Genomic DNA, 57,671 nt, shown 5'->3' on the forward strand with positions numbered 1-57,671 from the left:
GTGGTAAACTCCTCAAATTCCTTACTGGTCATAGCAATGCGGTTAATAGCGTCGCCTACAGCCCCAATGGACAACAGTTAGCTTCCACTAGTCGGGATAAGACTATCAAAATCTGGGATGTCAACAGTGGCAAACTCCTCAAATCCCTGACTGGTCATAGCAAAGAGGTCATGAGCATCGCTTACAGCCGTGATGGACAACAGTTAGCTTCTGCTAGTGCTGACAACACCATCAAAATCTGGGATGTCAACAGTGGCAAACTCCTCAAATCCCTGACTGGTCATAGCAAAGAGGTCATGAGCATCGCTTACAGCAGTGATGGACAACAGCTAGCTTCTGCTAGTGCTGACAACACCATCAAAATCTGGGGTGTCAGTAATGGTCAACTTCTCAAATCCATGATTGGTCATAGAAGTGGGGTCTTTAACGTCGCCTACAGCCCCAATGGACAACAGCTAGCTTCTGCTAGTGATGATAACACCATCAAAATCTGGGATGTCAACAGTAAACAACTCCTCAAATCCCTTACTGGCCATAGCGGTAGAGTCTATAGCGTCGCCTACAGCCCTAATGGAAAACAGTTAGCTTCTGCTAGTTGGGACAGAACCATCAAAATTTGGGATGTCAGTAGTGGTAAACCCCCTAAAACCCTAACTGGTCATAGCAAAGAAGTCAATAGCATCGCCTACAGCCCTAATAGACAACAGCTAGTTTCTGCTAGTGATGACAAGACGATCAAAATTTGGGATGTCAACAGTGGTAAACTGTTTAAAACCTTTACTGGTCATAGCGATAGGGTCATTAGCGTCGCCTACAGCCCCAATGGACAACAGTTAGCTTCTGCTAGTGCTGACAAGACCATCAGCATCTGGGATATCAGCAGTGGTCAACTCCTCAAAACTTTTACTGGTCATACTGATGCAGTTAGAAGCATCGCCTATAGCCTTGATGGACAACAGTTAGTTTCTGCTAGTCGAGATAAGACCATCAAGATATGGGATGTCAACAGTGGTCAACGACTCAAAACTTTTACTGGTCATACTGATAGGGTCAATAGTATCGCTTTCAGCCCCAATGGACAACAGTTAGCTTCTGCTAGTGATGACAAAACAATAATTTTATGGGATTTGGATTTCGATAATTTATTACTCAGTGGTTGCAACTTGCTGAATAATTACTTTATTGGTCATCCAGAAGTGTTAGAAGAGTTGCAATCATGCCAAACGCGATCGCAGTTAGTGCAAGGTGCGATCGCGTTAGTTATCCAAGGTGAAAAGTTAGCGCGAAATGATGATATTAATGGCGCTGTTGAAAAGTTCAACAAAGCACAGCAGTGGGATAATAAATTAAAGTTTGATTCTCAGGCGAGAGCAAAAGAGTTGGCGAATCAACGAAAGGGGAACTCATAGAGCAGAAACTGATGGAAATTGCTCTAAAATTTGGTCATCCTAAACAAATCATTGCTGACCGTGGAAGTGATATTCAAAGAGGAATTAAACTGTATAAACAGAATCATCCTGATGTAATTTATACTTATGATGTAACTCATGCAATGGCTTTGTTACTCAAGCATGAATTAACTGGTTCCGAAAAATATCAGTCTTTTATACAGCAGTGTGGTCAATGTCGGAGACAAGTACAACAAACCGAACTATCTTTCTTAGCTCCTCCCTCACAACGCTCGCAGTGTCGTTACTTTAACGTAGAAAAACTTTTAGATTGGGCTGAAAAGTTGCTGAATTCACCGCTAGATATTTTAACCAATTTAGTACCAAATATTGAGCCAGAAGTTCTTAAGACTAAATTGAAACAGAAGTTGGGTTGGTTAGCATCTTATCAAGACTCACTGAACGATTGGAAACAAATGGTTTACATGACCGCAGAGTAGAAACTCAAATTAAGCTTGATGGATTGAATCAAGAAACCTTCAATATTATGCAACAATATTTAACAATAGGAATGGATTATTCAAAAGGGTTTAGACAAAAAATTCTCGGCTATTTAACACAGGAAATATCTCACATTACATCAGGTCAAACATTATTAGCTACTTCTGATGTCTTAGAATCACTATTTGGTAAATACAAACAGTTTTCTTCTCGTTGCCCTCTTAAACAAATCGGTCAAATATTTTCGAGTATTTGTTTATCAACCATGAATTTGACAACTAATCTTGTGAAAGAAGCATTAGAGACAGTCCGTTTTTTAGATGTTGAAGACTGGGCAGCTCTTGTTTTTGGCAAATCTATGCTCTCAAAAAGGAGAATTTTGTTTTCTGCCTCAACTGGCGACACAGAAACTGCATGAAGAAACTCTTAAGTTTCTCCAACAAAATCAACACCCTAGGTGATTGCACAGTTTTTAACTAAGCAATCGCTCTAATCAACAACTTCACCTACTCTTTTTCCGGTTGCCAGAATCGCAATTCGTTTCGGAAATACCTATCAGTCTTTTTCGATTGCTCCTTCCAGCAATCCCAAGCCACCACTACTTCCTCGCCCAAATCTTGCACCACCTCACCTCTCTCGACATACAAAGTGCGGTATGGGTCAGCATGGGCAACAGTAGAACCGAGTGCAATTGTGTCCGGTTGAGAGGATGTTTTCTGGAGTACGGTAATTAATTCTGTCTCTTGGGTGGTTAATTCTGCCCAATAATCTGGTTTAATCACCTCGTACTCTTGGGCAACATCCCAATAGTCCTCCCAGCTACACCCAAGCTTTGACAAGACCCGCCGAATATCACTAATCGCCTGGGGCAACATTTCCAATTGTTCGGCCTGATATGCGATCGCAGTTGGTGTCGGATCACTACCCAAAATTAGCGCTGCTGCCTCCAATGCTGGGGTGTTGTTCATCGCACTGGCGAGATTCTTCAACGCCATACCCATGAGCCGCAGACATTCCTGGGCATTCTCCTTGGGGGGTTCAACAGCTAGCGATCGCAAATCAATTGTCTTCTCCAGTGCTTGCTTTACCTGCTTGTTCAACGCTTTGGTCGCCTGTTGGGTCATGGTATTTCCCCATTGTTGGGAAGGGCGCTGTTCTACGGCGTGTTCTAATTCCTGAATGCGCTGCTGGAGTTGCTGATTTTCAATTTCCAGTTTCCGTAACCCCTCCATCTCCGAGAGCCGTTGCTGTAACTGGATATTTTCTTCTTTCTGTTGTTTGAAGAGTTGTTGCAAGGATTGGATTTGTTCTTGCACCTGAGCTTCGGCTTTAGCCCCTGCTTCTGCTTGCAAACCAATTCTCAATTCCTGCTCTAGGCGCTCTAACTCTTACTGGTGTTGCTCTTTGATTTGGGCGATCAATCTGCTATAACATTTGCCGCAGGTTTTTATCGAGGTTTAGGATTTGGTAGAGGATATTACAGTGCCTTTGAACTTGGTCGTAATGAAATTAAATTGTTGAAATTGTCAGATAGTGAAGTGCTACATTTCATCACTCGTGATACATCCCTCCTTCAGCAAGAGGTAGTAAAACCAAGGGTGACTCGTACTGTTAAGCGCACAAACTCAACAGAAGCTACCCTATATCCTCTTTGGTTTGGAACTAACCGCAAACCCAAGAACCTACAGGATCTATCCCTTGGATTTTCAGGAGAGCGCGATCGCCAGCTTCACTATGGCACTTGTCAAGTAGCAGTACCAAAGTCTCATAAAATTGGCTCTACTGGTTCTCCCTTCTGGCAAAGATTGTTAACGTTTACAGACGATCGCCTTAAACTCAAGCAAGAGAGTCTGAAATACTTGCAGGAAAATAATTTTTGGGATGAAATTCAGAGGACGTTGCAAGCAAATCAGCCAGATGAGCGTTCGGCTTTAGTCTTCATTCATGGCTTTAATGTCAGTTTTGAAGATGCAGCCTTACGAGCAGCGCAGATAGGTGTAGATTTGCAAGTAGCAGGAATTATGGCATTTTATAGCTGGCCGTCAAGAGGAAAACTAGTCAGCTATCCAGCAGACGAGGCGACGATTGAAGCCAGTGAGAGATATATTGCCGAGTTTTTACTTAACTTGGTACAAAAGAGTGGGGCAGAAAAAATCCATATTATTGCTCATAGTATGGGAAATCGCGGGTTACTTAGAGCAATGCAGCGAATTTTAGCTCAAGTTCAAGCCGAGAGTAAAGTCTCCTTTGGACAAATCTTTCTTGCTGCTCCTGATGTTGATCCGGATATCTTTGAAGAATTAGCCGAAGCTTATCAAACCCTGGCTGAACGCACGACTCTTTACATTTCTGCTAAAGATAAAGCTTTGGCAACATCAGGTATTATTCACGATCATCCCCGTGTTGGTTTTTTCCCACCGATTACAGTTGTTGATGGGATAGATACAGTAGAGGTTTCTAATATTGATTTAACATTTCTAGGTCATGGTTATTTTGCAGATGCCCGCGATTTGCTTCAAGATATGCACCAATTGTTGATACATAATTCATCTCCTGAACAACGATTTGGGTTGCGAAAAAAACAAGAGAATGGGCAAAATTATTGGATTATTGGGAGGTAGGTCAGTAGTCAATGAAGTATAACCGTGAGATTTTGAGGCAATTACTAACAGCTTTAACTGATCCAGAATTATATGAATCACTTGACAATTTTCCTTCCGTGCGTAATCAGTTTTCTGATAATCAGCAAAAATATCTTAAAGTAGAAACAATTCTTAATCATTTTGAAACCCGTCAAAACGGAGAGGATGAAGAAGGCTTTCCTAAATTTTTAGAAGTAATTAAAAGATGCAATAATACAGCTTATAAGAATTATGTTAAGCGCCTAGAGAGTTCTGAGGATAAAGAAATTTCATCGCTCTCTGATTTAAAAAAAGGAGTAAATTTAGATACTAAATTAATTGACGAATTAACAAATATATTCCCTGAACAAGATGACTTATTTTGGCAATGTTTCAAGCAAGTATATCAAGATTTTTTATGGCAACTAAGCCAACCTGATTTAGAGTTAGAACCAGATAATTTAAGTGGATATTTATTATTACAGCTAGAAGATTGGCCGGAAAAGACAATTATTCTGGAATTTATTCCTCGTTTACTTGCGTATTTATCGTAAGGATTCAGGTAACAGAGTATTGACAAAGGGGACAGTTGAGGGGGAGTATCACAAATATGAACCAAAACCTGCCTCAAGAACCAGATAGAGAAAGCTTGAACCAGTTATCGAAGGAAGAACTGGTAGAGATAATTATTGAGCAGAGCAAGGTAATACGTGAGTTACAGAAAATAATAGTAGAACTACAGCAAGAAATAGAGCGTTTAAAAGTTAGTAGAGATTTAGATTAGGACTAATTCATCGAAGCCTCCGTCTGGAGATATCCTGAAAAAAAGCGAAACCAAAAAATCACCGCCTCCAGAAGAATCAAATCAGCCAAAAAAGAAACCAGGCGGGCAACCAGGGCATCAAGGTAAGACCCGTAAGGGTTTTGGGAGAGTAGATCGTTATGAAATTTTACGTCCTACGGATTGTCTGTGTTGTGGTCACAAAGCATTTGCTCCTGGGGCAGTAAAAGTAGAAAAACACACTGTAGCGCAATTGGTGGAACGCCCAATTGAAGTAGTGGAGTATCAACGCCATACTTGTGTATGTGACCGCTGTGGAAATGTACAAACTTCCCACTGGCCAGAAGATGTCATCCCAGGACAAGATTTAGGGATGAGATTACAGGCATTTTTAGGATGGGCAAATAATTATGCACACATGCCCTATGAAAAACAGCAAGAGATGCTGTGCGAATTGGGACTTTCTTGAAATTGGGCTAGGCACTTTGGTTGCAACCAATGAACGAATTCAAAAAGCAATTGAACCGAGTGTTATTGAATTAAGTAGTTGGATAAAACAAACACAACCTAATATCCATGTGGATGAAACGCCTTGGTCAGTCAAGGGAATTAAAGAATGGTTGTGGGTAGTTGCTAACTCTGAGTTCTATCTGTTTACTGCTGCTGATACTCGTTCCAGAGCCGAACTAGAAGCCATTTTAGGGACTGAATATACCGGGGTAATCAGCAGCGACGATTTTAGTGTGTACAATGGCTATCCAGTTTTTGCCCAACAGAAATGTTTGGCTCATCTACGCCGTCACTTTAAAAAATTAATTCAACTTCCCGGTCTTCACAACCAAGCTATCGGCGAAGCTTTTGTTGACTTAATTGATGAAGCTTTTAAGAATTATGCTCGATGGTTTCAGACTCTTGACTGCGCCAGTTACAACGATTGGGTCAATAAATTCAAATTCAAGTTGCATTCCTTAATTGCTCAATGGATTGACTTAGCCGGAGCTACCGCAGGTCAACTTTTACGCTCTTTGCGCAATAAAGCTCATCAATGGTGGTATTTCCTGGAACATCCTGAAATTCCCCCGGATAATAATCAGGCCGAACGTTCCCTGCGTTTGGCTGTGACAAAACGTAAAGTTAGTGGTGGTTCCCGTTCGATGGAGCGGTTTCAACATACTGCCAATTTGTTGACAGTGGTTCAAACCTGTCGTCGTCAAGGTAGTTCTGTTATTGATTTTTTTGTACAGGCTCTAATTGCTGATTCTGATAATTCTCTGTCTCGCCCTTCTTTACTTCCTCAATATTAGACCTGAATCCTTACGAATTTTCAACCGGCAAAGAAGCAGAATAACCCTGTTCTACCTGCCCCTGAGTTTAATTAGCGATCGCTACTTGTCCCTACATCAACACGAAGCACGCTAAATGCTAAATTTTATTTAGCCACCCAGCAGGAGTTTTCTTTTTCTTATGTGGTTCTGGTCTGCCGATTCTGTAGAACAAGAATTATTTGATTTGTAGGCTCCAGCCCTATGGTCGCTCGGCGTAAATTTTAATGACGAGCAACTCCAAGAAACTTTAGAAGCATCAAGCTATTGTTTAGAAAATGCTTTCAGGAGCGCAATCGTTTACATATTCTGTTGAGTTGAGTTGATTTGCAAGGCTGTATTTAGAGATGATTAGTAAGGCTCAGAGGACTAAAAATGGCTAATTATCCTGCCAAGGGTGAAATGAGCAATGGATATAGATTACTGGATTAATATCAACCGTATTGCCACATTATAACTGAACCTGAGATTAAAAATAGGCATAGTCAGTCGCAACTCTTGGAGACGCTGCGCAAACGTTCCAAGTCAAAAGTCATGCATTCAAAAGTCAAAAATTTACCAAGCCCATCAATAAGTTAAGGGGCTTGTACCTTTTTCGTTCTAGTAAAAAATAATACAAATTCTCATAAAGCCTTGAAGTAACATATAACTGTGTAGCAAACAACAGCCTAGCGGATGAACTCTCTTGCCAACTTAGTAAGATAAAATGCACGAATCACGGGTTATTACTTAAGCTGTACGTTAATTCAAGCTACTTTAGTTACTTACTGGCTTACTGACTTACTAGTGTAAATTACATTTATGTTGCACAATGTACTATATTTGCAAGGTTGAAATAATGCAAACATAAACGATTTTATCACAAATTGGGTAATAAAATTCCAAGTTTGTTCTATAAATTATTTTAAATAGAAATAATGATTAGGCGACTAGAAAGTTATCAGCACAAAGAAGTACTTCGAGAAGATAGTAATACGATTCTTTATCGTGGAATTAAAGAACTAGATGGAACGCCTGTACTAATAAAATATATTAAAATTGAGTATCCAACTCTCGAAGATATTGCTCGGTTAAAATATGAATATAAAATTCTTCAGTCGCTAGATATTATAGGAGTTGTTAAATGTTATGTGTTAGAAGATAGTCATCAGTTCTGGGCAATAATTTTGGAAGATTTTGGAGGAAAACCACTTTCAAAATATCTGAGTCAAAGAACGCTAGATTTAAGTGATTTTCTACACATTGGAATTCAACTTGCTGAAACATTAGTAAAACTTCATCAATACAAGGTTACTCACAATAATTTAAAAACTACTAATGTGCTGTTCAATCCGCAAAATGGGCAGGTTAAAATTGACGACTTTAGCCTTGCTACCTATTTGTATGGAGAAAAGCAAACAATTAGTAATCAGAATATTTTTGAAGATGCGCTTGCTTATATGTCGCCTGAGCAAACAGGGCGGATGAACCGCTTAGTTGATTACCGTAGCGATTTTTATTCTTTGGGCATTGTTTTCTATGAAATACTGACACGACAATTGCCTTTTCAAAGTACTGACCCACTAGAACTCGTTCATTGCCATATTGCTAGAACTCCAATTTCTCCTTGTATTATTGCCAAAAATCTGGGCTTAGGAGAAATCCCCCAGTCAGTTTCTGATGTTGTAATGAAACTTTTGGCAAAGACAGCAGAAGAGCGTTATCAAAATGCGTTAGGACTGAAAGCAGATTTGGAAATGTGTTTAAAATTGCTACAAGAAACTGGAGAAATTACACCCTTCCAAGTGGGGCAATTAGATTTATACAGCCAATTCTCGATTCCGCAAAAACTTTATGGTCGTGAATTCGAGGTCAAAATTTTGATAGCTGCCTTTGAGCGTATCAGTCAAGGCACAACAGAAATAATGCTGGTAAGTGGTTACTCTGGGGTTGGTAAGTCATCTCTAGTTTATGAAATTCATAAGCCAATCATAGGTAAGCATGGGTATTTTATCTTTGGCAAGTTTGACCAGTTTAAGCGCAACATTCCTTATGCTGCTCTGATTCAAGCATTTCAAGAATTAATGCGGCAGTTGCTCACTGAAAGTAGCGAGCGGATTAGTATTTGGCGGGCAAAACTGTTAAAAGCGTTGGGTGTCAATGGTCAGGTGATTATTGATGTGATTCCTGAAGTTGAGCGAATTATCGAACCCCAACCCGCAGTACCACAATTAGGAGCATCGGAATCTCAAAACCGATTTAACCGCGTCTTTAGACAGTTCATTCATGTGTTTTGTAAACTGGAACATCCTTTAGTAATGTTTTTGGACGATTTACAGTGGGCGGATTCAGCATCATTGAAATTAATTCAATTGTTGATAACTGACCCAAATAGTAAATATCTGTTGTTGATAGGTGCATACCGAGATAACGAGGTGAGTGCGACTCATTCATTAATGCTGATGCTCTCTGACCTCCAGCAAGCGGGGGTAGTGATAAACAACATTGTGCTTCAGCCATTACATCTGGTTGATGTTAGTCAGTTAATTGCTGATACATTTCAAAGCAATCAAGATACATCACTCTTTATGCGCCACTCCGTGTCTACGCACTTTCTAGCGGAATTAGTCTTTAATAAAACTCAAGGCAATCCTTTCTTTTTATCGCAACTACTCAAATCGCTTTATCAAGATAAATTACTATTTTTCAACTTTCATCAAGCCTGTTGGCAGTGGGACATTGAAAAGCTGTTAGATATCGACATCACGGATAATGTTGTTGAACTAATGGTTAAGCGAATTCAAAAGCTATTACCAGCGACTCAAAACGTTCTGAAGTTAGGTGCTTGTGTTGGGGACAAATTTACCTTGGAAGTGCTTAGTATTGTCAATGGAAAGCCTTTATCAGAAACGGCATTGGAATTATGGGAAGCACTACAAATTGGGCTGATTTTGCCATTAAATCAATACTATAAAATTCCCCTAGTTATAGACCTAGAGAAATTTAGTAAGAGACATGAGGATAAAAATACTTCACTCTTAGCTGTTTCTAGCCCTCCAATGATCGCTTATAAATTTTTGCATGACCGCGTACAACAAGCAGCATATTCGCTTATCGCCAAAACAGAACGCAGCCAAACGCATTTGAGAATTGGAGAATTGTTACTTGAGCATACGCCAGAAGTGGAACTTGAAGAGAATATCTTTGAGATTGTTAATCAATTAAATATTGGCAGGAAATTACTATCTCAACAGAAGCAGAAAAATGAACTAGCAGCACTAAATTTGATGGCAGGTCAAAAAGCCAAGAAAGCTACAGCTTATGACCCGGCGCTCAAGTATTTCAAGGTAGGATTGGGATTACTTTCAGAAACGAGTTGGCAGACAAATTATGATTTAACACTGGCACTGTATATAGAAGCAACCTCAACAGAGTTTCTCAATAATAATTTTGAGCAAACGGCAATCCTCGCAGATATTGTTTTAAGCAATGCCAAAAATATTCTAGATCAAGTTAAGGTATATGAAATCAAAATTCAATATAGCGTTTCGCAGAACAAGTTAAAGGAAGCGATCGCTATTATTTTACAAGTACTAGAAATGCTGGGAATAACTCTAAGTCAAGAGCCTCCTCATGCCTTAACCAAACAGTATGAAAATTCATTGACGGTTGAGAATTTAAGTAGTCTGCCACCGATGACTGACGATTATAAACTGGCAGCAATGCGAATTCTGATGACAGCAGGCCCTCCCACTTATTTTGCAGATGCTCAATTATTCACCTCAATTATTTTCACGATGGTGGATCTGTGCATTCAATATGGAAGTTCACCGATGGCTGCTTATGGCTATGCTTGTTATGGTTCGATTTTGGCAGGTCAGTTAGAAGAAATCGATGCAGCGTATCAGTCTTGTCTGTTAGCTTTACAACTTCTCGATCGATACAATGCCAAAGAACTCAAAGCTGAGATTTGCGAAATTTTTAATGGTCATGTTCGACATTTTAAAGACCCTCTCTCTGCCGTATTAGAACCAATGCTAGAGGGAATTCAAAGTGGTTTAGAAGTTGGCAAAGTTCAATATGCCTCATATATTGCTGCTTTTTATTCAACCGCTTTGTTTTATACGGGTGAGAACTTAGAAAGCGTCGCTCAAAAGCTCGAACATCGCTTAGAGTTACTCAATAGTTTGAAAAATCAAGTTTGCATTGATTATGCCAAAATCTGGCAGCAGATGGTAGCAAATTTAGTCGGTGACTCTACACATAAATTTGAATTGATTAGCGATCGCTTTAACGAAACAGAAATTTTACAGACATTAATCACAGCTGATAACCAAACAGCTTTATCTGCCCTTTACCTTGCCAAAACGAACCTGCTGTATTTATATAAAGAGTACGCTCAGGCAATCCAAAATGCCAGGATTGCAGAACGTTATATCGGTAGCGTTATGGGGACAATAAATGTCTCCGAACATAGTTTTTATTATATGCTGGCTTTGCTTGGTTACTATCCCTATACAACTATTGAAGAACAACATCAGTACTTGCAGATAGTGGAATTGCGCCAACAGCAGATGGAAAAATTAGCGAATGATGCACCTATGAACTTTCTGCATAAGTACGAGTTGGTTGAAGCAGAAAGAGCAAAAGTTTTAGGGCAACACTATCGAGCAATGGAGTACTACGATCGGGCAATTCAAAACGCACGCGAGCATGGTTACTTTCAAGAAGAAGCTCTAGCTGCGGAATTGGCGGCAGAATTTTATTTTGGATGCAAAAGAGAACGCCTTGCCAGAGATTATTTAACAGATGCTTACTACGCTTATCTGCGCTGGGGCGCAATAGCAAAAGTTCAAGATTTAAAAGAACGCTATCCCCAAGTCTTCTTTGGAGATAATAAAACGTTAACAAATATAGGCATTACACCCGGCGATACAACCGGACTCGATTTAGCAACGTTAGATTTAGCTACTGTTATCAAAGCTTCCCAAGCACTTTCTGATGAAATTATTCAGAGTAAATTGCTTGACAAATTAATGAACAGCATGATGGAAAATGCAGGAGCAAGAACCGGGATGCTTCTCTTACAGCAATCAGACCAATGGGTTCTAGTAGTTGAGGGATTTGTAGATAAAGACAACGCTATTTTTTTGCCAGCTAAATCAATAGAAACAAGTCCAATGCCTGTAGCATTGATTAATTATGTTGCGAGAAGTCAATCTACTCTAGTATTGGATGACGCAACTGAAGAAAAACTTTTTATTGATGATGTTTACATTCAGAACAATCGGCCTAAATCTGTGCTTTGTTTGCCAATCATTTATCAAAGTAAACTCAAAGGTATTCTTTACTTGGAAAACAACCTCGCTAAAGGTGCATTTACTCAAAGCCATGTGAAAGTACTGAGTTTATTAGCTTCTCAAGCCGCAATTTCTCTGGAAAACGCAGAATTATACCAAGAATTGCAAACATATTCGCAAAAGTTAGAAAGCAAAAATGCCGAGTTGAATCAAATTAATTTATCACTAACGGCTGAAATTAGCGATCGCCAGCTAGCCCAAGAAGCACTGTTTCAAGAAAAAGAGCTAGCCCAAGTGACATTGCAATCAATTGGAGATGCAGTTATCACTACGGATTCACTGGGTCTAGTACAATATCTTAATCCCATCGCTCAAAATCTGACAGGCTGGAGTCAATTAGAAGCACAAGGATTGCCGGTCGCTGAAGTATTTCAGATTGTTAACGAAAGTACTCGCGAACCAGTGGTAAATCCATTGGAAAAAGCTCTGCATGAAGGAAAAACCATTGGTCTTGCCAACCATAGAATCTTAATTGCGCGTAATGGGGATGAGTTTGCCATTGATGATTCCGCTGCTCCAATTCGTGCTAGCAACGGTCAGATAATTGGAGCAGTTATGGTATTTCATGATGTGTCCCGTAACCGCAGCTTATCTCTGCAACTTTCCTGGCAAGCTAGCCATGATGCTTTAACTGGACTGTTAAATCGACGCGAGTTTGAACACCATCTAGAGGAAGCTATTAACGATGCCAAGATGCATGACAAGGAATATGCCCTCTGCTATCTAGATTTAGACCAATTCAAAATCGTCAACGATACCTGTGGCCATCTTGCTGGCGACGAACTCTTGCGTCAAGTGACGGCATTATTTCAAAGTCAGGTACGTAAGACAGATACTTTAGCCCGCATAGGTGGGGATGAATTTGGCTTACTTCTCAATCAATGCCCACTAGAACAGGCACAACGAGTTTGCAATTCCATACGTCAGAAGGTTCAGGAGCTTCGATTTGTCTGGCAGGAAAAACTTTTTACAATTGGCACTAGTATTGGATTAGTTATGATTAATACTGATAGTGAAAGTGTTACTCATGTATTAAGTCTTGCCGATGCCGCTTGCTATGCAGCTAAAAATCGGGGACGTAATCGGGTACACGTTTATCAAGTAGACGATATTGATCTACTACAACAGAAAGGCGAAATGGAATGGGTAATGCGTATTGCTCATGCTTTGGAAGAAAATCGATTTTGTCTGTACTACCAAACAATTATCTCAGTTTGCGAAACTGAGATCAAAGAACAACATTATGAAGTCCTTTTGCGTTTGCAAGATGAGACTGGGGCTTTGGTATTACCTATGGCATTTATTCCTGCCGCAGAACGTTATAATCTTATGCATTTAATTGACCGTTGGGTAATTCGGACTTTATTCGCTATTCAAGGACAACACTATCGTGATACCTGGAACGATTATCAATCAAGGAATCAGCCATGTAATTGTATTTATGCAATTAATCTTTCAGGTGCAAGTATCAATGATGAACAATTTATTGAATTCCTACATGAGCAATTTGCTTTGCATCAAATCCCACCCCAAATGATCTGCTTTGAAATTACTGAAACTGTTGCCATTAGTAACTTAGCTAAAGCTTCTTTATTTATCAGTGAATTAAGAAGCCTTGGCTGTCGCTTTGCATTAGATGACTTCGGTAGTGGAATGTCATCTTTTACTTATCTGAAAAACCTGCCTATAGATTTTCTCAAAATTGATGGCAGTTTTATTCGGCAGATTTTGGATAATTCTATTGATTTAGCAATGGTTGAAGCAATTAATAATGTTGGGCATATTATGGGACTTAAAACTATTGCAGAGTTTGTTGAGAATGATGCCATTTTAGAAAAAATTAAAGCTCTTGGGGTGGATTATGCTCAAGGTTACAGCATCACCAAACCTTGTCCTTTTTTATGACTTTGACTAGAACAAAAATTATGGGATACTGTTTTATATTTGAAACGGTACATTCAACAATTAGTAATTTCTTGTCTTTAATTGCGAATGGGCGAAAAAGCGGACTTGTACTGAGCGTAGCCGTACCACTTCGTGGAAGCAAGCTACGCGTAGCGTCTCGCAGAGAAGTATTGGGAATTGTTCGGTTACTGTAGCGGCGATTGGGTTGGGTTTTACGGCTGGAGTATCTGGGAAATTATTGGTTCAAAAAGGGGATTGAAGTTATTGCTGTCCTAACAGCTATAAACCCCTATGGGCGCTTTTACACCCAGATTTTATACCTATGGGTATACGCTATTTACTGGAAACCTCTAAGATAAAACGATACCGAGTAGCTCAAATTTGACCGTAAGTACTTTTACACGCTACCTGCGGTCGTTAACTCCTGTAATCGCATTTCAAGAATTATTTCTAATCAACTGTAACAAGATAGACTCAAGGCTTTATAATGCTGCGTTTGTGGTGCGTTGATGTTCTTCAAAATTACGCTGATGTTGTTCATGGCTATCACGTAACTCAAGTAACACATCATCCAAAATCGCACTACGAGCTAAAACACGATCAACATTATCTGTAAGTGTGTCAACTCTAGTTGTAAGCTGCCTCATTTCCTGTCTTAGCTCAGACATTTCTAACTGGGCGTTAGCTTGTCTTTCCGCTAAACCCAAGATTATTTGCTCTGCTCAATCTAATCGGCTTGGGAAGTATTCAGGTGTGTCAGTCATTTTCAAGATTGTTGAACTTCTACAAGTTTACTTTCTCCTTTGATTCTTAGTTGCTACAAACCAAATTTATGAGTTTGTACTACTGGTTTAAATCCTATCCATCCTTCTAACGGATAAAATTCAACATCATTAAAACCTTCACAATTTAGATAAGAAATAAGTTCTTCTTCGCTACGATTTTTGACAGCTTCTAAATTAGGATAGGCTTTGGTGTGAAAGGTGTATTTATATCTTTCTGGATACTCATGGTTTTTGCTTTCTCTGATCGAGGGTTCATACTCTTGCATTTTATATGAAGAATAAAAACCGATATAATGAATGGCAATATTTTTTGTATTGGTCATAAGAACCTAAATGTTGTACTAAAAACGATAGTACACAGATCGTTAGATTGTCAATTATTCTGGTAAGTGCGAATACTCTTGTTTGAGGTGGGAACAACCATTTGAGTCATATATTGTAACATTTTTATCTGTGAGTCCGGCCTATGCTTTCCTCTAGCAGAAGGTACAGGGTGAGCGGTTGGGAGTATGTCAATGCACTTTTGCTTTGAACCGATGAATGTGGCTGAGGCAGAAAAACTTACTCGCTGGCATTATCAGCCACCTTACCAAATGTATAACACTACATCTGATGAAACACTAATTGGGTCGTTTGTAGACCCTGAAAACGCTTACTATAGCATTCAAGGCAATGGGGAACTGGTTGGTTTTTGCTGCTTTGGTAAGGAGGCTCAAGTCCCAGGAGGTGATTATACAAAAGACTCACTCGACATTGGTTTGGGAGTGCGCCCCGACCTCACGGGTCAGGGAAGGGGACAGATGTATATTGCAGATGTACTCAATTTTGCACGTTCAAACTTTAATCCCACCCTATTTCGCATTACAGTGGCAGCATTTAATGAACGTGCGCTCAAAGCATGGAGAAAAGCCGGATTCCAACAGGTACAGTCATTTCAAGCACTAGGCAATAAGGAACTATTTATTATACTGGTGCGGCATATTTGAGAAGTCTACTGTAGAACAACGAATTATTTGACCAGAATGGCAGATTGTTTGTCATCAATCTAAATTTTTCTAGGTTTCCTGTTCCAACAATTTCTATAACTTCATGCCAGAAATCCTAAAAATTGGATACTAAATGCTTACATATCACCTGTGCTGCTATTGAAAGATTAACCAAAATATAGTCAGCAATTCCTAAACGAGACATTTGGGGCTGAGACTGATTACCCTGAGCTATCAAAATCGTTTTACACCCTGCACTATGTCCAGCTTCTATATCACTGAGATTATCGCCAATAAACCAAGAATTTGCTAAATCTATATTTTGTTCGCTAGCTGCACGTAAAATCAAGCCTGGTTTTGGTTTACGGCATTCGCAAGCAATTGCATACTCAGATATTACACCATTTGGATGATGGGGACAGTAGTAGAACCCATCTAGCCATAGATCCGCTTTTTCTAATATTTCATTCAATCGCGCCTCCACTCCCGCCAAGGCAGATTCTGGGAAATAATCCCGTGCTACTCCCGACTGGTTAGTAATCACAATTAATTTATATCCAGCTTTGCTAAGTATTTGTAATCCTTCAATAGCACCGATTTTCATTTCGATTAATTGCGGATCAACATTGTTTGGTACATTTTCAATTAAAGTGCCATCTTTATCTAGAAATATCGCCGGCATTTGAGATTGCGAATTTAATTTGTTAGTTCGATGCCAAATTTTCTGATTTTCCAAGAACTATATTTCCCCATCTTAAATCTAATACCACTTGCAAAAGACGACAACGGTGTTGCCGTGTCTCCCGTGAGCGATCGCGTCCAGCATTATCGCACAGTATAAAACTCGCCAATATAATAAAGCAAGTATAGTCATTACAACAGTGGCGAGATTTGATATGCAGTGCATCACTTCCAGGTTATTATCTCTATAATTTGCTCTTGATGAAGTAAAATTGCATCAAATCAACCCAAAACATCTTTACTACTTTTAGAATTGGGATTATCGGTATCTTAACTTGAAGAGCTTGTGGCATAATGAGCAATATTCCCACGGGAGAAAAATCATTGTTGAGGTAAATTGAATGCCTGTTACCTACGAACTTAGAGATTATCAACATCAGTGGATAAAAGATATTTGGAATTCTTGGAAGAATGGTAATAGGCGAGTGCTTGCACAACTCCCGACAGCCGCCGGGAAATGTTGGAGTTGCAAAATCTCGTGGGGATTTTAGAGCAAAAGAGCTAGCGGTTGCTGTCACTAGCCAGATTGGGGTTAATGAAATCCTTGAGAATTACTTTAAATATGCACGAAATCTTCGTACAGTTATTTTCGCCTGTAGCTTAGAACATTCTCGTGCCCTGGCTGCGGAATTTTCTCGTAATTATATTAGTGCCGAACATTTGGATGGGAAAACTCCCCCACAAGAGAGATTAGAAATATTGCAGCGTTTTCGCAATGGCACTACCCAAGTAATTAATCTTAACCGAGGGCTTTGATTGTCCTAATATTGAGTGCGTCTACTGTGTCCGTCCGACTGAAAGCTCTACTCTTTGGCTGCAAATGCTGGGGCGGGTTCTAAGAACTTACACTTTAAAACCAACTGCGGTAATTATTGATATTACCGATAATTGGAAAAAACATGGGCTTCCTGATGAAGCCCGCAAATGGAGTTTATTGCCTAAAATTATATCAAAAATACAAAACAAAGGCTTAATCCAATGTGAGCATTGCACCCATATTTTTAAACCGCTAACTGATGAATTAGCTAATTTTGATGCCGAAGTTGACGAGGATGGAGTGGTGATTCAACATCACCAAGCTATTTGTCCAAGCTATGGTGAAACGATTGATTTTACTACTAAAGAGAATTTTGCAAAACCAAGTTTTAGCAGAATTCGACTTAGACAGGGTTTTTTATTGAAAATATTACTAGATTTACTCTTGGAGATTGGCGTGAAATCGTTAAAATGGTTGAGCCATCCCAATCAGCAATTACCAAAAAAGCATGGGAACTGTACAAGGAAGCTTTTGAACGACATAAGAACCGCATCTTGGCTATGTCTTTTGTTGAACAGAAAAAGCTAAAACAACAAGGCAATAGCAATGTGGCAACTAATGTAACGACAATAGAAGCTCTTGGGCAGTTGGAGAATAGTATATTCTGGGAACCAAAACCACAAGAAAAGTCATCTAATTTCAAAAAGAATTTAGGTGATAATTATTTTAGAGTGAAATACAAATCACAATGGCTTGAATCCTTAACTTACTGTTCAATGCTAACAGGTGATTTCTTAAACATAAATGCTGGCCTATTCCATGTGGAAACTAAAGATGTATATGTGAATATCTGTATTGAGGTTAGAGAACTTCCTGGGCTGAAATCCAAACTAACAGAGATTTTTGATCCCGCAGAGATTGAATATGCCTTTACTCAAGGATTTGGGAAACTTGCCAAGATCATGTTCCGGTTAAGTTGATTCCCAATGTTGGGTCATAATTGAATGGCACGCTTGAAAAGCGCATCAGCTTGCTTTGACAAAAGTTTTACATATTTTGTAAAATCAATATTTCCCCATCTTTGTGCAAATTCATTGTAAGGTGCAGGTATCTTACCTGGTAGTTGCCACTAGAATTTAATTGTTGCAGATGGCTTGTAATCATACAGCCATTTATGAAAATCATCATTAAGGCTCATTGTCTGTTCCCGTTGCCCGTTTGATGCCACACTGTTAGATTCGTAGTAGCGCATCTCACCCAAAGCGCTACGAGCTTGGATAATTTTTGTGCGCTGCATACGACGCTGTTCGTAGCTAGTTAAGGCTTCTTGGAGATTAGCTGATTGAGAAAAACACTCTCGCAATTCATAAGCATCTTCAAAAGTAGTATTCGCTCCCTGTCCCATAGCTGGAGCCATTGGATGGGCAGCATCACCTAAGAGTGTAACTCTGCCTTGACTCCAGTGAGTTAACGGTGGGCGATCGCAAATCGGCCCTTCCCAAATTTGCTCGGCTGGTGTTGCTTGTACTACCACCCGAAAGGATTCATCCCAATCAGCCAATTCATGGAGAATACGAGATTTGACTTCATCGGCGCTGTCGCAAAGAGAGTATTCAGGAGAAAACTTACGACTAATCCAACTCATATAGCCGCCGCCCACATTCAGAAGGTACATGAACTGTTGATTGCCTTTGACGAACACTAATTCATAGTCATTAAATAGCTCGTGGTGATATTTGATGACGGCACGCCAACACATACTACCAATATAATTAGGCTTACCCTCGCCAAATAAAATTTCTCTAATTACAGAGTTAACACCATCAGCGCCAATCAGTAAATCTGCATATACCGATTTTTCGCCATCAAAACGAATTTTCACACCGTTTTCATCTTGCTCAAAACCAATACAGCGATGATTGAGATGAATTATATCAGATGGTAGTCTAGATGCTAAGACTTGTTGTAGACGATACCACCAAACAGTCAATAATGGCTGTCCATATTTCTCTTGGTATTTGGTTGTATTAGCTCGGATTGTTTCTCCTTGAATATTCTTTAAAACCGTGTGGTGAACCTCACACCCTGAACCTTTGAGGGTTTCGACAATTCCCGGTGCGATCGCATCTAAAAAATTCAAGCCATTGGGAGCTAGCCCTAGCCCAGTTCCAGCCGGACGAAACTCTTGAGCTTTTTCGTATATTTGAACGTCTATCCCTTGGCTTCTCAGTGCTATAGCAGCAGCTAAACCGCCTGGGCCAGCACCAACAATGGCAACTTTGTCTACTATGGGTTGGGATAATTTCTCTGTTGGGTTTATATTCATAATGTGAGGTTAACTACCTGAGCTACAAAAAAGTAATAATAGACTGTGGTGGAAGTTGACTACTTTTCAGACTTGTTTCTTCAGCCCCAAGTTTTTCCTATTGCCCGCCAATGCAAATCAATTCTAAAATCAAAGCGGACTGTGAGATCAAATCCAATAAATATCTGAAAAAACTATTAGTATCATATTCAACATGGAAGAAAAGTTTTTAGCTCCAATCACTTCAAACTCTCTTACCCAAAAGTTGCAAATATTTGCTTCCGAAGAAGTAGAATTATCGCTGAATATCAATAATATCTCCTACTCAGTAAAACTAGAACCTCGCGTTACTTTACTAGATGCACTCCGAGAAAAGCTGGGTTTGATGGGCACTAAAAAAGCTTGCGATCGTGGTGAATGTGGTGCATGTACTATTCTAATCAATGGTCGCCGAATTAACTCCTGTATGACTCTAGCAGTAATGCATATCGACGCTGAAATTACCACGATTGAGGGATTAGCGCAAGATGACAAACTCCACCCCATGCAAACAGCCTTTATCACCCATGATGCTTTTCAATGCGGGTACTGCACATCGGGTCAAATTGTATCAGCCGTAGGGATGATATTAGAAGAACCACCAAAATCTGAGGCAGAAATTCGAGAAAAAATGAGTGGAAACCTTTGTCGTTGTGGAGCATATCCAAATATTATTGCGGCGATCCGGGATGTGCTAGAGGAAATGGAAAATGCAGCCATTTAGTTATGCTAAAGTTACTTCACAAGATACTGCGATGCCTGCGGCAACCCGAAGCGGGAACGCTACAGTTGAACAAAACGAAACTGCTGCATTTATCGCTGGTGGCACAGATTTACTGGGATTAATGAAAGATGGAGTTCAAACAGCGAATATATTAATTGATATTAATAGTTTGCCCTTAACAGATATTGTATCTCTTGCGAATGGAATCCGTATTGGTGCAATCTCTCGTATGAGTGATGTGGCTTTTCATCCCAAAATTCAGGAATGTTATCCAGTAATTAGCCAAGCATTGTTACAAAGTGCTTCACCGCAGCTACGAAATATGGCAACAGTGGGCGGTAATTTACTACAACGAGTCCGTTGTGGCTACTTTCGCGATCCGGTTTTTCCTTGTAATAAACGCACCCCAGGTTTAGGTTGTGCCGCAATTACAGGCTACAATCGAATGCACGCTATTTTCGGAGCAAGTGAACATTGTATTGCCGTTCATCCTTCCGATTTAGCTGTAGCATTAACGGCATTAGATGCGATAATTTACATCCAAGGGGTAGAAAAAGAACGTCAAATTTCAATTCATGATTTTTATCTCTTACCAGGTGATACACCAGAAAAAGAAACTTTATTACAGCCTGGAGAATTAATCGTTGCTATTGAAGTTCCAAATTCTGTATATAAGTCCTATTATTTAAAAGTTAGAGATCGGGCTTCCTACCAATTTGCTCTCGTTTCCGTAGCTATTGCCGTAGAGTTAGAACAGGACATAATTCAATCAGCACGAATCGCTTTTGGTGGGGTAGCACCCAAACCTTGGCGTGCAAGGGATGCTGAGGAATTTCTCAAAGGTAAAGCAATTAACGAAGCTACCTTTACAGCCGCAGGAGAAGCAGCTGTTAAAGAAGCAAAACCGCAAACACATAATGAATTCAAAATTGAATTAGTCAAAGGCGCTTTGGTACGTGCGCTTTCAGTTGTGACAGAAAAATTATGAATAAAATTATCGGTAAACCGCTCGATCGCGTTGATGGCAAACTCAAAGTTACCGGAGAAGCACCCTATACAGCCGATGTTGCTATAGAAAATTTAACTTATGGAGTGATTTTTCAAAGTGCGATCGCAAGCGGTAAAGTTATCCAAATAGATACATCCGCCGCCACCGCCGTCCCTGGTGTTGTAGATATCATTACCTACAAACAAACTCCATCTCTGGTAAAAATCCCCTTCTTTTCATCTCCCCAGCCTCAACCAACCGAAAAAGACGATAATATTTACCACGATGGTCAACATTTGGGCATTGTAATTGCCCAAACTTTAGAACAAGCCGAAACCGCTGCCTCCCTAGTTAAAATTATCTACGAAGAAGCCACTGCGATAGTCACAGTAGCAGATGCAGAGATATTTGAACCCGAATCAATATTTTTTGGCACTATGCCAGGTAAAATCACCAGAGGGGATGTTGAAGCTGCAAAAGCGCAAGCGGATGTCCTGGTGGAGCAGATTTATACCACACCAATGGAGCATCATAATCCCCTTGAACCTTCTGGAACGATCGCAATCTGGGAAGGAGATAATTTGACGCTGTATGAAACTACTCAAGGCATTTCCGCAACCCAAAAAGCGATCGCATCTGTTCTGAATATTCCTCAAGAAAATGTCCGTGTTATCTCTAAATATTTAGGCGGAGGATTTGGTTGTAAGGCATTGTTGCGATCGCATACTATTTTAGCTGCGATCGCATCTCGTCAAGTAAAACGCCCTGTAAAAGTTGTGCTAACGCGATCGCAAATGTACACAGCTTGCGGGCACAGATCCCAAACTCAGCAGCAGCTAACGCTAGGTGCAACCACCGAAGGTAAACTAACCGTTATTCATCACATTGGCACATCCTTAACATCGCTATATGATGACTTTGTAGAACCAGTTGGTGCAGCAACAACAATGATGTACGCCTGTCCAAATCTGGAAATTAAATACCGTCTAGCACGTATCAACGCCGCCACACCAACCTTTATGCGTGGGCCAGGAGAAGCGACAGGGATGTTTGCCCTAGAGTCAGCAATGGATGAACTAGCATACACCTTAAATATTGACCCAATTGAACTAAGACTAAAAAATCATGCAGATATCGATCCCCACCAAGGATTACCTTGGTCAAGTAAGTTCCTAAAAGAATGTTACCAAAAAGGGGGAGAAATTTTTGGTTGGTTCCAACGCAACCCAATTCCCCGTTCCATGCGAGATGGTTATTTCCTAATTGGTTGGGGAATGGCTAGTGCAACATTCCCCACTAATGTTGAAACTGCATCAGTCAAAGTAGAAATTTTTGCCAGTGGAAAGGTGCGGCTACAAAGTGGAACCCAAGATATTGGTACAGGTACTTATACAGTGATGACGCAGGTAGCTGCTGAGGTATTAGGCTTATCAGTGCAGTTTGAACTAGGTGATAGCAATTTTCCGAAAGCGCCCATTACGGGTAACTCAATTACAGTTGCTAGTGTTTCCCCGGCGGTGTATAAAGCTGCGATCGCTGCACGGGATAAAATAATCCAAATGGCGAGCAAAGATCCAAATTCTCCGCTTTATCAATCTCAAGCAGAAGATATTACCGTCGAGTCAGGGCAAATATTTTTAAAACACGATCATTCCAAAAGAGACAGCTACACCGATATTCTGCGCCGTCACGAATTAGAAAGTTTAGAAGTCACAGAGCAAACCTCACTCAACCCAGAGGGTAAGCAATACGCCAAACACTCATTTGGTGCAATTTTTGTGGAAGTAGCAGTCGATGAAGTGTTGGGAGAAATCAAAGTTAGACGTTGCGTAGGAGTTTATGATGCAGGACGAATTCTCAACTTCAAGACAGCGCGAAGTCAGGTTCTCGGTGGGATTACATGGGGAATCAGTATGGCGCTGATGGAGAAAACTGTAATGGATACAAATCAGGGCAGAATAGTTAATGCTAACCTTTCTGATTACCTGATTCCCGTTCATGCAGATATCCCAAATATGGAAGTACTATTTATTGGGGAACACGATCCTTATGTGAATACTCTAGGGACAAAAAGCTTGGGTGAACTTCCGATTGTTGGGGTAGCAGCAGCTATATCTAATGCAGTGTATCATGCCACAGGTAAACGGATTCGTGACCTACCAATTACACTAGACAAGTTTTCTGAATCCGGGATTGATTAAAATTTCTAGATTATTAAAAAACATCATGGACTAAAACGATCATTTATTTGTGCTAAAAGTCATGGTCAAATCCATGACTTTTTTCATTAGTTTTTTTGTTAAATATCTATATAATAGTCGTATTCAAACCAAGTTATATTGCGATATCAACCCAAAATTAAGACACTCTTGCCATTATATTTAGATATATTTACCGGATAATTTAAAAATACTAGGTATTAGTTAATAGAGATAACATAGAGCTATTAACTATGCCTTTTACATCTTATGTTTTAGTCTTGACTTTCCTGTTTAGTTTACTAAGTCTTAATGACCAAATACAGATAAATAAATTATCTCAGACCCTGTATCCTACTTATAAAACACAACAGTTATTTTTAGAAATTACCAAATCTAATACTCCCAGTACCCCTGTACCTTATAGAGGCGGTGGACGTAGATATTTAATTGAACCTTTCAAAAAGATTGATCTTCTTGTTTAACCTAACTTTTCACAGTATCTGAAAAATCAAAAGGTGTGGGGTGTAGTAAGACTTTCTGTCTTTCCCTACACCCAAACTTGCAACCCTACCTCCACACTTCTTTTTTTGCTAATTAGCCCCTAAAATATCATCAATGAGTGCTTCTCACGAAACTAAATACTGTTGAATTTCAGTTTTTTGACGACGTAGAACAGTGATTGCTTGCTGCTGAATTTGACGAACTCGTTTAATTCGACCATTGTTGGCTCACGATCTAGTTGTTGGGTGAGTTCATTTTTTCTTTGCTCAATTGCCATGATTTGCTGTACCTGCCTGCCATAAGCAATTTCTTGGTCTGCGGTTAGCATTGGGTAACGACCAATCTCTTGCAAATAGATACGAACCATGTCTGGACTCAGGCTGGACATACAATAAAACTTTTTTTGATATTTAGACGAATTTAAAAGTATAAATCAAATCGCTGAATTAATTTTCCTGATTTAACAGCTAAAAAATATTAACCTGAGATTGCGATAAATAAATTCAACCTAGAACAAAATGGTACTAAGTTAATCGCAAAGCCCTGATATAACTTGGATATAACTTGCTTTTTGAGTGGGGGAGTGGGGAGAATGGGGGGGTAAGACTTCTTCCTCGTCCTCCCACACCTCCCACACCCTGCCAGCAAGGAGGTTTCAGCTTTTCTTAGTGCCAATTCAACCTAGAACACAATCATCTATAACGGTATCCAGTGAGCGCTTACTATACCTCCATTCCAAAGTTCTATCTCTGGTAAGTTTTGTCATTAAACTTAACTTGTTGAGAATTAATTAGCTGGTATTACCCAAGCTATTTTGAGAGTTCCTGACTTAACTGGATAACTGGAAAAGTCAGGTAGGGCATGGGGGACAAGAGTTTTTCCCCTATACCGAATGATGGCACGAAGATTTATGTGAAACCTCCTTGCTGACAAGGTGTTGGCTGTACTGTTTCAGACAATTAAATGCGAGTGCGTCAAGGAAGGAGTTCAACATCTTCTTAATTCCCCACACTCGAAGGGAGCAACTCCATACTCTTTCATCCAGAAATACCAGGGATTTACGCTTTTCTTCGTGCTATTCTCCCTGATCAGATTGGCGACTGTTGCGAACATGAAGAATTGCTACAGTATTTTCTGACACGACAAATAAAACTCGATATTTTCTTCGTTTTCCAACCCAGAGTTGCCGAATTTCACGATCAATTACTGGTGCTTCTGGTGCTATGCTACAGCGATTAGGAAATTCTTTCAGTGAAGCGATAGCGTCTTGAATTTCATAATACCAGCTATTGGCTACTTCAGCACTCAGATTGTCGCACATCCAACGATAGGATGTTTCGATTTCTTGAAAGGCAGTGGGTTGAATGAGAACCTGGTAACTCATGGGCGAGGCGGAATGCCTAGTTTGTGTTCTAGGGCTGCCAAGGCTTGGTCGGACGGAATTCCTTCACCCTGCTCAAACTCATCTAGTCCTTTACGAATACCTACTATTGCTTCTAGATAATCAATGCGTTCTAAGAGTTCTCTATATGTGGCTAGTGGATGTTTTGGAGATGTTTTGAGTGATTTCAAAAACCCAAGTAGATCCTCTAGTAGTTCGTTTGGAGTGTTGTCAATTTCTTGTAATAGCAATTCTTTGATCGTCATTACAGTTATATAGATGAGATTTCTGTTTCTAGTATGGCTAATTATAGCTAGAAGTGCAGACGATAGCACTTTAAACGTGTCGGTTCGCAGACTAATTGAAAAATCTCAACGAAATAATCAGGGTTCTGGCGTACCTTGTCGCAAGCTAAGTGAAAAACGAGTTATTTCTTGCACTGTTGCATTGTGTATTTGTTGCATTAACAATCAAGTTCACTTTTGCTGTCTCCATACAAGGTTGTACTCTCTCTCAACAGCCGCCAGCAGTTTCGATTGCTCCCGTGAAAGATACGGTTTGGCAAAATCCCCAATCCCTGCAACAGCCAATCCACAGAAGAGTTACGGCTTAGATGGGTTATCTTTATTTTTTATATTACTATCTGTCTGATGGCTGATATATCTCTTCTAATTTCTCAAGCAAGCTTATCCGTAAGATAGTTTTGTTTTATATGAAAAAACGTCTATTTTAAATATAAGTTTGAACAGTATTCGTATAAATCAAAATTGACAAATAAAGTGGCACATTATCCCTTATTGAAGTCAAAAAATCACGAATGAAGCAAGTAAAACTAACTATGTCAGCCTGACCTTTATTTTGAAGGCTAACTCTGTCATCAAAGAATTGGATTTATCGAACACTATCTCAAAAAAATATGCCTAATATATCAGGAAAGCACATTTCTTACTGGATTGACTCAACACCCACAGCTAATTTTCCACCACTTATCAATAATCTATCTGTGGATGTTGCAATTGTTGGTGCAGGTATTGCGGGAATCACTGCTGCAACATTACTTAAACGCGCAGGTAAAACCGTTGCTGTAATTGAATCGCAACAAATATCTACTGGTGTTAGCGGTCATACTACAGCCAAAGTTACCTCACTTCACCAATTGATTTATGCCGATTTGATTAAAAATCATGGTGAAAAAAAGGCACAGATATATGCACAGTCAAACCAAGCAGCACTAGAATTCGTTGCTAAAACAGTTACTGAACAACAAATCGACTGTGATTTTAGTCGCCAAAGTGCCTATACTTTCGCAGAAACCGAAGATCATCTCAAGGACATTGAAAAAGAGGTAGAAGCAGCACTAAAAATCGGACTACCCGCCACATTTGTTCGTGAAACTTCCTTGCCCTTTCCTATTGTTGGTGCTGTTAAGTTTGACAACCAAGCACAATTTCACTCTCGCAAATATCTCTTACACCTGATCAAGCAGATTCCTGGTAATGGAAGTTACGTATTTGAAAATACAAGAGTACTGAAGGTCGATGAAGATAATCTTTGTCAAGTTACTACTGACAAGGGAATTATTCAGGCACAGGATGTCATAGTTGCAACTAATATTCCCATTACCGATGAAGGATTATTTTTTGCTAAAACTTACCCCAAACGTTCTTACATCATTGGTGCGCGCATTGCAGAGCAGAAAGCACCTGTGGGAATGTACATTGGTTCAGGAGAAAAATACTACTCTATTCGGACTACTCCTGACAAGAATGGCTTATTGCTACTTGTTGGTGGCGGCGGTCATCAAGTGGGAACAGTGGAGAATACTGAAGAAAAATATCTAGATTTAGAAAATTATGCCCGTTCTCGCTTTGATATCGATTCCATCGACTATCGTTGGTCTACTCAGGATTTTGTCTCTTTTGACAAGATACCATACGTAGGAAAATTAACTCCTCTAAGCAAGCATACCTTTGTGGCAACTGGGTTTAGTCTGTGGGGCATGACTCAAGGAACCTTGTCTGGAATGATACTTTCAGACCAGATTTTAGGCATTGAAAATCCTGCGGCTGATTTGTACGATTCAACCCGCGCCACTCCTTTTCTCACTCCACAAGGTATAAAGCAAAACTTGGAAGTTGGCGCTCATTGGGTAGGCGATCGCCTCAAGGGATTGAATAAATCTCTGCAAGATGTGGCTATCGGTGAAGGAAAGCTAGTCACTGTCGATGGTGATAAAGTTGCCGCTTACCGAGATCAAACAGGAGATATACACGCTGTTTCTGCGGTATGTTCTCACTTGGGTTGTGTTGTTGCTTGGAACAGTGCCGAGAAAAGTTGGGACTGTCCCTGTCATGGTTCACGTTTCAGTTGCAAGGGGGAAGTTTTACACGGCCCGACAGTGAAAGATTTAAAGAAATTTTAGCTTTAACTATTGCCTATTAAGGGTTTCATCATTTCTTAGCTGCTTGCACACGCCCTTTTCTACCTTGTGTCATCTTCGGTTCTTCTTCCTTACTGGACTTAACCATTTTCACCAAGTGCTGATTTAGATAACTCTGCGCTGAGATATACAAACTTTCCCAAATCTCTTGATTGCGGCTGATTTTTGTGCCGACTGTATTTCCGGCTGTTTTCTCCGACACCAAATATTTGCGGAAATAGTTATTCCACAGGTGTTGGAGAAAATCTTCAGCGAATTCGTCAAACGACAGAATCCATTTATAGTCCTTGTCTAGAAATACCCGATATGATGCGATTATCGGTAGTGCCAGGTCAGTTGGCGCACCAAACCCAAAAGAGTACTTGCTGTCAGGCAACAACGTCGTTTTAGGTATATCTATTGAAGCTAAATCGTTGGCACCCTTTCTTCTGGGGTTGCTGATATATTCTTGGATTATTTCGTACAGTCTTTGCTCTATCCACAGAGCATGAGTCAAGAGAGGCAGTAAAGCGGTTAATCTTTCCCTTTCTGCGTCTGTGATGTTACTTGGAAGACTCATCCCTTTTGATGTTCCAAGTCTTGGGCATACAATATCTGCAATGTCAGAGAAATTTCTATGTTACCAAAACCCTTAACATGTCGCCCAAGTCCTCATCTTCAAGCCACTCCCCCGTGATTACAGAAGCTCAGATTTCAGCCGGAGGCAAGTCTGAGTAGTTCACTCGGATTCTTCACCTAGATTAGATTGGCGACTGTTGCGAATATGAAGAATTGCTACAGTATTTTCTGACACGACATATAAAACTCGACATTTTCTTTGCTTTCCAACCCAGATTTGCCGAATTTCATGACCAATCACTAAGTAGTAATCCTGTAATTAGTAAAATATAGCACTTTGAACTACGTAAACTTAATTAGCGTAGGCGTAGCTAGCCGCAGACATTGCTCTTGGGGAAAAACTTTTTGGTTTACTGATTCTAAAGGGTGTGATCGCATCGGAATTTTAATCATAAACTCTGTTCCCTGACCAGGCGCTGAAAGGCACGTTATCTGACCACCATGTTTGGAGACAATAATTTCCTGGCTAATCGACAAGCCTAAACCCGTGCCTCTACCTACGGGTTTTGTTGTAAAGAAGGGGTCGAATAAGCGATCGCGTACTTCCTCTGTCATACCGGGACCAGTATCGCCAATCCAAATAGTCACAAACTCATTGTCAGTTACTTCGGTGCGAATCCTAATCGTGCTGCGGCAAAAGTAAATTTCTTGGGGCGATCGCTGTTTATCATACTCCTCCAAAGCATCAATTGCGTTCGCCAGTAGATTCATAAACACTTGGTTGAGTTGTCCTGGATAACACTCCACAAGCGGTAGATCGCCATAATCTTTAACGAGTTGAATACCTAGTTGGTTAGAACTGGCTTTAAACCGATTGTGCAAAATCAGCAACGTGCTGTCTAGCCCAGCGTGAATATCCACCAGCTTCATTTGGGCTTCATCCACGCGAGAAAAAATCCGTAACGACTGAATGATTTCGCGGATACGATCAGCCCCAACCTTCATCGAACTCAGCAATTTGGGTAGGTCGTCACTCAAAAATTCTAAATCTATCGCTTCAGCCAGTTGTTGAATTTCAGGTAGCGGTGAGGGAGTGTACTTGGCATAGAGATTCAAAAGGTTGAGCAAATCTTGGGTATATTGATAGGCGTGAGTCAGATTTCCATAGATAAAGTTGACAGGATTATTAATTTCATGAGCGACACCTGCCACCAATTGCCCCAAACTGGACATTTTTTCACTATGAACCAGTTGGCTTTGAGTTTCTTGAAGTTGGCGAAAGGCAAGTTCTAGCCGATTGGCTTGTTCTCGATAACGTGCTTCTGATTCCTGCAATGCTTGCTCTGTACAAATGCGCTCTTGGATTTCCTGTTGCAGCAACTGATTAGATTGTCCAAGTGCAGCCGTTCTTTGTTCCACCCGTTCTTCTAACTCAGATGTCAGTTTTAAGAGGGCGTTCTCTGCCTTAGTTCGCTCTTGAATCTCCTGCTCTAGATGCACATTTTGTTCTTGCAGTCTCTTCGTCAGATTTCGGATGCTTAAATGGATTTTGACACGAGCTAAAACCTCTTCATGCTGAAGCGGCTTAGTGATGTAATCCACCGCCCCAAGATTCAACCCTCTGACCTTATCAACCGTCTCAGAAAGCGCCGTCATAAAAATTACGGGGATGTCTTTAGTTGATTCTTGAGCTTTCAAGTGTTCACAAGTTTCAAACCCGTCCATACCAGGCATGAGTACATCTAACAAAATTAGATCGGGGAGAGCATATTCGACCTGTTCAATTGCATCTTCGCCATCCTGCGCCACCAACACTTGGAAGCCAGAGTCAGCCAAGAAATCAAATAATACTCCTAAATTTGTCGGGTTATCATCAACGATTAAGATAATGCTATTTTCAATGTTGGAAATACTCATTAATTTACCCCTATATTTTTTAGAATTTCACGAATTTTTTTAACTTGAAAACCTTTAGCTAATTGACGCAACTCTAAAGAAAAAGGTGCATATTTAACATCCACTTCTTCCAAGTGAGTAACTCGCTCCACAATCCGTTTGAGATCGCCTTTCATTGCTAAATTCAACAGAATCGCAATTTCGTCTGCGGAGGGAGCTACCAATGATTGCTGAGAATTTTCTTTTTTGTTACCTTTATATACTTGAGTTTCCCCATCATCATAAATCCATTCCAGTTCTAAGTGATGCCGTAACTTTTCTAAAAGCTCTGTTATGCGGATGGGCTTAGGTAGAAAATCATTGCAACCCGCCTCTCTACTTTTGTTGAGATCGAAATCAAAAACACTGGCAGAAGTGCCAATCACGATCACATTCTTTAGTTCAGGCGATCGCCGAATGCGACGTGTAGTTTCAAAGCCATTCATTTGAGGCATCATCAAGTCCATTAAGATACAATCTGGATTTAATTCAAATGCCTTATTGAGACAATCTTGACCATCTACTGCTTCTATCATTTCAAATCCTAAAGGCGATAGCATCTTAACCAAGATTGCACGATTTTCTGCTCTATCATCTGCTACGATGACTTTCCGCTTACCGCCTTTAAAACCTTGAATATTTCGTTGCTCTTTTTTGACAACATCAGCGTATTGAGAAACTTCAGGCAAATCTAAATCAAAAAAGAAAACACTCCCTTTTCCTAAGTTACTCTTCACCTGAATTTCACCACCCATCATCTGAACTAATTGGCGGGTAATCGCCAGTCCCAATCCTGTTCCTTCTGCTTTGCGATTGCAATCTCCTACCTGCTGGAACGGTAAAAATATCTCTTCTAATTGTTCTGGTGCCATGCCAATTCCTGTATCTTCCACCTGAAACCGAATTTTACCTTCCTGATAGCCAACTTTGAAATTCACGCCTCCAGTTTCAGTAAACTTAACGGCATTACCCAGTAAGTTAATCAAAGCTTGCCGCAACCGTTTTTCATCAGCCTTGACACCTATAGGAAGTTGAGTAATCTGTTCAAAAATTAAGCAAATACCTTTTTGTTCGGCGCGGATACGGCAGATTTCGGCAATGCCTTCGAGAAAATCTAGGAAATGAAAATCCGTTAGGTGGAGTTCCATTTTTCTCGCTTCAATTTTAGAGAGGTCTAAAATGTCATTAATCAGGTTCAAGAGGTGGTCGCCACACTGATGAATAATATTCACACCATCTTTTTGTGAGTTAGTTAAACTTTTTTCACGCTTGAGGATTTGGGCGTAACCCAAAATGCCATTAAGTGGTGTTCTCAGTTCATGGCTCATGTTGGCAAGAAAATCACTTTTAGCACGGTTGGCTGATTGGGCGATTTCTTCTGCTTTTTGCAGATGCACATTTTTTTCTTGTAACTCTAAAGTTCGCTCTTGTACTTTGGCTTCTAAGTTAGCGTTGGCTAATTTTAAGTCTTTATAAAGACGAGCATTTTCAATGGAAATCGCCGCTTGAGAAGATAACAGTTGTAATACTTCTAAGCGATCTGATGTAAATGCGCCAATGGTAAGATTATTTTCTAAATAAAGGATGCCACTAAGTTTTCCTTGATGGATGAGCGGTGTACATAAAACCGATTTGGGTTGATGGGTGGCGATGTATGTATCTTTGGTAAATGTTCCTTCGCAAGTTGCATTGCTGAGAACAACATTTTCTTTAGTTCGGGCTACATACTTAATCAGTGAAATTGGTAGCTGCTGACTGGTTGATACTGGAATTCCTTGTAGCACAGTTACATCATTTTTGTCTACTGTTTTTGATGCTTCTATTTGCAAGTCTCCTGATTTTTCTAAAATTAGGTAGCCGGTTTGAGCGCCAGCATTTTCTAGCACAATTGTAATTAATTTAGTTAGCAAATTGCCCAAAACTATTTCTCCAGAAAGGGCTTGAGATGCTTTCATAACTGTGGCTAAATCCAGCGAGTCTGAAGCATTTTCACCCGTATAGCTTATTATCCGAGTCGCGTTCGTACTGACGGTTTCTCGCTTTGATATCCGAAATAGTTGGGGATATCTTTTTTCCAAGTCTTTGATTTTTGCCTTCGCTCCCCAGCAACCATATCCATAGTAGGCATCGTTGAGATAGGTATTAGCAACTTTCTCTCTGCCACAAGCAAAATAGAACTCTGCTGCTAGTTCTGACGCTAGGGCTTCTTCCTGAATATATCCATGTTCTCTGGCTCCAGTTATGGCTCGATCGTAAAATGCGATCGCTTTGGCATCTTGTTGCAATACTCGTGCTTTTTCTGCTTCCACTAAATCGTACTTATGCTGATAGTTGGCAGGAGAATGCAACGCCCATTGCTTCATTTTTTTCTGCTGCGCTATCACTTGGCTGAAATATTGTTGGCGTAGCTTGCCGCCGTAGGCATCGCTTTTTGATGCACTGGGATACAAAGCTAGGAGAGTCAGAGAGGAGTAGAACTTGTGTTCAGCTCTATACATCAACGCTCGTCCACCTTGTTCGTATTTTTCTGCCAGAAAGGCATTCTCAGCAGCGCGATCGTAATTTTTAAATAAATAACCTAGAATCAGTTTAGAAACATAGATAGGATAAATAGCCATATAATTATTGCTATTTATCAGAATTGGCAACATTTTATTTTCATCAAAACTTTCGCCAATTAATCGATATGGTTCCGCTGTTTTCTTAATTAAATTTAAACCTGTTTGTTGAACTATACTAGCATAAATAATCTGAAATTCTTGTTTAGTTCTTTGCATTAAAGCAATATAATGTGCTTGTTTCTGGAGAGCTATTTCTAGATTTTCACCGATAAAAAACAAATGCGTACAATAAAAACAAGCCGAATAAGAAGCATATTCTAAATCTCCTGTTTCCAGCCCTCTTTGGACACCCTCAATTAACGGTTCTATAGTATTAATAGCTGGTTCTTTCCAATGCCTGATAAAATAATTAAATGTTTCATAGATTTTCGCAGTCATCTCCTTAGCATTGAATTGATTTAACAGCTTTAAGCCTAACTGACCAAATTGATAGCCAGAATCCATGTCTTCAAAAGCGCCACATAGGAACATTCCATAAAGTACATATGCATAAGCTGACAGAGGAGAGTTTCCATCTTTCAGACAGAGATTGGTCATTTTAAAAACGACCTGGGGATAAAGTTCGGGAGCTGCAATATAAACCGGAGGAATCAGATTGATCAAGACTCGCAGTGCGGCTAATTTATAAACATCAGTCATTTCTGGCAACTCTGTTAAATCCTCAATCCGTTTTCCTCCTAAATTCAATCTAGTCAGTCTCGTCGGGGGTTTTTCTGATAAAGGCAACCCTAGCATTTTTAGCACTTGCAGTCCAGTATTTAACGCAGCTTGCATTTGGTTTTTAGCAATATAAAACTGCATTTTTGTCTCATATACCTGGACTCGATCGAGCAGGGTTTTTGCCTGTGATAAAACTACATCAGAAAGCATTTCTGCTCGTTCAAAATTAGTGTTGAGGAATTCTACTGCTGCCGTTTCTACATAGAGGTTGAGTGTCATGTCATACTGACACTGCCAACTATCTGCCGCAAGAAGTTCCAAACCTACATTTAAATATTTAACAGATGATTCATACGCTGTTGCTGCTTTTGCTTTCTGTCCAGCTATAAGATTGAGTTGAGCCAGTCTATCTTTTTGAGGCTGTTGGGTAATGAATTCAGCACCAACATTTAGTTGGTTGACAATTTCAAAAATGTTTTCTTCAATGTCCGTTTCCGAGGTATGTTTGAGTAGCAATTCACCGATTTTTAGGTGAGTCTGTTTTTTCTGGTCATCTGGAATGAGAGAATAAGATGCTTGCTGCACCCGGTCGTGTAAGAACTTATAGGTGATGGGTGATGGGGGCTGGTTAATGTGCGATCGCCTGTTTTCAGCCTCCATTTGTTCTGAGTCAAAAACAAGCGGTGTTTTGTAAGAATTATTGAGGGGTAGAACCAAGCCTGATTGCAGAGCTTCCCACAAATCTGCTGCTGTTTCTGACTGAGATGTTTTATTAATAATCGCCAATATATCTAAAGTAAATTTGTCTCCAATACAGGCAGCAAACTTTAATACACCCTGTGTTTTTTCAGATAGCTTTTGAATTTGACTGGCCATCAATTCAACGACATTATCAGTTATATTAACTGCCTGAATAAACTCAATATTCCATTGCCAAAAACCGCGCTCAAAGTCAAAGGATAACAAGCTATCTTGATAAAGAGATTTGAGTAACTGAGTTAAGAAAAAGGGGTTGCCTTGGGTTTTTGTAAAAACTAACTCAGCTAGCGGTTTTACCTTTAAAACTTCACTACGAAGAGTATCGGCTACTAACTGGTTGACATGATCGCTATCCAAGAGCTGGAGGATAATGTTATTTACGATCGCACCAGTCTGTTGAATCTCCTCCAAGGTCTGAATCAAGGGATGAGTGGCACTGACTTCGTTATCTCGATACGCACCAATTAGCAATAGATATTGGCTATCTGGGTCGGTCATAATTAACTGGATAAGCTTGAGGGAAGCTGAATCCGCCCACTGTAAGTCATCCAGAAACAAAACTAGCGGATGTTCGGGTTGACTAAATACATGAATGAATTGTTGAAACACCCGATTAAATCGGTTTTGTGATTCTGATGACCCTAATTGAGGAACTGCTAGCTGCGGGCCAATAATCCGTTCTAATTCGGGAATAACGTCTATAATTACTTGAGTATTGGAGCCGAGAGCATATATTAATTTTGATTTCCAAACGGCAATTTGGTCATCGGTTTCTGTTAGCAATTGCCGCATCAAATCTTTGAATGCTTGAATTAAGGAGGCAAAAGGAATATTCCGCTTGAACTGGTCAAATTTACCGGAGATAAAATAACCGCGCTGGCGCACAATCGGTTTGTGAACTTCGTAAACTAAGCAAGATTTACCGATGCCTGAGTAACCAGAAACTAGCATCATTTCTGTACTACCAGAACTGACGCGATCAAATGCTTCTAACAAAGTAGCAACTTCTATTTCCCGTCCGTAGAGTTTTTGCGGGATAGAAAATTGGCTGTATGAATCTAGTTGACCGACAATAAAGTGGGAAATCTCTCCATCTGTCTGTAACTGAGTCAGACAGGTTTCTAAATCGGCTTTTAGTCCTAGAGAACTTTGATATCTATCTTCAGCAGTTTTAGCTAACAATTTCATGACAATATCAGAAACTGCTGAAGGAATTTTGGGATTGAACTCTTGAGGCGCTATTGGTATTTTTGCAATATGGCAATGAACAAATTCCAGAGGGTCAGCCGCATTAAATGGTAGCGCACCTGTCAGCATTTCATAAAAGGTAACGCCTAAAGAATAAAAGTCGGTACGGTAGTCAATTGACCGATTCATTCGTCCGGTTTGCTCCGGTGACATATAGGCAAGAGTGCCTTCTAATAAATTGGGATTGCTAATGCTTTGATTTTCTTTTTCTAACCGCGATGCAATACTGAAGTCGATAATTTTAACTTGCCCGGTTTCTGGGTTAATAACGATATTGTCAGGTTTAATATCTTTATGAATAATTTTGGCTTGATGCAGTTGAGTGAGAGTGGATGCTAGCTGAATGGCTATTCTGATAAATTCGGTTAATGATAATTGGCGATCGCTAATATACTTTTTCAGAGATTCTGCACCAAAGTCTGCCAAAATTAGGGCTAGACCGTTATGATGATTTTCTAAAGCTAGAGACTTGACAATTCCTTCTATATCTACTATCGTCTGTGAGATTTTATATTCATGTCTGAGTCGGGTTAGTTCTTCGAGGCTGGGATACTCGGCTTTCAGGGCTTTAACGATCGCAAGAGTTTGATCTGACTGCTTGGAAGCGCGATAAATAACGGTATTGACACCTTCATACAGAGCTTCAATAAAGTTGTAACTGGGAAGAACAGGTATCATTTTTCTAAGCCTAAGTATTAGGATGAACTGGGTATGAGGCTAATGAACGTTATTCACCACTGTCAAATAAAAGGACATTCAGGTGTTGTATTTAGCATTCCCAGCCAGTCCAAAAGTTTTATAAGACTAAATAAAGCTCAACATTTGGAAATATAAGTTTGCACTTAGTGAGAAAAATTGCACAACATTTCCTCAAAACAAGGTTTGTGCGAGATTTTTCTCCGATCGCCCGTGTAATTGACTGCGTAATCCACCAGTAAACGTAGGTCGATAATTTATAGCCTCGGTTGGGATCAAACTTTTCGATCCCCTTTTGTAAACCTAATGCCCCTTCTTGAAGCAAATCGAGAAAATCTAAATTGTGATTCTGGTACTTTTTCGCAACAGAAACCACTAGCCGTCTCCAGTTCGCAACTCGCAATTCGCAATTGCGGACGTAATTGATAATTGATTCATCTTGGAATCAAAGCCTGTAATTTCAATTATGAAAAAAAACAAAACATATAGCATCAATATTCAAGCCCTCGTATAAATGCTTGGGCTATTATTAATTGCGAATTGCGAATTGTTATTGGTTGTCGGTTTAGTTCAAGTGCGAGGCTTAAGCGTTGTTCTTCAATCGCCATCATCTGCTGCAACGCCCTTGCGTTTGTAATTTCTTGCTCAGGAGTTAGCAGAGGGTAGCGTCCGATTTCTTTGAGGTAGGAGCGAACTAAGTCGGTAGTTGGGCTGGGCATACTTTTAATTAATTGTGACGAATACTTTTATTTTTCGTTTGAATAGAATGTTTTATTTCCAGAATTAGCTAACCAATCAAATCTTAACAATAGACTTAATAAATGTTTATTTTGGGGAAATAAACTTATAAACATAATACTTGAAATCTTCAAATAGGTAAATACTAAAGGCTGCTTTATTTTATAACTAAGCTTTAAAATAACAAAGAAATTTGGCTGAGTTAAATCAAAGAGACGCTACGCTAAGCTTTGAACATATCCTCTCTTCAAGAGAGAATATGTTCAAATTCGCTTCATATTTTAACAAGCCTTAAAAACGCTTTGCATAGACCAGATGAATCTGTCACTCTCCGGGAGGGCGATCGCTAGAAGCCTGATAAGGCAATCAATACAAGCTATCCTATTAGAAAAAAATGGGTCTTGTATTTGTTATTAGAAAATAAGCGTGCGATTGCTTGCTATACAAAAGCTCTAGAATTTAGAAATAGTAAATGTTTTCGGAGAGTGACAGAAGAGGGGTAACCCCAATAATAATTCTTCGCATAAAATTTCAGATGATACTGGTTGTGGGCGATAAGTCAAAGCTCTCTGCCTATAAGGGCGATTGGCTGAGGCGTTGGGAAAATAGAAATCACCCTTATAGGCAGTAAAGCGTGTTTGCCTCGCCTCAATTTAATAGTTTTTTGCCTGCTCATCCAAAAAACACCATAACCACTGTTCTCCTAACTCAGCCGAGCTAATTACTGAATGTCCAGTTTCCTCGTAATGCCTTCGGGCATGTTGATGAAGAGAAAAATCACAACACAGCATCTTGCCGCAACTTTGACAAATACGCAGATGCACCCAGTGACTGTTTATTAGGATACACTCTTCACAAATGAAGATTTTTGTTGCAGGCGCAACGGGAGCAATCGGTCGTCCGCTAATCGCGCAACTGCTAGCGCAAGGACATGAAGTAGTTGCGTTGACACGTTCTCTAGAAAAAGCAAAAACTTTAGCTGAACAAGGCGTGGAATTAGCGATTGCAGATGTGTTCGATGCAGATGCTGTTAAAGCTGCTATCACCCGCACTCAGCCGGAAGTGGTGATTGAACAACTCACTTCCCTACCCAAAACCTATACTAGCGAGTCGATGAGCGCAGCATCAGCCCTGAATACTCGCATCCGTCGAGAAGGGGGTGCTAATGTGCTGGCGGCAGCGCAAGTGGCTGGCGTGCGCCGTTATCTGAGACAGTCGATCGCATTCTGGGCGATTCCCGGGGCAGGTTTGGCAGATGAAGAAACGCCATTAGCTTTTGATGCCTCGCCTGCGGTTGCAGCAGATGCTCACATAGTCACTGAAATCGAACATCACTTACTAGGGAGCCCCAACCTAGAAGGGATTGCTCTGCGTTATGGCTTTCTTTACGGACCCGGTACTTGGTTTGCCCCTGATGGCGATGTTGCCCAACAGGTACGACAGCAAAAGTTCCCAATCGTTGAGAATGGGGAAGGTGTATGGTCGTGGATTCATATTGAGGATGCTGCGATCGCCACAGTTGCAGCAGCAGAACGAGGCAATCCTGGCATTTACCTAATTACGGACGATCAACCCTTAGCGGTACGCGAGTGGCTTTCTGCTTATGCCCAATGGCTCAATGCTCCACCACCTCCGCAGGTATCGGTTGAGGATGCTCTGCGAATTAGTGGTGCGGATGCTGTCTATTATGGTACTCAGATGCGAGGCGCATCAAATGCTAAGGCAAAACGTGAATTAAATTTTCAGCCCCGACCCTTGGAATGGATAGGTTAACACCGCCGTGGCTCATGCCAGTTAAGAATTGAAGGGAGAAGAAAGATGAAGATTGCTCAATATGGAACAGCGATCGTGGTCATCCATGCGATCGTACACGGACTGCATGGTTTAGCCCATGTGGAAATCCCAGTTCCCCTCTCAATACTTCAAAGTTTGTTTGTGGGTACTGTGATTTATGCGATTCCCATCATTGCAGTCGTTTTACTTTGGACACAGTTTTACCGCATTGGTAGCTGGCTCTTGCTCTTTTCAATGGCAGCATCAGTTCTTTTTGGAATCTACAATCATTTGATCGTGATTAGTTCGGATCATGTGTCTCAAGTTTCCTTTGCAGGTTGGGGATTGCTATTCCAAATCACAGCCATTCTGACATTAATTGTGGATGGATTCGGCTCTTGGATTGGCATCTGGGCATTGAAAACCACTCAGGAACCAGAAAAGATTATATGAATTATTTCGATTATTTTAATCACCATCATCTGTTATTGTTTACTTGCTTGCTCCCAATTTAGAGCAGTTTTCTTTCATTAGAAATACACACTGAATTATCTAATTTCTCATTGTACAGGATCTAATATGAACCACATACTCAAGAATAAACGCGCCCTCATTACTGGAGGCAGTCGCGGTATTGGGGCAGCGATCGTCAAACGTTTAGCAAGTGTTGGTGCTGATGTCGCTTTTACATATACCAGTTCACCCGATCGCGCTAACGAAATCGTGCAGGCAGCGCAAGCATTAGGTGTCCAGGCTCTTGCCATTCAAGCCGACAGTGCCGTGCAGAATAGAAATATGAATGAGAGCGATCGCTATGAAATGTCCAAGATGTTCATCAGATCATATTTGCAAGAATGGGCGGCAGCGTGGTAAACAAAATTACATATGGCTTACAATTTCACTGCAAAACGTGCGCCTTCTTTGGATATCCAAAAGATTCTCTATTCCGAAATTGTGCTGCGATCTGCTGCCTATCTTTATCTAGGATATGCAGCTACTCCTAAGATTGTTTTTCCATGAGTAATGACAGAGGTAAATAATCATGCACGACTGTCTTTATTCCTCTTACCCATTACTACGGCACATTCAGCACTATAAAATTTGCTGGTTTTGTCCCCACTGTTGGACAACGATACCTGTCTTTTCTGAAATAAAATCCACCATCACAGCACTATAGGAGACTCATCGTGATGACCCAAAAATCGTTTACAACTCAGCTTCAAGAGCAAGTTAACTATACCAAACCTGGAGCCAGCCGAAAGTCTTTGGTTAAAGATGAGCAAGTGCAATTCTCACTGGTTTGTCTAACGGCGGACACTGAAATACCAGAACACGTAGCTTCACGGAATATCTCGGTTGATGAAGGGGATTTTCTTATTGCTTATCGCCTTTTAATAGATATCTGCTATTTTATTTTTCTTTCCCCTAGTTTTACCCGATTAGTTTCTATATTCAAAGTTGAAGTTTTTCAAGAGTTCTAAATATGGCAATTATTAAAGGTTCTGAGCTGTTTATATTTGGGGGTATTAGAATTGGAGATGATAACCTTCAAGGAACAGTATATAACGATCAAATGTATGGCTATAGCGGCAATGATACCTTGAATGGCGGTGGTGGTAATGATTACCTTGATGGAGGCGATGGAAACGATCAGCTATTTGGTGGATCGGGTGAAGACATCTTATTTGGCTGGTACGGGAACGATCTTCTTAATGGAGGCGATCAAAACGATCGCCTTTATGGTGAAGGAGGTAACGATAGTCTCTATGGGGGTGCTGGCGATGATTACCTTGATGGAGGTGATGGCATCAATTATATGTATGGGGGTTCGGGAAATGATACTTATATTGTTTCTAGCCTTTCTTACTATAACAATGACATTGTAATAGAAAATGCTAACGAGGGAATTGATACCGTTCGTGCAAACGTTGATTACACCTTGGGAGCAAATGTAGAAAATTTACAATTGATCGGATTAACTGTTAGAGGAACTGGTAATCAACTCAATAACTCAATTACTGGCAACGAAGCCAACAATATCTTATTTGGAGATAATGGTGATGACACTCTTCGTGGTGCATCTGGTAACGATAATTTAGATGGTTGGAATGGTAACGATCAACTTTTTGGGGATGCAGGTAATGATGTTTTGTTGGGATACTTTGGTACTGATTACCTCAATGGAGGCGATGGAGACGACGCTCTTTATGGTGAAGCAGACAGTGATAACTTATCTGGAGATTTAGGCAACGACTATCTCGATGGAGGAGATGGCAACGATAATCTTTATGGCGATCTTTATGGGCAAAGTGGTAATGACCAACTTGTTGGCGGAGCAGGGAACGATTACCTTGAAGGTCAAGGTGGCAATGATACTCTAACTGGAGGAAGCGGACTGGACTCTTTTAAGTTCTACTATAGAGCAGATGCTGGTATTGATACTATTCAAGATTTCAATGTGTCAGAAGATACAATATACTTTAGCTCCCCATTTGGCTCTGGATTAGCTTGGGGTACTCTCAGCAGCGATTGCTTTGTAATAGGTTCGCAAGCGAGCGATTATGATGACCGATTTATCTACAACAATAGTACAGGAATTCTCTCTTTTGATTACGATGGAGCTGGTGGAATGGCTCAATTCCAATTTGCACAGCTTTCTCCAGGTTTAGCTTTTAGTGCAACCAATATTTTTGTAACTCCTGCTGGTTAATTAACTCAACTAATCTATACAAATCTACGTAACTAGATTTGTATAGATTAATTCTGCATTACCAGTCCTGCCTCTGTTAGTGCAGCATTAATATTTTTAAAACACTGCTCTGTTTGTTTTACAACATCATCAGATATGGTCATCGAACTGTAATCAAAACCCGTGGTACCAGAAACAAAAACCCAGTTTTCATCAACAACTGCTCTCTTATAAGCAATTTCTTGCTCAAAGATAGAACCAGAAGATATGAATTGACGACTCATTTAATTGTGGAATCTCCTTCCAAATGTATCTACAATTAAACCACTATCAACCAATCACACAGTACAGACTTACACCCCGCAGCAAAGTTAACAGCAATCTGCCACTGCCCCAGATACCCATTCCAAAACGGCTTCCCATCAGCCACTCCAACAGCCTCCCCGATTGTGGAGACTAACTGATTGTAGAACGAGCCAGCGCTGTCCAAGCCTTGCTGCAATTTCAGTTTTAGCCCTTTCCAGCCAAGGGTAACAGCGCTTTCCACTGGCGTGCTTTTTCAATTCGTTTCCAGAGAGTTCAAGACTAGGCTCTTTTTGAGTACGAGGATTGGACTTAGCATTAAAATCAGATGTTATGGGTGATAAAAATACTAAATTTTTAGTAGTATCCGGAATTATAATATATATTTATCATGACGTGATTATAAATACAATCAAACTAATCAGTAGTTAATACTAGGCTAAAAAACAACCGTTTTAGTTAATTTTAATAGTAGCTAAGACCTAAATAAATAGAATATTTTACGGAAATAGATCAAAGTAGTAACTTCTTGTTCATTCTCACAGAAAACAGGACTCAAATAAAGTTGGCAGTGGTGCAAGTTTTCCGTTTCTCGTACCGAAGGATATTGCCTATTCATTTGCAACTTCGGAAAATCAAATTCTTGGTGATTTGTAAATAACTTTATTTTGGTACAAATGTACTGTTAAATTCTATTTTATTTAAGTGAGTCTGTATTTTATCTGCGTAAGCTGCATCTCGTTCAAGTTAGTCTTAGGGACGTACTTCTGCGTTCAGAATTGTTCTCTTTTTACTACGATTTCCAAGAGATGGATACTATTAGAAAGAGGAATGTTACATTACCCAAAGAATAGGGAATCCTAGATTTTAGTACCAAGCAAATATATTAGTCAGTTAGACAGGATGAACTTTCAACAGCAAGGCATTAAATCCGGTAACAATTTTTCTGTAAACCAAGTGCTAAAAGTTGATGAAGCCAGTAGAAATGGTCAGGAAATTGAAAATCAATTAGCAGAGCCAGATTTGAAACAGTTGCAAGATAAACTTTTATTACTTATAGAAAGAAATCCTTTGCCTTTAATTGAGTGGAATACAGCGTTTCAAGTAATAGAATGGAATCTGGCTGCTGAACAACTATTTGGATACAGCAAAAGCGAAGTACTTGGTTGTCAGGTATCAGAAATAATTGTGCCAGAAATTGAGAGAGTACAAGCCATCAAAATAATGGAGTTATTAATTGAAGAGAAAGTGGGAGGTAATAATCTCAGTAAGAACCTGACAAAACATGGAATAGTGATGATTTGTGATTGGTGCCACACTCCGATAACTAACATGGATGGCAAGGTAATTAGTATTGTCTCCACAGTGCAGGATATTACAAAAGTAAAGTCTTTTGAAAACGCTCTGCACGAAAACGAAAAGACTTATCAGCAAATTCTTGATGCAATTACAGATATGGTACTGGTTAAAGGTGCTAAATCTCGAATAATTTGGGCAAATAAGGCATTTCGTGATTATTACGGAATGAGTGAGTCACAGCTTCAAAATATGATTGATGCACCCTTCAGCGAAGCAGATCATACCCTGCAATATATCAAAGATGATACCTACGTATTTGAAAGTGGACAGACCTTAGAAATTCCCCAAGAGCCAGTAACTCGATACAATGGCGAAGTACGCTTATTCCATACAATCAAATCTGCGATCCGTAACGAACTAGGTCAAGTGATAATGACTGTTGGTGTAGCTCGTGATATTAGTGAGCATAAACAAGCCGAGAAAGAACAGGCGAAGTTGTTGGCAATTCTAGAAGCAGCACCAGACTTTATCAGTACTGCTGACTTAACTGGGCAGGTTCTTTACTTTAATAAAGCAGCTCGTAGAATGTTGGAGCTAGGGGAAGAAGAATCCCTTCATAAGAGAAATTTGTCCCAAAATCATCCGAAATGGGCAAATGAGATTATCCAGAATCAAGGATTACCAGAATCAGTTAGAGTCGGTGATTGGGTTGGGGAAACAGCTGTTTTAAAAGCAGATGGACGAGAAATTCCCATATCCCAGGTGATTATTGCTCACAAATCACCTGAGGGAGAAGTTGAATATTTCTCGACGATTGCAAGGGATATCAGCGAACTCAAAGCTGCGGAAGAAGATTTACGGCAAAAAGCGGAAGATTTAGAGCGTACTCTTAAAGAACTTCAAAGCACCCAAGCTCATTTGCTTCAAAGCGAAAAAATGTCCTCTATTGGTCAATTGGTTGCTGGAGTAGCTCACGAAATGAATAACCCTTTGGGCTTTATTGCTGCCAGTGTAAAACAAGCTAAACCTACCTTTGCTGATATTGTTGAACACTTAAAGCTTTATCAAGAAAAGTTTCCAACTCCTGGAAATGAAATTCTTATCCATGCTGAAGAAATTGACTTGGAATATAGCTTAGAAGATTTTCCCGAAATGATTGATTCGATGACGATAGCATGTGACAGGCTGAAAAATATCAGTACCAGTCTCCGCACTTTCACCCGTGCTGATCAAGACTACAAAAAACCTTTCAATATCCATCAAGGAATTGATAGTACCATTCTAATTCTCAAACATCGTCTGAAAGCAAATGAGCAACGTCCAAAGATTGAAGTTATCACAAACTACGGTAATTTACCTGAAGTAGAATGTTTTCCAGGTCAATTAAATCAGGTATTTATGAACATAATAGCGAATGCTATTGATGCCTTGGATGAATCAAGTACAGACCGGAGTTTTAGGGAGATTAAAGCCAATCCTAATCGGATTATGATTACCACCTCATTGGAAAACAAACAGGTTGAAGTGAAGATTGCTGATAATGGTCAAGGGATGAGTGAATCAATTAAACAAAAAGTATTTGACGACTTGTTTACTACCAAAGGTGTTGGTAAAGGAACAGGATTAGGATTAGCGATCGCTCAGTCTATTGTTGTAGAAAAACATGGCGGAACTTTGAATGTGAATTCTACCTTGGGTGTTGGAACAGAATTTGTGATTACCTTACCGATTCTGGCTCAGGCTCAAAGTTAACTTGGTCGAAAGTGTGATTTCAGTTAACCGCCGCCAACCAATCACAGACCACAGACCTACACCCGCCTCCAAACTTAACCCAAACTTGCCACTGTCCCAGATAGCCATTCCAGTAAGGCTCACCATCAGCAACGCCAACAGCCTCGCCAACCTTGGAGACTAACTCAGTGTAGCAAGAGCCAATACTGTCCAAGCCTTGCTGCAATTTCAGCTTCAGCCCTTTCCAGGTTTGTCCTTGAGGACTGGACACTACCTCTTCTAATATTTGGGAGGTTGTGTCAATCACTGGTGTCGATAAAACTATATTATTAGTGACTGACACCAACTCACTGTATGATACTTCATCCCGATTTAACCACCGCTCGAAAATCGAATCACGCTGGTCATCAGGGGCAACGAATTGATAAACGCACTCCCGGTTTTCACGCTTGCCCAATCGACCAACGTAAGCCAATTTCAAATCAATCTTGGCAAGTAACTTCTGAGCGATGCCTTCGGCAACCCGAAGCGGGAACGCTACTGAAGTCAGTTTTTCCGAGATACTGACATTCAAGTAATTCTTGATAACGTGCCGATGCTTTACAGCCAGCGCTTTAAACTCCACCATCTTCTCATCAGTCCCCCGTAGCTGAACGTCTGGTGTAAGAAACTGCAACAGATTCAGATTTTCGAGTAACAATACAGCAGGCAACATCTGCCCCTTGTTAAAATCTGGTTTCCAAACCGAATTCTCCCCAGCTTCTAACTGCGATGTAGCTCTTTTGGCATCACGGTTCGTCAGAAACTCTCGCCCCAGTGTCAAATAATAGTGCATCCGTAGTTGGGGATACCACCCATCGTCATCTTTCTCGACAAGCTCAGGGGTTACGTCAATTTCGTAGCGACGGGATAATTCAGCCTTGCGCTGCTGGTGTCGCTCGATTTTCGTTTTCGCCCTTGTGTCTTGCAGCTTCTTGAGTTCGGCATCAGAGATGGTTAGAGAATCCGCGATCGCTTTACACTCAGCAGCATACAATTCAACAGATGCCGCCTTAACCGACTCGATTACAGCCCCACTCTCATCATCGTCGGCATCCGAGGCATCAATAACCGTGTACCCATCTTCGACCAAACCCGCAACCACCGATTCCCGATAGCGCCGCATCTCTACGTTAATCACAGAACCACGCTTACCCCAGGTTTGCAAAGATTCGGGCTGAAAATTCTGGTCAACAAAGCTGTAATCGTCATTATCCGCCGCCGACAACAGCGCAATGTTAGCCTGTGTTGCGACGTGTTGACTTCTGAGCAATCCCCCTATGGACGTGGAACCATTGCCCACAACCGACATCCCCCACTCTCTGACCCAAATGTGACGGTCAACAGTTTCCCGGAGGCGTGCCAACATCTGACGCACGGAGTTAACATGCACTCCCTGAAATATCCCCCATACACCATCAAAATGTCCTCGAATGTCGATGGATACGCCAGTTTCTAAACTTGGAGATGCGATAACCAAATCATACTGGGTGAGAATTTCGTTCAAGTGAGCGATACAACCGAAAGCCGCATGAGATGGATCAGCAACAGATTCGCTGTCTATCTTGCTCCATCAAGATAGATGATGACCCCCAATGGAGATCGCTTTGTCGAGTGCGGCAATCAAATTCTTCGGGTTGTTGCCAGAATAGTTGTAACAGTTGCCCGAAACGGGCTGATAGTTGTTGACGATGACGAATGGGTTAACCCGATATTCTCCAGCGAGTGATAAAATATACTTTACTTTTGTGTCGGAAACATCGGCACTTGATAAATAAATCTTTCCCTGACTGCTGCCCAAAACATTCTGTACCAGTTGTTTGAGGTTTTTGAGAACAGATACCCGACGCTTTTGCACTTCAGTACCAGAGTTAAGCAAATGCCAGAATACCTGGTCGCATTCATCGATGATCACAATATCGTTAGTCCAGTCGTTGGGATTAAATCGCGCCTGGCTTTCGTGATGTAGTGAATCCACACACACGCCATATCCTAATAATGCACCTGTTTCATTCGTGCGAACTTCTGTGACATAATTCACTCCAAAGCGATCGCATAATGCCTCACCAAGTTGAATCCGATGGGTGATGATTAATACCCTACGTCCAAGGTCATGCGCCTTCGCCACCTCAGTAGACAGCCATTGGGTTTTACCAGTACCTTTGGGAGCCTTGAGGATAATCAGTTTTTCACCTGATGGAACAAGCAAGTGATCCAAGAAGCGCTGGTTAAGTGCGTAGGCGTAGCCCGTCGCAGACATCGCAGGCGGATAAGTCAGCAAAGTAAACAGCTTAATCTCCCACAACTCCAATGCAACGGCTGTGTTGTAGAGCGCGTCAAATGCCGGTTGACCGTGAGCATAAAATCATCGACCCCTTTCTCTGCCCCTAACGGTAAATCAATCACTCGCAGGGAACAGCCCTCATTTACCAGCAACCGTCCCATACGACTGATAGCAGTTCTTACCCGTTGGACTGTTTCAGGTTTATTGTCCTGGTCAAAGCAAATGTTAACCTGCCTCCCTTGTGTTGCGAAATGTTTCAAGTCGGGAATCAGGGATGGTTTACCGATGGCAGTACCGTACTCATCTTGGGGGGTGCGGTATCCAGCGTTTACTCCCGGAATTGCGATCGCTGGTGGTGAACAACTCGCCGCGCAGTTGCGTAGCTCCAAGTGAATTAGCTATCCATCATCGTCACAGACAATCCTTTCAAACACCGCCTAGTTTAAGCAATTGCATTCTCAAAGCCATAGCTAAATTATCTATCGTCAGCGCTATGTTGTTTGGCATCAGTGCGTTAGGCTACTGGGGATTAGAAATTGTTGAAGCTAATACAATCCCGACAATAGAAGACAGATACGATTGGCGAACTCAAAAACATATTTGTTTCGGTTGGATGCTAGTTACTTTTTCTAGCTTTCTTGGAAGTGCTTCTTTTGGTAACGAGTTTCACTAATCAGTTCCAGAGGATAAAGCCCCTGATAAAAGTCATAATTGAGAAGCAATCTAATATGATTGGTATATTGATTCATGAAAATTTCTGTTGGTATTATTCTCAGAGAGTTAAGCAGCCTTAAAAATTAATGCGACGATAGATTTCAGTCAGGGGAATTTCTACGTTTAAACTGTGCAGCATAATCGTGCGCTCAAGGTGAGAGTGAACTTGCCATAGCCAGCGATCGTTACTGTTACGATCCAAATTGTGATATTGCTCAATGTAGGGTTCAGTTTGACTCACAAGCAGATATTCACAGAAGCTGGCAATCGAGCGATATTTTCTGAACTTGTCCCCTCGATCATAAGCAACAGTCACGGGTGATAAAACTTCGACAATAAGCATTGGATTGAGAATTTCATCATTGCGATTGCCATTGAACTCTGGTTCACCATTAACAACCATCAAATCGGTATAAGTCCCACACTGATATTCGGGAATCCAAACTCGCAAGTCGCTGTTATACAAACGAAAATCGGTGTCTCTCAATAAAAACCCTAAGTAAATTAAGAAGTTGCTGGCGATGGCACTGTGAGATTCCGACCCTCCCGACATAGTAATAATCTCTCCGTTACGGTATTCATGGCGTTCGGGGTTGGTTTCTTCCATAGCCCGATACTCGTCTAACGTCAGGCGAGTTGTTATTATATCTGGGGGACTGGTTTGAGCAAAGACCACAATCAACCTCTTAAATAATTAGCTCTAAAACTATTATCTGCAAAGTCAAGAAGAATTGCTATTGAACGATAGAATGCCGCAACCTCCAAGTGGGCGATGTGCTTCCATCGGCTGCTTACTGATGTGTTTTATTGCCTTTGGGCAAGAATTCATCCAGTTCACCAATGGCAAGGAAATGTTGGTAGAGACGGCTTGGCGCTCTTAATGGAAACGAGTACTACAATACGCTAGTAGTTGAAATGGTGAACCGTTACTTATTCCACTTCATCAACACGCCATCCACAATCGCAATCCCCCACTGCGGAAACTTCGCCAGCAACTTCTTGATCACTATCACAAGTGCCGGGTCATCATTCCAGCACTCTTGCAAAAAGTTCAACCCCGGATTATGCCCCGAATTTTCAGCTACTTTAAGTTTATGCATACGCTCCGGTCGCGCATTTGCCCTTGCAACTATCGCCTCATGCGACCATTTTTCAGGACTGGGGACAGGCGCGGCGGAACTTTCACCCTCATGATCTGCTTTCACTTCTCCACCCGAAACTGAATTTTCAACCATCAATAAAGCAGAATAACCTTGTTCGAATGGCACTAAGAAAAGGGAAAATCGTTGAGGCAGCAGGGGTGCAGAGGAGCGGAGGAGCAGGGGAGAAAGAAGAAATTTTAGGCATACGAACAGATATTTAGAAATTCCTCTCTGCACCCCTGCCCCCTGCTCCTCTACAATCCTTACGCTGCCTACTATTCAGCTTAACTTAGTGCCATTCAACCTTGTTCTACCTGCCCCTGTATTTGATTGGCGATCGCTTCCTTGGAAGAAAATTCATTTTGGGCAACGGGCGCGGCGGAAAAATCGCCTTCATGAGAGACTGCCGCCTCAATACCACAGTCCTGCTTTTCAGCCAACAACGGAGCAGGTTGACTTAGTGCAGCTTCCACAAGCGCCAGCGATGTACAGTCATTCGCCGTAGGCGAGTCTTTCTCGTTCTCTGACACGCTTTCAACAGTCTGAGGCGACGCGCCCCTCAAGGGCGCATGAGCCGTCTCCTCAACTTGCGAAATCTCATTTAGCGTGTCAGAGACACAGCTAACGAACTCATCATTTGAGTCCGTTAGCTGTTCCTGAGTAGTTTGCGAGGTTTCCTGGAACCCATGCTCTGACTGGTCTTTACCTAAAATAGACGCTTAATACAAAGCACCCATTTCTTCAGAGCCAGCATCTTTATCTGAAATATCAGCATAAGGTTCTCGTTTTTCAGCATCTGGTTTTAGTGACGCAGAATTGGCTTTCCCCCAAAATTCTTTCATCCGGCTACCATGAAAATTCTTGATCAGCCAAGCAACGTCTCGCGTCCATCCTGAATCGACAAGTCCTGCTTGAAAATGAACAACCCACTTTCGGAGAGAATTTTCTTTGCAGAGATAAAAGTACTGTAACCCAAAGCACTTGTCAGAGGCATCCACCTAGAACCGTAGGGGTCAGCCGTCCAACACTCCTGCCATAGCTGATTGACTGAGGGCTTTTGCTGCGATCCCCACAGCATATCTTCAATCGGGATAATCACATGAAGTCTTCAACAAATCGATGATTTTTCTGAAATCTGCATAAATAGCTAAAAATCAGCAGATAAGACAGTTAAAGGGAAACCCTAATTTTGAGTCTTTAATTCGATCAAAGCGACTTGACGTATTGAACGTAAATTCTCATCTCTTGGATATATTTCAATATGAAATCAGGCTCAAAATTTATTCCAATAAACGTGTCTATTTTGTTACTCAGAATCAAAAAATGGAGGTAGATAACATCGTAGTTTTTCTCATAAAGACTGCTTTCATAGATTTCGAGTTGTCAATCTAATAATCAATATGCCATTACAAAAATTAGCTAAATTCCTTAATCCATCAGGTGAACCTGTAATAGCACCAGGTGGTATTCAGGATACATCATTCAATCGTGATGCCCTTTCCAGGTTTGTTTGCAATACCCTAGATGAAGCTTTAGCAGCCGTACCAGGTGGCTTTGACGTTATTGTAGTTGGATCGGGAATGTATGGCGCATATTTTGCAACCGATATATATAACAAAACAAAGAATTTTGGGTCTGGTCGTCCTCGCCCTAAAATTTTAGTTCTTCAAGAAGGCCCATTTTTGATTCACGAACATTTCCAAAACCTACCTTTGGGATTAGGAGGACTTTATGAATTACCTCTTGCTAATCTTCTACCTGAAGGACAATATCGAATCATTAACGTAAATGGTACATCAGAGGGGCAAGGAGTTCCATTTGGACGCGATTTTGCCGGAAAATTCCGACCTCATCATCGTTGTGTTGGTGGGAAAGGTCTTTTTTGGGGTGGTTGGTCTCCTTCCTTGACTACTGCTGATTTGGTTCAGTGGCCAAACTCAGTCTCTGCATTCTTGAAGAGCGAACAGGGCTATAATTTTATCACTCAAGAAATTGGCGCAGATTACGATGTTGATCGGCGTGGCAAAGAAGAGGACTTTATCTATGGCGGACTTTACGAAGCTTTACTCAAACGCTCTCGTAAATTAACTCCATTCAACCTCCCAGTAGATAGTTATTCAATTGATCGTGTGCTTCAACCACCGATCGCAGTCAAAGTTGAATCTGAATTATCCGGATTGTTTAGTCCAGATAAATATAGCAGTCTACCTGGTCTTTTAAGTGCGATTCGGGAGGATGTAGGAAGGTCAAACAATAATGATCAAGATCGCTATCTATTTTTAGTACCAAACGTTACTGTCCTAAATTTAGAAACACAAGAGGGAGTTGTCCGAGGCATAAGAGTTGCTGTTAATGACCCAGTTGGTGCAGGCGAGATAGTTCAAAACATTACAGTTCCTGAGCAAGGGATGGTAGTTTTAGCCGCTAATTGTGTCAATTCAACCCGCATAGCCAGAAACTCTTTTCCTCGCCCAGCGTTACTTACAAAAGAACGTATGGGAGCTAACCTGATGGTTCATATCCGAGGTAATTATCTTTGGAAGATAAGCCGCACCCACCTCGAAAGTTTACCTATCTTAGAAGAAGAAGGATTGTTAAAAGATATCTTCAAGGATAAAGTTTTACAGCAAGCAGCTTTACAGATTGAGGGTACAGCAACAGATTTAAACTCCAATAACCTCACTGGACGCTTTCACTTCCAATTTTACGCAGCACCCAATGCTGGCAATAACGCCGAGTACTCTCTTTATCAGATGATACCCGATCGCGATGACCTACTTGAGAAAGCCCAACAACTAAAAGGTGAGCCAGATGCCAATGAATGGATCACCGTAGGGATAAGAACTTGTGGGGAAGATTTCGGTGACAAAGAAGCGCCAGTAGAATATGGCGGGGTACGTAGTGCCAACACTAGTTGGATGGATACCAGCCCCTCAGCTAAAGACCGTTTTGGCAACCCAGAAGGCTATGTTCAACTTGTGGAAACGGACGAGGTATTGAAACTTCGTAATGCACAGAGGGCAGCAGCTTTCCAATTCATTGCTCGGTTAGCCAATGTGACCGTTGAAGAAGCTGGCAAAAGACAAGGTGAATCTAACGCTAATCCCAATATCGTACTTGTTGATGCTGTTGAAGACGGCTTAGGAACTACTTATCACGAGTGCGGTACTCTTTGGATGGGAGATGATCCAGAGACATCTGTAACTGACGTGCATGGACGCTTTCATCATGTTGCCAATGCTTATTGTGCCGATCAGTCCTTGTTCCCCACAGCAGGCTCGGCGAATCCCGTGCCTACAGGGTTAGTGCTGGCTCGTAAAGTAGCTTTAGGTATTACTGAGCGATATCAAGAAGAAAAGCCTTTTGAAGACAAAGATGCTGGCTTCCAATCTCTCTTCAACGGTAATTTTCCTGGTGTATGGCGTTCTGTTGGGGCTGCAAACTTTACACCTTTACAGCCTTTAGGACAACCTCCTATTATTGAAGCAGGGAAAGCTGGCGTAGATAGTGTTTTAGGGTTGCTCTATTATCAACCGAAGCAATTCAAAGATTTTGTTCTGCGTCTAGAGTGGAAAGCCTTTTCTATACGTGCGAACTCTGGAATATTTTTACGTATCCCAGATCCTACAGGAAGATCCCTCGACAACTCTTTCTATGAAGCTTGTACAGAAATTCAAATCGATGAAACTGGGAAGAATTATCGAGATGATAGAAATCCTCAATCAATCTTTGGGGGATTCCGTGAGAAGACAGGCGCAATTTATACTCTTGCTCCTGCCACACAGGGGATGAGTAAGGTAATCCGTCCCAGATTTACAGCTGATGGGCCTTGGAATGTTTACGAGATTACTGTTCAAGGCGATTCGATTGTTGTAGTTCTTAATGGTGAGAAAGTATCTAGCACTACTATTGCTGCACCAAAGCGGAGGGAAGGTTATATAGCCCTACAATGCCACACCGAAATTGTTCAGTTCCGCAATATCCGCATTAAAGAATTGTAAAACACGGAGAATATAATAACTATGCCATTAGATTTAACGACCAATTCAGGGCCAATTGATCAAGATAATCCCCAAATTGCAGATGTTCTCAAAGACTTACAAGGAAACATCCTTAACGGGCATGGACGAGATCATGCTGCCCATATTTTTATCGCCTTCGATAAACCCAATCAGATCGAAAACGTCAAAAAGTGGATTGCTAGATTAGACGTTACTTCAGCTAAAGCCCAATTGGATGGAACAGAACGCTATAAACGAGAGAAAGTTGATGCGGGTTTATTCACCCATTTTGCGCTGAGTGCTAGTGGTTATGCTCGTCTCGGCATCCCAGCAAACAAAATACCTACAGGAGCAAACCCACAGAAACGAACGGCTCCACCTTACGCCAATGCTTTTCAAGAAGGGATGAAAAATCGCGCCTCAGTTCTTCTTGATCCGCCTACGAGTAACTGGGAAAGTGGATTTCAAAACTCAATTGATGCAGTTTTGCTCCTTGCTAACGATGATCCGGCGGAATTAATCGCTCAGGAAATTAAAATTCTTGAACAACTCAAAGATGTCGCCACAGTCAGAACCATCGAGCGTGGGCTTACCTTACGACGCAAATTTGATACTGCCGATACGACTAACCCTAGTAATGAGTTTGGTGTAGTTGTCGAACACTTTGGTTATGCTGATGGTGTTAGTCAACCTATCTTTCTTAAAAAACAGTACGAACGAGAGAAAAGCCTAAAAGGAACTCGTTTCTGGGAACCAGCTGCTCCTTTAAAGTTGGTTTTAATTCCCGACCCAAATGGCAAGACGGCAGACGTTAGTTTTGGCAGTTTCTTAGTTTTTCGCAAACTCGAACAGAATGTGCAAGGTTTCAAAACTGCTGAAGCTAAGTTAGGAGAAAGCTTAGGACTGCCAAGAGAATTAGCAGGAGCGATGGCAGTGGGACGTTACGAGGATGGTTCACCTATTGTCCTGCAACCTGGTAACGGTGCTTGGGCGAACACAAACAAACCCGCTATCCCCAACGATTTCAATTATCAAGGTGATAAGTTGGGTTTGACTTGTCCTTTTCATGCCCATATCCGTAAAAGTAATCCCCGATTGGAATCTGTGAAAGCAGATGGTCCTTTCGCTAAGTCGAAGGAGGAAGAACTAGGACACAGAATTGCTCGACGTGGTATTACCTATGGAGGACCTCTCAGCAGTTCTGATAATTTAGATGATCTTCCCACCAATGGAGTTGGATTACTTTTCATGTGCTACCAATCAGATATCTGGGAGCAGTTTGAGTTTATTCAGCGTTTTTGGTGTAATAATCCCAACTTCCTTGAACCTGGTATTTCTGGTGGCACAAATCCAAACTATGATAAAACGGGATTAGACGCGGTTATCGGTCAAAAGCTGGGTGAGCAAGCCGATCCAGTGATTAATGAAGCTCCTAAACCCCCAAAAAATTGGCCATCACAGTGGGGTAAATCTACAGTCAAGCCCGAAATTCCCGACGAAAATCAATTTGGTCAATTTGTCACTCTCAAAGGTGGGGAATATTTTTTCTCTCCTTCGATTAGTTTTTTAAAAAATCTCAGTGGTAGTTCACCAAGCAAATAAGGACTCTAAAAGTCGGGTAAAGGGGAAAGGTGAAGGGTTTCTACTTTTTCCCTTTCCCCTTATTCAAATAGCACTAAGAAAAGCTAAAACCCTTACCAATCAAGCAGTTTGTAATTGTTTACATCATTTCGATGTGGTGATGTGTGAAAAATTACTGAGAAAAATTAAGAAGGCGCTGGTTGCTGATGGAAGAGTGATAGTTTTTGAGTTTATTCCTAATGCTGATCGTATTAGCACCGCCTCTAAGCAGTAACTAATGCCTTTAACGCCTCATTGATGCCCAGCTACGAGCAGCAAGATGGGAAGATGGGAAGTAGATTCACAACACCTTACTTATCCTGATCAAACTGAGATCATGCTTAGAAACTCCCTTAATAAATTTGGAACTGCTTCCATATATTGGTTTCGATGGATTGCATTCATTGTGGATAAAACTGGTAGCCACCTCAAAGCTGCAACAATAGGAGACAACTGTTGAGCTTGCTCAAACGCTTGTTGGAGTCTTTCTTTAGTCTCATATTCAGCCCATTGTTCTAAGTAGAAAGCTCTGAGTCGCTCAAACCAAGATGAATTTTTTGCTAATTTAAATCTCCTCTTCAAACAATCGTAGGTACTATGGAGGCTGAAAAAAGGATGAGTGATGCTACTATCACCCCAGTCAAAAAACAAGTAATTTTCATCGCAAATAAAAATGTTCCCATCGTGTAAATCACCATGATGCAAAGTTTCTGGTATACCAAAGGTCGCTAGTTCTTCACATAATTTAACTAATAAGTTAGCCTGATTCTGTAAGCACTGATATTCGAGTAAATTAAGTCCACCAGGCTGATTCAGCCCTAACGTTTCGGTATCCATTAGCAGTTGTTGAAACCTAACAGGCAAGCTTGCTAAACGACGATCAGGCACACCCAGTTTCAGAAACTCATTAAGATATTTGGTACAATCCTGTTGCAATTTTGCATAGCAGGGTAAAAGGTTCTGCCAATGTTTAATGTCATCTTCAATTTTCAGAGTGTTCTGAAGCATCATCCCTCCATCAAGCATAAGTAGCCAACCTTTCTCCCCATTAATCGCTAAAACTTGTGGCATACATTGAGGATACCGATGCGATAGAACTTGGCTAAGTGCGGCTTCATAAGCAAGCTCTGATACAACTGCTTTGAAATAAATGTTGCCGATGCTTGTAGGTATTTGCAGAACTGTTGACCAGTGACGAACGCGAAGCTGCTTAATTGAATCAATACGTTTGATATCTTTTTGATGTAACTCACAATTAATCCAACTACTGGCTTGCTCAAGCCAGCTTTGTTGTGTCCAAAGTAGTCCATCAAGATAATTCACACAGATCCTCAAGGAGTGTTTTTATAATTGCAAATGCTTTTTTGTTAGTTTAACCTGACTTTAAAGACCAATGAATAACCTTGCTTTACAGCCTCCTGCTTTTTCAGCAAACCCTATATAAACCCTACCTCTGCATTGGATACCACCGTATCATCTCGGCTAACGCCACCGCCTCATCCAAGGCGCGTATACACATACACATATTCCCCCAACATTGCAATTGCAATCCTCTGTTGCCTTGCCTACTTAAACAAAGCTTTCGCATTCGACTTGGACTTGACCTGTGCTGCCTCCGGCTTTCTACCTTCTTTGCAAGCAGCGACAAAAAAGGCTGACGGTGACTTGACCCCAATCTTCGTTCGCACTGCCTCCTTCACATAAGCGATGGAAAGCGACAACCCGCCCTTGAGCGTTTATGCTCCTAGTGCATTATCCCAATACCGCCTGACTCTACACCCAATCTCTGTGTTTAGAAATCATTAGACTTTCAGTAATACCTTCAATCTTTGACAAATTCGAGATGTATAAGCGTGTTGCAGGTCTTTAAAGGTTATGAATCGAGAGAACCAAGCAGCCAATAGCCAGGAGAATCGAGTGAGTCGTCAAAGTAATAGGCGCGGATGGCTTCGAGCAGGTCATGGGTGGTAATGAAGCCATCTTCATCCTTGTCAAGGTGACGGAATACATCGCGGGCATCTTGCTCACAAAGGTGCATTAAAGCACCAGTCCATCGGATCTCATCAGTGACGGTCAGCCGACCATCACGATCCTGGTCAACGATATCCATAATCGATTCAAGGAAGGGCATATAGGCTTGGTCAAATGCTTCGGGGGTTTCTAGCAGTCCCAACGCGAACGCTCTTTTGTACTCAGCCTCACTGATGCGCTCATCGATATTTGTATCGGCTACTTGCAACAAGTGCTGCCACAAGCCTAAGCAAACATCGAGCAGCCGTTGTCGAGCAGGGGATTCTTCATCATGACCGAACTCTTCAGCCAGACGCGCAACAGACATCTCAAAGTCGCTCTGCTCAATAAAGCCATTATGATCGTCATCGAAGGTGCGGAAGCGTTTAGAGAGTTTCCGATCTAAGAAATGGTTCATGCGGTTTTTACGACATCACATATCTGCAAAAACATAATAACCCAAGTTGCGGGTTATCAAGGTGTCTGACTTTTCACGAGATGTGGAAAAGGGAGATTGGTTCTTGGATAATTTTTCTTTGTGTATATTTGCACCTACAGGGACTTAGGGAGCATCCCTGTAGGCGCAACCTGTGGTAGAAATCACCCAATGGCACCGCATGAATGGGTAATCGCTACCCATTCAATCAACCAATTCCCCATCCACAATCACAACACCCCACTGCGGATATTTCGCCAACAATTTCTTGATCATTATCATCAGTGCCGGATCATCATTCCAGCATTCCTTCAAGAAATCAAACCTCGGATTCTGCCCCGAATTCGCAGCAAAGCATGAGTTTCTGCATACGTCGTAGTCGCTCCAGAGCAGAATGTCTGCGGGGAAATCTTAGTTAATAGCTATATTTTGCAACATTTTTTCAAGAAAATACAGTTGATAACAAGTTAGTATACAGCAGTTAATCAAAAACAGGTAAAGCAAGATTATGGCAACAATTATAGGTACTGATGGGGACGATATTTTGATCGGAACTACTGGGGATGACAGAATTATCGCTAGTGCAGGGGATGATACGATTACTGGTGGAGATGGTAGGGATACCATTGATTACAGTAACTTAGAACAACCTGTAACACTTCAACCAGTGGTGATTCAAAAAGGCGTAATTGGAACTGATACGTTTAGAG

The 57,671-nt window shown here is 40.9% G+C and carries 54 protein-coding genes and 5 pseudogenes (1 of these 59 running past the window's edge); 33 read left to right on the top strand and 26 right to left on the bottom strand.

Translation table 11 applies throughout. The features are described from left to right. The 3 genes from G1O98_RS06220 to G1O98_RS38720 form a co-directional block, all read left to right on the top strand. A partial coding sequence (locus G1O98_RS06220; RefSeq protein WP_243458354.1) for a WD40 repeat domain-containing protein occupies positions 1–1,409 on the top strand: 1,409 nt, incomplete at its 5' end. Positions 1,410–1,420: 11 nt separating this feature from the next. Continuing rightward, a complete protein-coding gene (locus G1O98_RS39740) occupies positions 1,421–1,888 on the top strand; it encodes a hypothetical protein (RefSeq protein WP_228058461.1) in 468 nt (155 codons plus the stop codon). Continuing rightward, the gene (locus G1O98_RS38720; protein WP_243458355.1) at positions 1,855–2,307 is read left to right on the top strand and encodes a hypothetical protein; all 453 of its coding nucleotides are present in this window, start codon (positions 1,855–1,857) and stop codon (positions 2,305–2,307) included. Before G1O98_RS39740 ends, G1O98_RS38720 begins: the two co-directional genes overlap by 34 nt. A gap of 88 nt (positions 2,308–2,395) precedes the next feature. Here G1O98_RS38720 and G1O98_RS06230 read toward each other — a convergent pair. Continuing rightward, positions 2,396–3,319, bottom strand: a pseudogene (locus tag G1O98_RS06230) (hypothetical protein); the annotation flags it as partial. Between the two features lie 168 nt (positions 3,320–3,487). On the opposite strand from G1O98_RS06230, the gene G1O98_RS39745 reads away from it, so the two are divergent. From G1O98_RS39745 to G1O98_RS06250, 4 genes and pseudogenes are all read left to right on the top strand, one after another. Beyond that, positions 3,488–4,510, top strand: coding sequence for an alpha/beta hydrolase (locus tag G1O98_RS39745; protein WP_345940530.1), 1,023 nt, complete (start codon positions 3,488–3,490; stop codon positions 4,508–4,510). An 11-nt stretch (positions 4,511–4,521) separates the two neighbouring features. Beyond that, positions 4,522–5,064 (top strand): hypothetical protein, encoded by a 543-nt coding sequence (locus tag G1O98_RS06240; protein ID WP_163927763.1) that lies wholly within the window; start codon positions 4,522–4,524, stop codon positions 5,062–5,064. Between the two features lie 56 nt (positions 5,065–5,120). Next, positions 5,121–6,595 (top strand): annotated as a pseudogene (locus G1O98_RS06245) (IS66 family transposase). A 935-nt stretch (positions 6,596–7,530) separates the two neighbouring features. Beyond that, positions 7,531–13,857, top strand: a complete 6,327-nt coding sequence (locus G1O98_RS06250) for an EAL domain-containing protein (protein WP_163927764.1) — start codon at positions 7,531–7,533, stop codon at positions 13,855–13,857. Between the two features lie 482 nt (positions 13,858–14,339). Here G1O98_RS06250 and G1O98_RS06255 read toward each other — a convergent pair whose 3' ends face one another. Together G1O98_RS06255 and G1O98_RS06260 are read right to left on the bottom strand one after the other, a co-directional pair. Beyond that, positions 14,340–14,564 carry a hypothetical protein gene (locus G1O98_RS06255; RefSeq protein ID WP_243458356.1) on the bottom strand — a complete coding sequence of 75 codons (225 nt, stop codon included), beginning with the start codon at positions 14,562–14,564 and terminating at the stop codon, positions 14,340–14,342. A 110-nt stretch (positions 14,565–14,674) separates the two neighbouring features. Further along, positions 14,675–14,965: a hypothetical protein gene (locus G1O98_RS06260; RefSeq protein ID WP_163927765.1), complete on the bottom strand. Its 291-nt coding sequence runs from the start codon at positions 14,963–14,965 to the stop codon at positions 14,675–14,677. Positions 14,966–15,151: 186 nt separating this feature from the next. On the opposite strand from G1O98_RS06260, the gene G1O98_RS06265 reads away from it, so the two are divergent. Beyond that, positions 15,152–15,628: a GNAT family N-acetyltransferase gene (locus G1O98_RS06265; protein WP_243458357.1), complete on the top strand. Its 477-nt coding sequence runs from the start codon at positions 15,152–15,154 to the stop codon at positions 15,626–15,628. 115 nt (positions 15,629–15,743) lie between these two features. On the opposite strand, the gene G1O98_RS06270 is transcribed toward G1O98_RS06265, so the two are convergent. Continuing rightward, the gene (locus G1O98_RS06270) at positions 15,744–16,310 is read right to left on the bottom strand and encodes an HAD family hydrolase (RefSeq protein ID WP_163927766.1); all 567 of its coding nucleotides are present in this window, start codon (positions 16,308–16,310) and stop codon (positions 15,744–15,746) included. Positions 16,311–16,340: 30 nt separating this feature from the next. Between G1O98_RS06270 and G1O98_RS40600 the strand changes: the two genes are divergently transcribed. The 4 genes from G1O98_RS40600 (at position 16,341) to G1O98_RS06290 (ending at position 18,106) form a co-directional block, all read left to right on the top strand. Further along, the gene (locus G1O98_RS40600) at positions 16,341–16,469 is read left to right on the top strand and encodes a hypothetical protein (protein WP_275941762.1); all 129 of its coding nucleotides are present in this window, start codon (positions 16,341–16,343) and stop codon (positions 16,467–16,469) included. Positions 16,470–16,780: 311 nt separating this feature from the next. After that, complete coding sequence (locus tag G1O98_RS06280) at positions 16,781–17,125, top strand: helicase-related protein (RefSeq protein WP_243458358.1); 345 nt, start codon at positions 16,781–16,783, stop codon at positions 17,123–17,125. Positions 17,126–17,189: 64 nt separating this feature from the next. Next, complete coding sequence (locus tag G1O98_RS06285) at positions 17,190–17,714, top strand: hypothetical protein (RefSeq protein ID WP_163927769.1); 525 nt, start codon at positions 17,190–17,192, stop codon at positions 17,712–17,714. Further along, on the top strand, positions 17,687–18,106 hold the full coding sequence (locus G1O98_RS06290) for a hypothetical protein (protein WP_163927770.1): 420 nt from the start codon (positions 17,687–17,689) through the stop codon (positions 18,104–18,106). Before G1O98_RS06285 ends, G1O98_RS06290 begins: the two co-directional genes overlap by 28 nt. 149 nt (positions 18,107–18,255) lie before the next feature. Here the strand turns inward: G1O98_RS06290 and G1O98_RS06295 are convergent, their stop codons facing one another. Next, positions 18,256–19,452: an NAD(P)/FAD-dependent oxidoreductase gene (locus G1O98_RS06295; RefSeq protein WP_163927771.1), complete on the bottom strand. Its 1,197-nt coding sequence runs from the start codon at positions 19,450–19,452 to the stop codon at positions 18,256–18,258. Positions 19,453–19,645: 193 nt separating this feature from the next. On the opposite strand from G1O98_RS06295, the gene G1O98_RS06300 reads away from it, so the two are divergent. From G1O98_RS06300 to G1O98_RS06315, 4 genes are all read left to right on the top strand, one after another. After that, a complete protein-coding gene (locus G1O98_RS06300; protein ID WP_012408835.1) occupies positions 19,646–20,194 on the top strand; it encodes a (2Fe-2S)-binding protein in 549 nt (182 codons plus the stop codon). Further along, entirely contained in the window at positions 20,181–21,182 is a 1,002-nt protein-coding gene (locus G1O98_RS06305; RefSeq protein WP_163927772.1) for a xanthine dehydrogenase family protein subunit M, read from the top strand. Before G1O98_RS06300 ends, G1O98_RS06305 begins: the two co-directional genes overlap by 14 nt. After that, positions 21,179–23,383, top strand: coding sequence for a xanthine dehydrogenase family protein molybdopterin-binding subunit (locus G1O98_RS06310; RefSeq protein ID WP_163927773.1), 2,205 nt, complete (start codon positions 21,179–21,181; stop codon positions 23,381–23,383). Before G1O98_RS06305 ends, G1O98_RS06310 begins: the two co-directional genes overlap by 4 nt. 251 nt (positions 23,384–23,634) lie before the next feature. After that, on the top strand, positions 23,635–23,865 hold the full coding sequence (locus G1O98_RS06315; RefSeq protein ID WP_163927774.1) for a hypothetical protein: 231 nt from the start codon (positions 23,635–23,637) through the stop codon (positions 23,863–23,865). Positions 23,866–24,017: 152 nt separating this feature from the next. On the opposite strand, the gene G1O98_RS06320 is transcribed toward G1O98_RS06315, so the two are convergent. From G1O98_RS06320 to G1O98_RS06330, 3 genes are all read right to left on the bottom strand, one after another. Further along, positions 24,018–24,251: a sigma-70 factor domain-containing protein gene (locus tag G1O98_RS06320; protein WP_243458359.1), complete on the bottom strand. Its 234-nt coding sequence runs from the start codon at positions 24,249–24,251 to the stop codon at positions 24,018–24,020. A gap of 708 nt (positions 24,252–24,959) precedes the next feature. Continuing rightward, complete coding sequence (locus G1O98_RS06325) at positions 24,960–25,268, bottom strand: type II toxin-antitoxin system RelE/ParE family toxin (RefSeq protein WP_163927776.1); 309 nt, start codon at positions 25,266–25,268, stop codon at positions 24,960–24,962. Further along, positions 25,265–25,531, bottom strand: coding sequence for a prevent-host-death family protein (locus tag G1O98_RS06330; RefSeq protein WP_163927777.1), 267 nt, complete (start codon positions 25,529–25,531; stop codon positions 25,265–25,267). The genes G1O98_RS06325 and G1O98_RS06330 overlap by 4 nt, the downstream gene beginning before the upstream one ends. Positions 25,532–25,680: 149 nt before the next feature. On the opposite strand from G1O98_RS06330, the gene G1O98_RS06335 reads away from it, so the two are divergent. Then, positions 25,681–25,878, top strand: a complete 198-nt coding sequence (locus tag G1O98_RS06335) for a hypothetical protein (RefSeq protein WP_163927778.1) — start codon at positions 25,681–25,683, stop codon at positions 25,876–25,878. A 303-nt stretch (positions 25,879–26,181) separates the two neighbouring features. After that, positions 26,182–27,687 carry an FAD-dependent oxidoreductase gene (locus G1O98_RS06340; protein ID WP_163927779.1) on the top strand — a complete coding sequence of 502 codons (1,506 nt, stop codon included), beginning with the start codon at positions 26,182–26,184 and terminating at the stop codon, positions 27,685–27,687. Between the two features lie 28 nt (positions 27,688–27,715). On the opposite strand, the pseudogene G1O98_RS06345 reads toward G1O98_RS06340, so the two are convergent. From G1O98_RS06345 to G1O98_RS38935, 6 genes and pseudogenes are all read right to left on the bottom strand, one after another. Further along, a pseudogene (locus G1O98_RS06345) lies at positions 27,716–28,267 on the bottom strand (abortive phage infection protein); the annotation flags it as partial. Between the two features lie 338 nt (positions 28,268–28,605). Next, the gene (locus tag G1O98_RS06350; protein WP_228058472.1) at positions 28,606–30,180 is read right to left on the bottom strand and encodes a response regulator; all 1,575 of its coding nucleotides are present in this window, start codon (positions 30,178–30,180) and stop codon (positions 28,606–28,608) included. Next, the gene (locus G1O98_RS06355; RefSeq protein WP_163927780.1) at positions 30,180–36,164 is read right to left on the bottom strand and encodes a hybrid sensor histidine kinase/response regulator; all 5,985 of its coding nucleotides are present in this window, start codon (positions 36,162–36,164) and stop codon (positions 30,180–30,182) included. Before G1O98_RS06355 ends, G1O98_RS06350 begins: the two co-directional genes overlap by 1 nt. Before the next feature lie 205 nt (positions 36,165–36,369). After that, a pseudogene (locus G1O98_RS06360) lies at positions 36,370–36,564 on the bottom strand (sigma-70 family RNA polymerase sigma factor); the annotation flags it as partial. A 109-nt stretch (positions 36,565–36,673) separates the two neighbouring features. After that, complete coding sequence (locus tag G1O98_RS06365; RefSeq protein WP_243458360.1) at positions 36,674–36,901, bottom strand: sigma-70 factor domain-containing protein; 228 nt, start codon at positions 36,899–36,901, stop codon at positions 36,674–36,676. Positions 36,902–37,573: 672 nt separating this feature from the next. Next, complete coding sequence (locus tag G1O98_RS38935) at positions 37,574–37,828, bottom strand: UBP-type zinc finger domain-containing protein (protein WP_163927808.1); 255 nt, start codon at positions 37,826–37,828, stop codon at positions 37,574–37,576. On the opposite strand from G1O98_RS38935, the gene G1O98_RS06375 reads away from it, so the two are divergent. The 6 genes from G1O98_RS06375 (at position 37,779) to G1O98_RS06395 (ending at position 41,403) form a co-directional block, all read left to right on the top strand. Beyond that, a complete protein-coding gene (locus tag G1O98_RS06375) occupies positions 37,779–38,693 on the top strand; it encodes an NAD(P)-dependent oxidoreductase (protein ID WP_163927781.1) in 915 nt (304 codons plus the stop codon). The two genes, G1O98_RS38935 and G1O98_RS06375, sit on opposite strands and share 50 nt — an antisense overlap. Positions 38,694–38,738: 45 nt before the next feature. After that, positions 38,739–39,146: a hypothetical protein gene (locus G1O98_RS06380; protein ID WP_163927782.1), complete on the top strand. Its 408-nt coding sequence runs from the start codon at positions 38,739–38,741 to the stop codon at positions 39,144–39,146. 126 nt (positions 39,147–39,272) lie between these two features. Further along, entirely contained in the window at positions 39,273–39,566 is a 294-nt protein-coding gene (locus G1O98_RS06385; protein ID WP_228058474.1) for an SDR family NAD(P)-dependent oxidoreductase, read from the top strand. Positions 39,567–39,578: 12 nt separating this feature from the next. Next, positions 39,579–39,713, top strand: a complete 135-nt coding sequence (locus G1O98_RS40605) for a hypothetical protein (RefSeq protein ID WP_265578585.1) — start codon at positions 39,579–39,581, stop codon at positions 39,711–39,713. A 167-nt stretch (positions 39,714–39,880) separates the two neighbouring features. Continuing rightward, positions 39,881–40,174 carry a hypothetical protein gene (locus tag G1O98_RS06390; protein WP_163927783.1) on the top strand — a complete coding sequence of 98 codons (294 nt, stop codon included), beginning with the start codon at positions 39,881–39,883 and terminating at the stop codon, positions 40,172–40,174. A 2-nt stretch (positions 40,175–40,176) separates the two neighbouring features. Beyond that, the gene (locus G1O98_RS06395) at positions 40,177–41,403 is read left to right on the top strand and encodes a calcium-binding protein (protein ID WP_163927784.1); all 1,227 of its coding nucleotides are present in this window, start codon (positions 40,177–40,179) and stop codon (positions 41,401–41,403) included. Positions 41,404–41,450: 47 nt separating this feature from the next. On the opposite strand, the gene G1O98_RS06400 is transcribed toward G1O98_RS06395, so the two are convergent. Together G1O98_RS06400 and G1O98_RS06405 are read right to left on the bottom strand one after the other, a co-directional pair. Then, positions 41,451–41,666 (bottom strand): Rid family hydrolase, encoded by a 216-nt coding sequence (locus G1O98_RS06400; protein ID WP_163927785.1) that lies wholly within the window; start codon positions 41,664–41,666, stop codon positions 41,451–41,453. A 35-nt stretch (positions 41,667–41,701) separates the two neighbouring features. Further along, positions 41,702–41,929, bottom strand: coding sequence for a hypothetical protein (locus G1O98_RS06405; protein ID WP_163927786.1), 228 nt, complete (start codon positions 41,927–41,929; stop codon positions 41,702–41,704). 659 nt (positions 41,930–42,588) lie between these two features. Between G1O98_RS06405 and G1O98_RS40610 the strand changes: the two are divergent. Both G1O98_RS40610 and G1O98_RS39755 read left to right on the top strand, forming a co-directional pair. Continuing rightward, positions 42,589–43,080, top strand: a pseudogene (locus G1O98_RS40610) (PAS domain-containing protein); the annotation flags it as partial. Between the two features lie 9 nt (positions 43,081–43,089). Next, on the top strand, positions 43,090–44,736 hold the full coding sequence (locus tag G1O98_RS39755) for a PAS domain S-box protein (protein WP_228058478.1): 1,647 nt from the start codon (positions 43,090–43,092) through the stop codon (positions 44,734–44,736). A 19-nt stretch (positions 44,737–44,755) separates the two neighbouring features. On the opposite strand, the gene G1O98_RS41075 is transcribed toward G1O98_RS39755, so the two are convergent. From G1O98_RS41075 to G1O98_RS41085, 3 genes are all read right to left on the bottom strand, one after another. Further along, positions 44,756–46,261 (bottom strand): hypothetical protein, encoded by a 1,506-nt coding sequence (locus G1O98_RS41075; protein ID WP_322745391.1) that lies wholly within the window; start codon positions 46,259–46,261, stop codon positions 44,756–44,758. 66 nt (positions 46,262–46,327) lie between these two features. Further along, positions 46,328–47,035 (bottom strand): hypothetical protein, encoded by a 708-nt coding sequence (locus tag G1O98_RS41080; RefSeq protein ID WP_322745393.1) that lies wholly within the window; start codon positions 47,033–47,035, stop codon positions 46,328–46,330. Then, entirely contained in the window at positions 47,029–47,427 is a 399-nt protein-coding gene (locus G1O98_RS41085) for a DUF3854 domain-containing protein (RefSeq protein ID WP_322745394.1), read from the bottom strand. The genes G1O98_RS41080 and G1O98_RS41085 overlap by 7 nt, the downstream gene beginning before the upstream one ends. Between G1O98_RS41085 and G1O98_RS38940 the strand changes: the two genes are divergently transcribed. Then, positions 47,313–47,711 (top strand): hypothetical protein, encoded by a 399-nt coding sequence (locus G1O98_RS38940; RefSeq protein WP_175586558.1) that lies wholly within the window; start codon positions 47,313–47,315, stop codon positions 47,709–47,711. The two genes, G1O98_RS41085 and G1O98_RS38940, sit on opposite strands and share 115 nt — an antisense overlap. A 117-nt stretch (positions 47,712–47,828) precedes the next feature. Here the strand turns inward: G1O98_RS38940 and G1O98_RS06420 are convergent, their stop codons facing one another. Further along, positions 47,829–48,428, bottom strand: coding sequence for a Uma2 family endonuclease (locus G1O98_RS06420; RefSeq protein ID WP_163927788.1), 600 nt, complete (start codon positions 48,426–48,428; stop codon positions 47,829–47,831). 73 nt (positions 48,429–48,501) lie between these two features. On the opposite strand from G1O98_RS06420, the gene G1O98_RS40615 reads away from it, so the two are divergent. Beyond that, complete coding sequence (locus G1O98_RS40615; RefSeq protein ID WP_265578586.1) at positions 48,502–48,633, top strand: hypothetical protein; 132 nt, start codon at positions 48,502–48,504, stop codon at positions 48,631–48,633. Positions 48,634–48,678: 45 nt separating this feature from the next. Here the strand turns inward: G1O98_RS40615 and G1O98_RS06425 are convergent, their stop codons facing one another. The 4 genes from G1O98_RS06425 to G1O98_RS39765 form a co-directional block, all read right to left on the bottom strand. After that, positions 48,679–49,131, bottom strand: coding sequence for a hypothetical protein (locus tag G1O98_RS06425; protein WP_163927761.1), 453 nt, complete (start codon positions 49,129–49,131; stop codon positions 48,679–48,681). A gap of 62 nt (positions 49,132–49,193) precedes the next feature. After that, positions 49,194–49,424 carry a hypothetical protein gene (locus G1O98_RS39760; RefSeq protein ID WP_243458361.1) on the bottom strand — a complete coding sequence of 77 codons (231 nt, stop codon included), beginning with the start codon at positions 49,422–49,424 and terminating at the stop codon, positions 49,194–49,196. Between the two features lie 189 nt (positions 49,425–49,613). Further along, complete coding sequence (locus tag G1O98_RS40620; protein WP_275941763.1) at positions 49,614–49,736, bottom strand: hypothetical protein; 123 nt, start codon at positions 49,734–49,736, stop codon at positions 49,614–49,616. Positions 49,737–49,759: 23 nt separating this feature from the next. Then, complete coding sequence (locus G1O98_RS39765; RefSeq protein ID WP_243458362.1) at positions 49,760–49,993, bottom strand: hypothetical protein; 234 nt, start codon at positions 49,991–49,993, stop codon at positions 49,760–49,762. A gap of 301 nt (positions 49,994–50,294) precedes the next feature. Between G1O98_RS39765 and G1O98_RS06435 the strand changes: the two genes are divergently transcribed. From G1O98_RS06435 to G1O98_RS41090, 3 genes are read left to right on the top strand one after another with little or no spacing between them, the layout of a single operon-like run. Beyond that, on the top strand, positions 50,295–52,895 hold the full coding sequence (locus tag G1O98_RS06435; RefSeq protein ID WP_163927789.1) for a family 16 glycoside hydrolase: 2,601 nt from the start codon (positions 50,295–50,297) through the stop codon (positions 52,893–52,895). Positions 52,896–52,916: 21 nt separating this feature from the next. Further along, on the top strand, positions 52,917–54,497 hold the full coding sequence (locus G1O98_RS06440) for a peroxidase (protein ID WP_163927790.1): 1,581 nt from the start codon (positions 52,917–52,919) through the stop codon (positions 54,495–54,497). Then, complete coding sequence (locus G1O98_RS41090; protein WP_322745395.1) at positions 54,475–54,750, top strand: methyltransferase; 276 nt, start codon at positions 54,475–54,477, stop codon at positions 54,748–54,750. The genes G1O98_RS06440 and G1O98_RS41090 overlap by 23 nt, the downstream gene beginning before the upstream one ends. An 89-nt stretch (positions 54,751–54,839) precedes the next feature. On the opposite strand, the gene G1O98_RS41095 is transcribed toward G1O98_RS41090, so the two are convergent. Both G1O98_RS41095 and G1O98_RS06455 read right to left on the bottom strand, forming a co-directional pair. Continuing rightward, on the bottom strand, positions 54,840–55,838 hold the full coding sequence (locus tag G1O98_RS41095) for a phosphotransferase (protein ID WP_163927791.1): 999 nt from the start codon (positions 55,836–55,838) through the stop codon (positions 54,840–54,842). 550 nt (positions 55,839–56,388) lie between these two features. Then, entirely contained in the window at positions 56,389–56,943 is a 555-nt protein-coding gene (locus tag G1O98_RS06455) for a calcium-binding protein (protein ID WP_163927792.1), read from the bottom strand. A gap of 189 nt (positions 56,944–57,132) precedes the next feature. Between G1O98_RS06455 and G1O98_RS06460 the strand changes: the two genes are divergently transcribed. Beyond that, positions 57,133–57,321 carry a hypothetical protein gene (locus tag G1O98_RS06460; RefSeq protein WP_163927793.1) on the top strand — a complete coding sequence of 63 codons (189 nt, stop codon included), beginning with the start codon at positions 57,133–57,135 and terminating at the stop codon, positions 57,319–57,321. Between the two features lie 148 nt (positions 57,322–57,469). Then, positions 57,470–57,671: the 5' portion of a calcium-binding protein gene (locus tag G1O98_RS06465; protein ID WP_163927794.1), read on the top strand. The gene runs 962 nt beyond the window's last position; 202 of the gene's 1,164 nt are visible here — the first part of the coding sequence; it begins with the start codon at positions 57,470–57,472; its stop codon lies off the right edge, out of view.

The sequence above is a fragment of the Nostoc sp. UIC 10630 genome (assembly GCF_010747425.1).
Lineage (GTDB): Bacteria > Cyanobacteriota > Cyanobacteriia > Cyanobacteriales > Nostocaceae > Nostoc.

Bases quoted from the DNA above. Each gene is read 5' to 3' on its own strand.
- G1O98_RS06350 (WP_228058472.1), bottom strand. From the start codon at position 30,180: ATGAGTATTTCCAACATTGAAAATAGCATTATCTTAATCGTTGATGAT.
- G1O98_RS06290 (WP_163927770.1), top strand. From the start codon at position 17,687: ATGTCTTTTGTTGAACAGAAAAAGCTAAAACAACAAGGCAATAGCAAT.
- G1O98_RS06355 (WP_163927780.1), bottom strand. From the start codon at position 36,164: ATGATACCTGTTCTTCCCAGTTACAACTTTATTGAAGCTCTGTATGAA.
- G1O98_RS06435 (WP_163927789.1), top strand. From the start codon at position 50,295: ATGCCATTACAAAAATTAGCTAAATTCCTTAATCCATCAGGTGAACCT.
- G1O98_RS06300 (WP_012408835.1), top strand. From the start codon at position 19,646: ATGGAAGAAAAGTTTTTAGCTCCAATCACTTCAAACTCTCTTACCCAA.
- G1O98_RS40620 (WP_275941763.1), bottom strand. From the start codon at position 49,736: ATGAAAGAATTTTGGGGGAAAGCCAATTCTGCGTCACTAAAACCAGAT.
- G1O98_RS06240 (WP_163927763.1), top strand. From the start codon at position 4,522: ATGAAGTATAACCGTGAGATTTTGAGGCAATTACTAACAGCTTTAACT.
- G1O98_RS38940 (WP_175586558.1), top strand. From the start codon at position 47,313: ATGGTTTACCGATGGCAGTACCGTACTCATCTTGGGGGGTGCGGTATC.
- G1O98_RS06310 (WP_163927773.1), top strand. From the start codon at position 21,179: ATGAATAAAATTATCGGTAAACCGCTCGATCGCGTTGATGGCAAACTC.
- G1O98_RS06400 (WP_163927785.1), bottom strand. From the start codon at position 41,666: ATGAGTCGTCAATTCATATCTTCTGGTTCTATCTTTGAGCAAGAAATT.
- G1O98_RS06325 (WP_163927776.1), bottom strand. From the start codon at position 25,268: ATGAGTTACCAGGTTCTCATTCAACCCACTGCCTTTCAAGAAATCGAA.
- G1O98_RS40605 (WP_265578585.1), top strand. From the start codon at position 39,579: ATGGCTTACAATTTCACTGCAAAACGTGCGCCTTCTTTGGATATCCAA.
- G1O98_RS06260 (WP_163927765.1), bottom strand. From the start codon at position 14,965: ATGACCAATACAAAAAATATTGCCATTCATTATATCGGTTTTTATTCT.
- G1O98_RS06280 (WP_243458358.1), top strand. From the start codon at position 16,781: ATGGTAATAGGCGAGTGCTTGCACAACTCCCGACAGCCGCCGGGAAAT.
- G1O98_RS06440 (WP_163927790.1), top strand. From the start codon at position 52,917: ATGCCATTAGATTTAACGACCAATTCAGGGCCAATTGATCAAGATAAT.
- G1O98_RS06380 (WP_163927782.1), top strand. From the start codon at position 38,739: ATGAAGATTGCTCAATATGGAACAGCGATCGTGGTCATCCATGCGATC.
- G1O98_RS06340 (WP_163927779.1), top strand. From the start codon at position 26,182: ATGCCTAATATATCAGGAAAGCACATTTCTTACTGGATTGACTCAACA.
- G1O98_RS06320 (WP_243458359.1), bottom strand. From the start codon at position 24,251: ATGGTTCGTATCTATTTGCAAGAGATTGGTCGTTACCCAATGCTAACC.
- G1O98_RS06315 (WP_163927774.1), top strand. From the start codon at position 23,635: ATGCCTTTTACATCTTATGTTTTAGTCTTGACTTTCCTGTTTAGTTTA.
- G1O98_RS06385 (WP_228058474.1), top strand. From the start codon at position 39,273: ATGAACCACATACTCAAGAATAAACGCGCCCTCATTACTGGAGGCAGT.
- G1O98_RS06285 (WP_163927769.1), top strand. From the start codon at position 17,190: ATGCTGGGGCGGGTTCTAAGAACTTACACTTTAAAACCAACTGCGGTA.
- G1O98_RS40600 (WP_275941762.1), top strand. From the start codon at position 16,341: ATGCCAAATTTTCTGATTTTCCAAGAACTATATTTCCCCATCTTAAAT.
- G1O98_RS06250 (WP_163927764.1), top strand. From the start codon at position 7,531: ATGATTAGGCGACTAGAAAGTTATCAGCACAAAGAAGTACTTCGAGAA.
- G1O98_RS06295 (WP_163927771.1), bottom strand. From the start codon at position 19,452: ATGAATATAAACCCAACAGAGAAATTATCCCAACCCATAGTAGACAAA.
- G1O98_RS06305 (WP_163927772.1), top strand. From the start codon at position 20,181: ATGCAGCCATTTAGTTATGCTAAAGTTACTTCACAAGATACTGCGATG.
- G1O98_RS06395 (WP_163927784.1), top strand. From the start codon at position 40,177: ATGGCAATTATTAAAGGTTCTGAGCTGTTTATATTTGGGGGTATTAGA.
- G1O98_RS06330 (WP_163927777.1), bottom strand. From the start codon at position 25,531: ATGACGATCAAAGAATTGCTATTACAAGAAATTGACAACACTCCAAAC.
- G1O98_RS39740 (WP_228058461.1), top strand. From the start codon at position 1,421: ATGGAAATTGCTCTAAAATTTGGTCATCCTAAACAAATCATTGCTGAC.
- G1O98_RS06265 (WP_243458357.1), top strand. From the start codon at position 15,152: ATGTCAATGCACTTTTGCTTTGAACCGATGAATGTGGCTGAGGCAGAA.
- G1O98_RS06375 (WP_163927781.1), top strand. From the start codon at position 37,779: ATGAAGATTTTTGTTGCAGGCGCAACGGGAGCAATCGGTCGTCCGCTA.
- G1O98_RS06365 (WP_243458360.1), bottom strand. From the start codon at position 36,901: ATGCCCAGCCCAACTACCGACTTAGTTCGCTCCTACCTCAAAGAAATC.
- G1O98_RS06455 (WP_163927792.1), bottom strand. From the start codon at position 56,943: ATGAACCATTTCTTAGATCGGAAACTCTCTAAACGCTTCCGCACCTTC.
- G1O98_RS06270 (WP_163927766.1), bottom strand. From the start codon at position 16,310: ATGCCGGCGATATTTCTAGATAAAGATGGCACTTTAATTGAAAATGTA.
- G1O98_RS40615 (WP_265578586.1), top strand. From the start codon at position 48,502: ATGCCGCAACCTCCAAGTGGGCGATGTGCTTCCATCGGCTGCTTACTG.
- G1O98_RS06460 (WP_163927793.1), top strand. From the start codon at position 57,133: ATGGCACCGCATGAATGGGTAATCGCTACCCATTCAATCAACCAATTC.